The 47,038-nt window shown below is 70.4% G+C and carries 38 protein-coding genes and 2 tRNA genes; 15 read left to right on the top strand and 25 right to left on the bottom strand.

All coding sequences use genetic code 11. The features are described 5' to 3' along the window. From mrdA to E1287_RS20390, 8 genes are all read right to left on the bottom strand, one after another. On the bottom strand, positions 1 to 1,939 hold a 1,939-nt coding region (mrdA, locus tag E1287_RS20425; RefSeq protein WP_131966635.1), incomplete at its 3' end, for a penicillin-binding protein 2. Between the two features lie 5 nt (positions 1,940 to 1,944). Beyond that, positions 1,945 to 2,538 (bottom strand): rod shape-determining protein MreD, encoded by a 594-nt coding sequence (gene mreD, locus E1287_RS20420; protein ID WP_131966634.1) that lies wholly within the window; start codon positions 2,536 to 2,538, stop codon positions 1,945 to 1,947. A gap of 1 nt (position 2,539) precedes the next feature. Continuing rightward, on the bottom strand, positions 2,540 to 3,547 hold the full coding sequence (gene mreC, locus E1287_RS20415) for a rod shape-determining protein MreC (protein ID WP_131966633.1): 1,008 nt from the start codon (positions 3,545 to 3,547) through the stop codon (positions 2,540 to 2,542). 36 nt (positions 3,548 to 3,583) lie between these two features. After that, positions 3,584 to 4,606, bottom strand: a complete 1,023-nt coding sequence (locus tag E1287_RS20410; protein WP_325050842.1) for a rod shape-determining protein — start codon at positions 4,604 to 4,606, stop codon at positions 3,584 to 3,586. A 348-nt stretch (positions 4,607 to 4,954) separates the two neighbouring features. Next, entirely contained in the window at positions 4,955 to 5,365 is a 411-nt protein-coding gene (ndk, locus tag E1287_RS20405; protein ID WP_131966632.1) for a nucleoside-diphosphate kinase, read from the bottom strand. Positions 5,366 to 5,410: 45 nt separating this feature from the next. After that, positions 5,411 to 6,871 (bottom strand): hypothetical protein, encoded by a 1,461-nt coding sequence (locus E1287_RS43845; RefSeq protein ID WP_165969105.1) that lies wholly within the window; start codon positions 6,869 to 6,871, stop codon positions 5,411 to 5,413. 126 nt (positions 6,872 to 6,997) lie between these two features. Continuing rightward, positions 6,998 to 7,342: a DUF4233 domain-containing protein gene (locus tag E1287_RS20395; protein WP_131966631.1), complete on the bottom strand. Its 345-nt coding sequence runs from the start codon at positions 7,340 to 7,342 to the stop codon at positions 6,998 to 7,000. Between the two features lie 5 nt (positions 7,343 to 7,347). Beyond that, positions 7,348 to 8,718 carry a folylpolyglutamate synthase/dihydrofolate synthase family protein gene (locus E1287_RS20390; RefSeq protein WP_131966641.1) on the bottom strand — a complete coding sequence of 457 codons (1,371 nt, stop codon included), beginning with the start codon at positions 8,716 to 8,718 and terminating at the stop codon, positions 7,348 to 7,350. Between the two features lie 107 nt (positions 8,719 to 8,825). Between E1287_RS20390 and E1287_RS20385 the strand changes: the two genes are divergently transcribed. Further along, entirely contained in the window at positions 8,826 to 10,136 is a 1,311-nt protein-coding gene (locus E1287_RS20385) for a hypothetical protein (protein ID WP_131966630.1), read from the top strand. On the opposite strand, the gene E1287_RS20380 is transcribed toward E1287_RS20385, so the two are convergent. Continuing rightward, positions 10,108 to 11,085: a hypothetical protein gene (locus E1287_RS20380; protein ID WP_131966629.1), complete on the bottom strand. Its 978-nt coding sequence runs from the start codon at positions 11,083 to 11,085 to the stop codon at positions 10,108 to 10,110. The two genes, E1287_RS20385 and E1287_RS20380, sit on opposite strands and share 29 nt — an antisense overlap. A 27-nt stretch (positions 11,086 to 11,112) precedes the next feature. Continuing rightward, positions 11,113 to 13,740: a valine--tRNA ligase gene (locus E1287_RS20375; RefSeq protein ID WP_131966628.1), complete on the bottom strand. Its 2,628-nt coding sequence runs from the start codon at positions 13,738 to 13,740 to the stop codon at positions 11,113 to 11,115. A 145-nt stretch (positions 13,741 to 13,885) separates the two neighbouring features. On the opposite strand from E1287_RS20375, the gene E1287_RS20370 reads away from it, so the two are divergent. Then, on the top strand, positions 13,886 to 14,680 hold the full coding sequence (locus E1287_RS20370; RefSeq protein WP_131966627.1) for a sensor histidine kinase: 795 nt from the start codon (positions 13,886 to 13,888) through the stop codon (positions 14,678 to 14,680). Next, positions 14,681 to 15,340, top strand: a complete 660-nt coding sequence (locus tag E1287_RS20365; RefSeq protein WP_131966626.1) for a response regulator transcription factor — start codon at positions 14,681 to 14,683, stop codon at positions 15,338 to 15,340. 85 nt (positions 15,341 to 15,425) lie between these two features. Here E1287_RS20365 and clpX read toward each other — a convergent pair whose 3' ends face one another. The 4 genes from clpX to tig all read right to left on the bottom strand — a co-directional run bounded on the left by clpX (position 15,426) and on the right by tig (position 19,967). Further along, positions 15,426 to 16,700, bottom strand: a complete 1,275-nt coding sequence (clpX, locus tag E1287_RS20360) for an ATP-dependent Clp protease ATP-binding subunit ClpX (RefSeq protein ID WP_131966625.1) — start codon at positions 16,698 to 16,700, stop codon at positions 15,426 to 15,428. 174 nt (positions 16,701 to 16,874) lie between these two features. After that, positions 16,875 to 17,534, bottom strand: a complete 660-nt coding sequence (locus E1287_RS20355; RefSeq protein WP_131966640.1) for an ATP-dependent Clp protease proteolytic subunit — start codon at positions 17,532 to 17,534, stop codon at positions 16,875 to 16,877. A gap of 60 nt (positions 17,535 to 17,594) precedes the next feature. After that, on the bottom strand, positions 17,595 to 18,227 hold the full coding sequence (locus E1287_RS20350; RefSeq protein WP_131966639.1) for an ATP-dependent Clp protease proteolytic subunit: 633 nt from the start codon (positions 18,225 to 18,227) through the stop codon (positions 17,595 to 17,597). 204 nt (positions 18,228 to 18,431) lie between these two features. After that, positions 18,432 to 19,967 carry a trigger factor gene (gene tig, locus E1287_RS20345; RefSeq protein ID WP_131966624.1) on the bottom strand — a complete coding sequence of 512 codons (1,536 nt, stop codon included), beginning with the start codon at positions 19,965 to 19,967 and terminating at the stop codon, positions 18,432 to 18,434. Positions 19,968 to 20,279: 312 nt separating this feature from the next. On the opposite strand from tig, the gene E1287_RS20340 reads away from it, so the two are divergent. After that, positions 20,280 to 21,479 (top strand): hypothetical protein, encoded by a 1,200-nt coding sequence (locus tag E1287_RS20340; RefSeq protein ID WP_131966623.1) that lies wholly within the window; start codon positions 20,280 to 20,282, stop codon positions 21,477 to 21,479. Here the strand turns inward: E1287_RS20340 and E1287_RS20335 are convergent. Beyond that, positions 21,476 to 23,962 carry a Tex family protein gene (locus tag E1287_RS20335; RefSeq protein WP_131966638.1) on the bottom strand — a complete coding sequence of 829 codons (2,487 nt, stop codon included), beginning with the start codon at positions 23,960 to 23,962 and terminating at the stop codon, positions 21,476 to 21,478. The two genes, E1287_RS20340 and E1287_RS20335, sit on opposite strands and share 4 nt — an antisense overlap. A gap of 350 nt (positions 23,963 to 24,312) precedes the next feature. Here E1287_RS20335 and E1287_RS20330 point away from each other — a divergent pair, with 350 nt between their 5' ends. Next, complete coding sequence (locus E1287_RS20330; RefSeq protein WP_243719239.1) at positions 24,313 to 25,620, top strand: sensor histidine kinase; 1,308 nt, start codon at positions 24,313 to 24,315, stop codon at positions 25,618 to 25,620. After that, positions 25,572 to 26,216, top strand: a complete 645-nt coding sequence (locus E1287_RS20325) for a response regulator transcription factor (RefSeq protein WP_131966622.1) — start codon at positions 25,572 to 25,574, stop codon at positions 26,214 to 26,216. The genes E1287_RS20330 and E1287_RS20325 overlap by 49 nt, the downstream gene beginning before the upstream one ends. A 5-nt stretch (positions 26,217 to 26,221) precedes the next feature. On the opposite strand, the gene E1287_RS20320 is transcribed toward E1287_RS20325, so the two are convergent. Continuing rightward, positions 26,222 to 26,641 carry a cupin domain-containing protein gene (locus E1287_RS20320; RefSeq protein WP_131966621.1) on the bottom strand — a complete coding sequence of 140 codons (420 nt, stop codon included), beginning with the start codon at positions 26,639 to 26,641 and terminating at the stop codon, positions 26,222 to 26,224. Between the two features lie 61 nt (positions 26,642 to 26,702). Between E1287_RS20320 and E1287_RS20315 the strand changes: the two genes are divergently transcribed. Next, a complete protein-coding gene (locus tag E1287_RS20315; protein ID WP_207934334.1) occupies positions 26,703 to 27,197 on the top strand; it encodes a MarR family winged helix-turn-helix transcriptional regulator in 495 nt (164 codons plus the stop codon). 193 nt (positions 27,198 to 27,390) lie between these two features. Continuing rightward, a complete protein-coding gene (locus E1287_RS20310) occupies positions 27,391 to 29,202 on the top strand; it encodes a glycoside hydrolase family 18 chitinase (RefSeq protein ID WP_131966619.1) in 1,812 nt (603 codons plus the stop codon). 306 nt (positions 29,203 to 29,508) lie between these two features. Here E1287_RS20310 and E1287_RS20305 read toward each other — a convergent pair whose 3' ends face one another. After that, positions 29,509 to 32,082 carry a tetratricopeptide repeat protein gene (locus E1287_RS20305; RefSeq protein WP_131966618.1) on the bottom strand — a complete coding sequence of 858 codons (2,574 nt, stop codon included), beginning with the start codon at positions 32,080 to 32,082 and terminating at the stop codon, positions 29,509 to 29,511. Positions 32,083 to 32,196: 114 nt separating this feature from the next. Next, on the bottom strand, positions 32,197 to 32,775 hold the full coding sequence (locus tag E1287_RS20300; RefSeq protein ID WP_131966617.1) for a YceI family protein: 579 nt from the start codon (positions 32,773 to 32,775) through the stop codon (positions 32,197 to 32,199). Between the two features lie 131 nt (positions 32,776 to 32,906). On the opposite strand from E1287_RS20300, the gene E1287_RS20295 reads away from it, so the two are divergent. Beyond that, positions 32,907 to 33,293: a helix-turn-helix domain-containing protein gene (locus E1287_RS20295; protein WP_131966616.1), complete on the top strand. Its 387-nt coding sequence runs from the start codon at positions 32,907 to 32,909 to the stop codon at positions 33,291 to 33,293. Positions 33,294 to 33,299: 6 nt separating this feature from the next. Here E1287_RS20295 and E1287_RS20290 read toward each other — a convergent pair whose 3' ends face one another. Then, the gene (locus E1287_RS20290; protein ID WP_131966615.1) at positions 33,300 to 33,749 is read right to left on the bottom strand and encodes a hypothetical protein; all 450 of its coding nucleotides are present in this window, start codon (positions 33,747 to 33,749) and stop codon (positions 33,300 to 33,302) included. 204 nt (positions 33,750 to 33,953) lie between these two features. On the opposite strand from E1287_RS20290, the gene alaS reads away from it, so the two are divergent. After that, positions 33,954 to 36,584 (top strand): alanine--tRNA ligase, encoded by a 2,631-nt coding sequence (alaS, locus tag E1287_RS20285; RefSeq protein WP_131966614.1) that lies wholly within the window; start codon positions 33,954 to 33,956, stop codon positions 36,582 to 36,584. A 328-nt stretch (positions 36,585 to 36,912) separates the two neighbouring features. On the opposite strand, the gene E1287_RS20280 is transcribed toward alaS, so the two are convergent. The 3 genes from E1287_RS20280 to E1287_RS20270 all read right to left on the bottom strand — a co-directional run bounded on the left by E1287_RS20280 (position 36,913) and on the right by E1287_RS20270 (position 38,700). Next, positions 36,913 to 37,134 (bottom strand): hypothetical protein, encoded by a 222-nt coding sequence (locus E1287_RS20280; RefSeq protein WP_131966613.1) that lies wholly within the window; start codon positions 37,132 to 37,134, stop codon positions 36,913 to 36,915. Positions 37,135 to 37,378: 244 nt separating this feature from the next. After that, a complete protein-coding gene (locus E1287_RS20275; RefSeq protein ID WP_131966612.1) occupies positions 37,379 to 37,816 on the bottom strand; it encodes a hypothetical protein in 438 nt (145 codons plus the stop codon). An 810-nt stretch (positions 37,817 to 38,626) separates the two neighbouring features. Then, positions 38,627 to 38,700, bottom strand: a tRNA-Pro gene (locus E1287_RS20270). Between the two features lie 139 nt (positions 38,701 to 38,839). Between E1287_RS20270 and E1287_RS20265 the strand changes: the two genes are divergently transcribed. The 3 genes from E1287_RS20265 (at position 38,840) to E1287_RS20255 (ending at position 41,234) form a co-directional block, all read left to right on the top strand. After that, positions 38,840 to 38,910: transfer RNA gene (locus tag E1287_RS20265), tRNA-Gly, on the top strand. Between the two features lie 899 nt (positions 38,911 to 39,809). Then, positions 39,810 to 40,205, top strand: a complete 396-nt coding sequence (locus E1287_RS43840) for an STAS domain-containing protein (protein WP_165969103.1) — start codon at positions 39,810 to 39,812, stop codon at positions 40,203 to 40,205. A 753-nt stretch (positions 40,206 to 40,958) separates the two neighbouring features. Further along, the gene (locus E1287_RS20255; protein ID WP_131966636.1) at positions 40,959 to 41,234 is read left to right on the top strand and encodes a MerR family transcriptional regulator; all 276 of its coding nucleotides are present in this window, start codon (positions 40,959 to 40,961) and stop codon (positions 41,232 to 41,234) included. Positions 41,235 to 42,298: 1,064 nt separating this feature from the next. Here E1287_RS20255 and E1287_RS20240 read toward each other — a convergent pair. Beyond that, on the bottom strand, positions 42,299 to 42,865 hold the full coding sequence (locus E1287_RS20240) for an XRE family transcriptional regulator (protein WP_131966609.1): 567 nt from the start codon (positions 42,863 to 42,865) through the stop codon (positions 42,299 to 42,301). 54 nt (positions 42,866 to 42,919) lie between these two features. Between E1287_RS20240 and E1287_RS20235 the strand changes: the two genes are divergently transcribed. Next, the gene (locus E1287_RS20235) at positions 42,920 to 43,432 is read left to right on the top strand and encodes a GNAT family N-acetyltransferase (protein ID WP_131966608.1); all 513 of its coding nucleotides are present in this window, start codon (positions 42,920 to 42,922) and stop codon (positions 43,430 to 43,432) included. Between the two features lie 366 nt (positions 43,433 to 43,798). Here the strand turns inward: E1287_RS20235 and E1287_RS20230 are convergent, their stop codons facing one another. Next, complete coding sequence (locus E1287_RS20230; RefSeq protein WP_131966607.1) at positions 43,799 to 44,431, bottom strand: LysE family translocator; 633 nt, start codon at positions 44,429 to 44,431, stop codon at positions 43,799 to 43,801. Positions 44,432 to 45,243: 812 nt separating this feature from the next. Here E1287_RS20230 and E1287_RS20225 point away from each other — a divergent pair. Beyond that, entirely contained in the window at positions 45,244 to 45,729 is a 486-nt protein-coding gene (locus E1287_RS20225; RefSeq protein WP_131966606.1) for a hypothetical protein, read from the top strand. Between the two features lie 477 nt (positions 45,730 to 46,206). Here E1287_RS20225 and E1287_RS20220 read toward each other — a convergent pair. Beyond that, positions 46,207 to 47,038: transporter substrate-binding domain-containing protein (locus E1287_RS20220; protein ID WP_207934333.1), on the bottom strand; the 832-nt coding region annotated here is incomplete at its 5' end.

Raw genomic sequence — 47,038 nt, 5'->3', positions numbered from 1 at the left:
CGCCCGTCCCGCCCTGCGAGACCATCGCCACCACCGCGAACCGCGGCTTCTTCATCGGGCCGATCGAGGCGAACCAGGAGGTGTCCTCCTTGCCGTACACCTCGGCGGTGCCGGTCTTGCCGCCCACCTCGACGGTCTTCATGTCGAACCCGCCGAACGCGCCCGCGGCCGTGCCCTGCGTGGTGACGTCCCCGAGCGCCTTGCGGATGTACTTGATCACCTTCTGGTCGACGGGCAGCCGCTGCGCCGGCGGCGCCTCGATCCGCTGCGCGACCGAGCCGTCCGGCCGCATCACCGCGACGCCGAGCCGCGGCACGACCAGCCTGCCCCCGTTCGCGATGGCCGCGTACGCCCGGGCGAGCTGCAGCGGCGTCACCAGCACGTCGCCCTGCCCGACGGAGAAGTTGGCCGCGTCGCCCGGACGCCACACGAAACCCTCGGTGCAGTTCTCCGTCGCGACGGCCTTCAGGTACGCGGCGCGCGCCGGGTCGGTCTTCGCGACCTGCGGGTAGCCCTCCTTGGCGCCCTTGCAGTTGGCGGCCTTGGTGGCGTTCCAGTAGTCCTTCTTCCAGGCCCGGTCCGGGATGCGGCCCTCGCTCTCGCTCGGCAGGTCGATGCCGGTGCGCGAGCCGAACCCGTAGTGGCGCGCCATCTTCACCATCGGGTCGGACGGGTTCTTCTTCGGCTTCATCCCGCCGTCGCGCTGCCATTCCTGGTACGCGAACCGGTAGAAGATCGTGTCGCAGGACTTCACGAGGGCCATGTGCAGGTTCATCGGGCCGTGCCCCTGGCCCTCGAAGTTCCGGAACGCGCGGTTGCCGACGTTGTACGAGCCGGGGCATGGGTAGATGCCGTTGAGGCTGTTGCCGTCCTCCACCGCGGCGGCGACCGAGGAGACCTTGAACGTGGAGCCGGGCGCGAACTGCCCCTGCGTGACACGGGAGATCAGCGGCTCGCCCTTCTTCTTGCCGAGCAGGGCCTCGTACTGCTCCTGGGAGATGCCGCCCGTCCAGATCGCGGGGTCGTACGTCGGGTGGCTGGCCATCGCGACGATCCGGCCGGTCTGGACGTCCATCACGACGGCGGCGCCCGCGTCCGCGGGGCGGCCCGCCTTGCGCGCGCCGTCGATCGCGCGCTTGAGCGCGTCCTCGGCGGCGCCCTGCACGCCCGCGTCGATGCTGGTGACGAGGTGGTTGCCGGGGACGGCCGCCTGCTCGTCGGCGGTGCCGGTGACGCGCCCCTGGCTGTCGACGAGGACCTTGCGGAACCCGGGCTCGCCGCGCAGCGCCGCGTCGTACTGCGCCTCGAGACCGGCGCGGCCGACGAGGTCGACGCCGCTGTAGCCGGTGACCTTGAGGCCGGTGCGTTTGTCCATCTCCTCCTGCGTGATCGGCTGGAGGTAGCCGAGGACCTGCGCGGGCTTCGCGCCCTCCGGCTCCGGGTAGTCGCGGACGGCCTGGACCTGCGCGGTGACGCCGGGGAACTCCTCCTGGCGCTCCATGATCTGGAGGGCGCGCTTGGGGTCGACGTGGTCCTCGACGGGGATCGGCTGGTAGGGCGAGCCGGGCCAGCAGGGCCGCTTGATGCCGGGCCCGCACAGCCGGATGCGCTTGGTGATCTCGTCCTGGCCGATGCCGAGGACGGCCGAGAGCCGCTTCAGGATGCTCTCGCCGCCGTCCTTCTGCCGCGACAGCGTCGTCCGGTCGACGGACACGACCAGCGCGCTGGTGTTGCGGACGAGGGGACGGCCGCGATCGTCCAGGATCATGCCGCGGACGGCGGGGACGACGATGTCGCGGGTGCGGTTCTGGGCCGCGATCCCCTTGTAGTGCTCGCCCTCCAGGACCTGGAGCGTCCACATGCGCCCGACGAGGACGAGCAGCAGCGCGCCGACCAGCACGTACAGGACGACCAGGCGGAAGTGGGTGCGCGGGTTCACCGGCCTCAGCCCCGTCCCGACATCGCGCGGTAGCGGGCGGCGGGCACCGAGAGGGTGTCGCCGCTCCGGGAGCGTTCGCCGCGTTCGTACCGGCGGGTGGCGCGCAGCACCGCCCACACGACGAACGGGCTCGCGATGACGTCGTACAGCACCTGCAGCGGCACCATGCTCGACACGGTGGCCCACTCGGCGCGCGGATCGCCGAGGATCATGCCGGTGCCCGCGTAGACGACGGTCCCGGCGAGCGCGCCGGCGGCGACGGCGAAGAACGGCACGACCGACTGCCGGTCCATCTCGTCGGACGCGACGCCGCACAGGTAGCCGATGAGGCAGTAGACGAGCGCGTACCGGCCGATGGTGTGGTCGGCGGGCGGGATGATGTCGGCGGCGAGGCCGGCCAGGAACCCGGTGACCATGCCCGTCATCGACCCGGCGACGAGCGCCAGCGCGACGACGGCCAGCAGCACCAGGTCGGGTTGGACGCCGCCGGGCAGCGGCAGCCGGTTCGCGACCGACACCTGCAGGATCAGCGTCACGGCGATCACGACGGCGGCGACCGCACCGCGGCCGGCCGGCGACGCCTCGGGCGGGTTCAGCACGTCAGTCCCCCCGGCTCGGATTCGTGGACGGCGTCTCCCGGCCGCTCGGCCGCGCGTCCGGGCGCCCGGAACCCGACGGGCTCGCGGACGGGCTCGCGCTCGCCGGCGGCGTCGGCGAGGGCGGCGGTTTCGGCCTCGGCGGCAGTACCGCGTCGCGCGGGTCGGTCTTCGGCGGGGCGACCACGACGGCGACGACGTCCAGGCTGGTGAACCTCACGAACGGCCGGACGTAGGCGGTGCGGGTCAGGCCGCCGGTGGAGCGGTCGATGCGCTCGACGACGCCGATGGGGACGCCCGGGACGTACGGCCGCTGCCCCTGCGAGCCGAGCGTGACGAGGCGCTGCCCGACCTGGATCGGGGCGGCGGCGTCCAAAAGCTGGAAGCGCAGCGGCGTGGCGCCGCGCCCGCCGAGACCGCGGCGGCCGCGGCCCTGCACGATCCCGATCTCCTTGGAGCCTTCGAGCCGGGACCCGATCGACGAGGTCTGGTCGGTGGCGAGCAGGACGGTCGCCGTCGCGGGCCCGACGCGGGTGACGCGGCCGACGAGCCCGTCCGCGCTCATCACGGTCATGTCGCGCTTGATGCCGCTGCGGCTGCCGGCGTCGATGGTGACGGTGTCCTCGAAGCCCTGCCCGGCGGAGATGACCTGCGCGGCGAGGATCTCGTAGCCGCCCATCCCGGCGGTGCCGAGCAGCCGCTGCAGCTGCGCGGACTTGTCCTGGTCGAGGCGCATCGAGCGCAGCTGCTCGCGCAGCTTCTGGTTCTGCCGTTCGAGCCGGTCGGCGCGGCGCCGCTCGCCGGGCGCGTCGGTGATCGCGTCGAAGGTGTTGCTCACCGGCCGGACGACGGACGCCGACGCGCGCTCCACCGGGCCGAACACGGCGGCGCCGACGTCGCGCAGCCCGCGCAGCGGCGAGTCGGCCCCGCCGCGGTAGTCAATGGTGATCATCGCGAGCGCCACGACGAGCAGCACGCCGAGGACGACGCGGGTGCGCCGGGTGTCCTTCACCCCACCGACCTCCCGTTCTTCAGTCCACCCGGGGGGTCAGTGACGCGGTTCCGGCACCAGCACCTGCCGGAGCTCCTCGAAGTCTTCGACGCACTTGCCGGTGCCGAGCACCACCGAGTCGAGCGGGTTGTCCACCAGGTGGATGGGCATCCCGGTCTCCTCGCGGAGCCGCTCGTCGAGGTTCTTCAGCAGCGCGCCGCCGCCGGTGAGCGCGATCCCGCGGTCCATGATGTCGCCGGAGAGCTCCGGCGGGCACTTGTCGAGCGTGGTCTTCACCGCGTCCACCACGGCGTTGACCGGCTCCTCGATGGCCCGCCTGACCTCCTCGGCGGAGATCACGACGGTCTTCGGCAGCCCGCTGACGAGGTCGCGGCCGCGGATCTCGGCATGCGGCTCCTCGTCGCCGCCGGGGTACGCGGACCCGATCGCCATCTTGATCTCCTCGGCCGTACGTTCCCCGAGCATCAGGGAGTACTCCTTCTTGGAGAACGAGATGACGGCCTGGTCGAGCTCGTCGCCGCCGACGCGGACGGACTGGCTGGTGACGATCCCGCCGAGCGAGATGATCGCGACCTCGGTCGTGCCGCCGCCGATGTCGACGACCATGTTGCCGGTCGGCTCGTAGACGGGCAGCCCGGCGCCGATCGCGGCGGCCATCGGCTCCTCGATGATGTAGACGCGGCGGGCGCCGGCCTGGTAGCCGGCCTCCTTCACCGCGCGCTGCTCCACCCCGGTGATGCCGCTGGGCACCGCCACCACGATGCGCGGCTTGGCGAAGTGCCGGCGTTTGTGCACCTTCTGGATGAAATAGCGCAGCATCCGCTCGGTGACGTCGAAGTCGGCGATGACGCCGTCCTTCAGCGGGCGCACCGCGACGATGTTGCCCGGGGTACGGCCGATCATCCGCTTCGCCTCGATGCCCACCGCGACGATCTTCCCCGTGTTGGTGTTGATCGCCACCACGGACGGTTCGTTGAGGACGATGCCACGCCCGCGCACGTACACAAGGGTGTTGGCGGTACCAAGATCGACCGCCATGTCACGGCCGAGAAACGACAGCTTATTACCCATGAAGAAAGGGAGCCCTTCATGATTGACGGGCGTGTATAGCGGCGTGTCCATCGTAACGTGCGCGGACGTCCCCGGGCAGTCACCCGAGGGCCGCGAGTCGATCAAAAAACGCTCCCTGAGCAGCCCGGCATTCGCCAAAGACGCGCGGGCGGCCGATCACCGCCCCCGGCGGGACGAACCTCAGCCGGGGCCCCGGGTCGTGCGGCCGGAGGCGCCCAGCGCCGGAGGTCGCACGGCCCGCCGGCCGGGGGGCCGTTTCGCGAGACGCGCCAGCGGCTCGGGAAACGGTCCGCCGACCGTGACGGGGGTTCCAGGGGGTCGCCCCCCTGGGAAGACTCAGCCGAGTTCGGGGAAGAAGAGCTTGATCTCGCGGTCGGCGGAGTAGGTCGAGTCGGACCCGTGGACGACGTTCTCGCCGATCTCCAGGGCGAAGTCGCCGCGGATGGTGCCGGGGGTCGCGCTGACCGGGTCGGTCGCGCCGGCGAGCCCGCGGAAGGCCTCGATGGCGCGCGGCCCCTCGACGACCATGGCGACCAGCGGGCCGCCGGTGATGAACTCGACGAGCTCGCCGAAGAACGGCTTGCTGGCGTGCTCCTCGTAGTGGGCCTCGGCGGTCTCCCGGGCGAGGGTGCGGAGTTCCAGCGCGACGAGCTTCAGGCCCTTGCGCTCGATCCGGGAGATGACCTCACCGATGACGCCGCGGCGGACGCCGTCGGGCTTGACGAGGACGAGAGTGCGCTCGGACACGGGTGGTTCTCCTTGAGGAAACTCGGAATAAGCAGCGCGCGAATCCTACCGGGCTCCCGGGCCTGCGGCGGCTTTCCGGGACGGCCGCGCCGTGGCGGCGGCGAGGAGGACGGCGGCGGCTCCGGCGACGATGAGCCAGACGTCGTAGCCGTCCCGCAGGGCCTGGATCCGGTCGGCCTCGGTGACCGGGCGCAGCCGTTCCAGCCGGGACGCCTGCAGCGACAGGACGAGGAGCTGCCCGGCCAGCACGGCGGGGAAGCAGAGGGACAGGCCGAAGAGCGCGGCGCCGACGCCCGCGTCCCGCAGCGAGGCGGCGAGGGCCGTGCCGGCGCCGGCGCCGAGCAGGGCGAGCGGGACGAGCATCGTCCAGCGGCCGTCCAGGTGGGTGAGCAGGCCGAGCGGCACCGCCGCGATCATCAGGACGTATCCGGCGTGGACGGCGTGGCGCGCGGGGGCGCAGGCGGAGGCGAGCGCCCCGGCCATCGCGGCGGCGGCCGCCGCGGCGAACGGGAGCAGCGGCACGACGGCTGGGCCGCCCCGGTCGTGGGCGTCGGCGGCGGCGAGGCCGGCGAGCGGGCCCGCGACCGGGTAGGTGAGCAGGCCGGCGGCGATCATGACGACGGCGCAGCCGAACGGGCTGCCCGCGATCGTGTCCCGGCGGGCGGCGAGGGCGAGGCCGAGCAGGGCGGGCAGCGCGAAGGCCGCGACGATGAGCCGGGCGCCCGGCGACCATCCGGCCGCCGCCACGACCGCGAGGAACGCGAAGCCCGCCGCCGGGACGAACGGCAGGAGGATCTGGCCGCGTTCGGTGTGCCGGGACACGGGCAGCGCCCACGGGCCCCGCCCGCGCAGGAGCAGGTGGACGAGCGCGGCGACGGCGGCGCCCACGGCGGCCCACGGGTACGGGACGAGCGCGACACGCCAGTCCGAGACGGCGATGCCGCCGTCGCCGCGCATGGGGACGGCCTTGAGCGCCAAGGGCATCGCCAGGAGCAGCGCGCCCGCGAGCGTGCCCGCCCAGGCGGCGGCCAGGGCGCGGTTCCGCCGCTCCCACACCAGGATGAGGCAGGCGGGCAGCATCATCCCCGCGCCTGCGCCCTGGACGGCGCGGACCGTCCCGACGAGGGGCACGGTGTGGGCGAACTTGACCGCGCCGAGCCCGGTCAGCAGGACGCCCAGCCCCGCGGCGAGGACGGGCCAGGCGGAGAACCGCCGCGCGGCCACGGCGGCGAGCGGCACCGCGACGACGAGCGCGGGCAGGGACAGCCCGGTGGCGCGCAGCAGCCCGCCGATCCCGGACTCGCCCAGGTCGAGGGCGCTCGCGGCGGCGGGGACGACGTTCACCACGGCGTCCGGCACCGCGAGGACGGCGGCGGGCACGGCGGTGAGCGTCAGCAGCAGCGCGCCGGACGCCGCGAGCCGGCGGCGGGCGCGGCCCTCCGGAGGCGCGGCCGGATATCCGTGGACGGGGGCGGCGGGTGCATGTCCGCGTGCGTGCAGGGACACGGCCTGCTCCTTCGCAGGATCGTCATCCGCCGCTCACGCATTTCCCAAATGAGAAATATGTCGGAATCAGGGAAAGGATTGGAATTGCACGGAATCGGCAGATGAATGAATGCGTCCCTCGCGAATTTAGCGCGGCCGGGCGCGCTCCGCCTTGCGTCCCATCCAAACGGCCGTCGCCCAAAGCGCCCCGAACACGGCGCCGAGGAAGAACATGGCCGGCACCATGAACCCGGTCGCGATGATCAGCACCTGCAGCACGCTGCCCGCCGCGACCGCCCACGGGAACCGGAGCAGGCCCGCCATCAGCAGGCACGCGACGGCGAGGCCCCCGCACACCGCGCCCGCGGTCGCGCCGTCCACGTCCAGCACGGCCACCGCCACCGGGATCGCGAGCGCGATCACGATGGCCTCGCAGGCCAGGACGGTCGCGAACAGCCTCCGGACCGGATTCGGCGCGGTACCGGCGCTCATCCCCGTCACCGGCCTTCCCCGACGCGCAGCAATGTCCGGGCGTCGCCGGCCGTGACCACCGAGCCGGTGATCAGGACCCCGGCGCCCCGGTACTCGCCGGTCTCCTCGGCGAGGCCGATCGCCCGGTCGATCGCGTCGTCCAGGCGGTCCTCGAGATGGACGCGCTCCGGGCCGAAGATGCTCCCGGCGAGCTCGGCCAGCTCCTCGGGCGGCATCGAGCGCGGCGAGGAGTTCCGCGTCACGACCAGCTCGGCGACGACGGGTTCGAGCTGGTCGAGGACGCCGGCGACGTCCTTGTCCGCGGCGATCGCGAGGACCCCGGCGAGCCGGGTGAAGCCGAACGACTCGGTGACCGTGGCGACGGTCGCGGCCATCCCGGGCGGGTTGTGCGCCGCGTCCAGCAGGACGGTCGGGCCGGTCCGCGCGACCTCCAGGCGCCCGGGCGAGGCGGACTTGGCGAAGCCGCTGCGCACCAGCGCCGGGTCGAGCTGGCCCTCGTTCCCGCCGAGGTACGCCTCGCCGGGCGCGACGCGGGTGGCGGCCTCCAGATTGGTCTCTCCCCTGGTCGGCGCGCCGCTGGCGAACGCCTCCACGGCGGCCAGGGCCGTCGCGGCGTTGCTCGCCTGATGCTCGCCGAACAGCGGCAGGAAGATCTCGTCATAGCGGCCGTGCAGGCCCTGGAGGCCCACCTGCTGGCCGCCGAAGGCGACGTCCCGGCTGAGCACGCCGTACTCGACGCCCTCGCGCGCCGCCGCCGCGCCGACCTCCACGACCCGCCGCAGCAGCACCTCGGCCGCCTCGACCGGCTGCTGCGCCAGCACGGCCACCGACTCCGGCTTGATGATCCCCGCCTTCTCCCCGGCGATCTCCTCGATGGTGTCGCCCAGGTAGCGGGTGTGGTCGAGCCCGATCGGGGTGACGACGGCGACGACGCCGTCGGCCACGTTCGTCGCGTCCCAGGCGCCGCCCATGCCGGCCTCGACCACGGCCACGTCGACCGGCGCGTCCGCGAACGCCGCGAACGCCATCGCGGTCAGGACCTCGAAGAACGAGAGGCGCGCCGTGTGCTTGCCGTCGACCAGCTGCGCGAACGGGAGCACCTCCTCGTACGCGGCGACGAACTGCTCCTCGCTGACCGGCTCGCCGTCGATCGCGATCCGCTCCCGCAGGGAGGTCAGCTCCGGGCTGGTGAACAGGCCCGTGCGCAGGCCGCGCTCGCGCAGCAGCGCCTCGATGAGCCGGGCGGTGCTGGTCTTGCCGTTCGTCCCCGCGATGTGGATCACCGGGTAGGCGCGGTGGGGCTCCCCCAGGACGTCGACCAGGTCGCGGACGCGGTCGAGCGTGGGATCGATCTCCCACTCGACCCCGCGGGCCATGATCGCGCCGACTGCGCGCCGGTAGTCGGACGGCTCGGATACCTGATTCACGATCTCAGAGCCTACTCGGCGGTCCCCCGGGTTCCGGACGGACCCACACTGGAGTCATGGACGCGTTCTTCCGGGAATGGGAGCGGCGGGCGCCCGGCGAGACCCGCGATATCGGGCGGGCGCGCGCGCTGGCGACCGTGCTGGACGTCCTCTCCCCGGACGTGCCCGTCCTGACCGTCGTGGGGTCCAAGGGGAAGGGAACGGCGGCCACCTACGCGTCCGCCTATCTGGCGGCCTCCGGTCTGCGGGTGTGCACGGTCACGAGTCCTGAGCTTCGCAGCAATCGCGAAAGGATAAGGGTGGACGGGCGCGCGGTCTCGGAGGAGGAGTTGGCCTTCCTGGGGAGCGTTCTGGACGAGGCCCTTGGTGCTCTACCGCCGCCTGCGGGGGGCTATCTGTCGCCGTCCGGGCTGTTCACCATCGCGGGCGTCGTGCACGCGCGGAATGTGGGCGCGGATGCGATCGTCCTGGAGGCGGGCATGGGCGGACGGTCGGACGAGATCTCCCTCTTCCCGCCCGCCGTCGTGGCGATCACGCCGATCTTCCGGGAGCACGCCGGGGTGCTCGGGGACACCCCGGCGGAGATCGCGGAAGAGAAGCTCGGCGTGGCCGGGCCTACGACGGCCGTGCTGTCCGCGCCGCAGTCGGCCGAGGTCACCGGGGTGCTCGGAGATGTGGAGCGGGTGGAGGCGGGCGGCAGCGGGCTCGCGGAGGACTTGCTGCCCGGCGGGCTGGTGCGCGGGAGCGCCGAACTCGGCGTCGTCGCGGCCCGCCGCCTGCCGGGCGTCACCGAGCCGCCGGACGGGACGCTTTGCGATGTGCTGGCGTCCGTCGTCCTGCCGGGACGGCTGTCCTGGCACGACGTACCGTCCTCCAGCCCCCACCCACCGCCATTCAACGGACGAGCTCCACTCGACGAACCGTCCTCCAGCCCCCACCCACCGCCATTCAACGGACGAGCTCCGCTCGACGAACCGGGATCGGCGACACGGCTGCTCGTCGACTCCGCCGTCGACGGGACGGGAATCGCCGCCGCCCTCACCGCCGCGCGGCGCGTCTGGGGCGCGATCGACCGCGTCGTCGTCTGCCTCCCCGACCACAAGGACCTGGACGGCGCCGTCGCCGCGCTGGACGGGCTGCCGGTGACGTTCGTCCGGCTGCCGCTACCGCATCTGCGCTTCACGCGTCCGCTGCCGTCCGGCTGGGACGTCGTCGGCTCGGACGCCGTCACGCCCGCGTCCCTCGCCGCGCTCGGGCGCCGCGTCGTCGTCCTCGGGACCGTCTACTTCACCGGGCTCGTCCTGGACGCGGTCGGCGCCGACACCGAGCGGCTCTTCGTCACCGCGGCCTCTCGACGTCCTTCCTGATCCGCTGCATGATCTCGGCCATCAGCGTGAACCGCGGGTTCAGCGACGGACGGTTGGACGCGACGACGCCGTAGGAGTCAGCGGTCGCCCACGCGCAGTAGGTGTGCGTATCGGCGAGGACGGCGAACGTTCCGCAGAGGGCCTTCCCGCCCTTCTCACCGGGGTCGGCGGGCTGCCCGGCTATGAACGTCGTGGGCTGCGCCTTCTGCAGAAACTCCGCGGGGTCGCCGACTTGGCCCGTCCCGCCGACGAACAGGACGTTGATCGGCCGGACGGGCTCCTCGCTGTACACGGCCTTGCCGCGCTCGGCGACCGGGACCCCGGCCGCCTCGATCGCCCTGGCGACGAACGGGTACGCCGCGCTCGCCTGGGGGGAGGTCAGGCCGTCCATGCGCATGCCGCCCGCGGTCGCGCCCGCGCTGATCACCTTCTCGGACGCCGGGACCCCGGCGGCGCGGGCGTCCTTCCCGCCAGGGGCCTTCTTCCCGCCATCGACGCCGCCGCCGTCGTCGACGACGCCCGTCCGGAACGCGAGCACGCCCGCCATGAGCACGACCGTCCCGACAACGGCGGCGCCCGCGACGAGCAGGAACCTCGGAAACCGCCTCCGCGCGGTTCCGGGGAGCGGTGCGCCGGGCAGCGGCGGGAGGGGTGGGAAAGGCCCCACCGGCGGGCCGGGGACCACGGGCAGCGGGCCCGTGCCGTCCGGGACGATCGGGTGCCCGCCCGACGCGTCCCGGATCACGATCTGCGGGCCGGTCCCGTCCGGGAAGGCCGCGTGCGGGCCCGTCCCGTCGCCGGAGTCGGCTGACCACCACGGACGCGAGTCGCCCCACGGAGCCGCCGCGGCGTCCTCCGGAGGGTCGCCGTCCTCGACGGCCTGCGGCGCGTCCAGGTCATCGCCGGACGAGGAGTCCGGCATCTCGGACCGAGGGGGTGATTCGGCCATTGCACTCCCGATGGTTCCGCTGCCGTGTCAGACCGCGGGCAGCGCGGTCAGCTGCGACTCCAGCCGCCTGATGTCCGCCTCGGCCTGGGCGAGCCGGTCCCGGTTCTTGGCGACGACGGCCTCGGGCGCCTTGGCCATGAACGCCTCGTTGCCGAGCTTCCGGCCGACCTGCTCCACCTCCTTGCGGGCGGCCGCGAGGTCCTTCTCCAGCCGCTTGCGCTCGGCGGCGACGTCGATGGCGCCCGCGGTGTCGAGCCGGACGGTGACGTCCTCGGCGGGCAGGGATGCGGTCGCCGCGAAGCCCTCGCCCGGCTCGGTGAGGCGCAGCAGCGCGCGGACGCCCTCCTCGTGCGCCGCCAGCGGCGAGCCGCCCCACTCCAGCGCCGCCGCGACCTTCTGGCCCGGCTTGAGGCCCTGGTCGGCGCGGAACCGCCGGACCTCGGTCACGAGCCGCTGCAGCGACTCGACGAGCGCCTCGGCGTCGCGGTCGGCGCGTCCGGGTTCGGCGGACGGCCACGGCGCGGTGACGATCGTCTCGCCATCTGTCAGGGACGTCCACAGCTCCTCGGTGACGAACGGGATCACGGGGTGCAGCAGCCGCAGCAGCTTGTCGAGCACCTCGCCCAAGACCCGGCGCGTCGCCTCGGCCCTGTCGTCGGCCAGCTGCACCTTCGCCAGCTCGACATACCAGTCGCAGACCTCGTCCCACGCGAAGTGGTAGAGCGTCTCGCACGCCTTCGCGAAGTCGTAGGACTCCAGGTGCGCGTCCACCTCGGCGATGACCGTCTGGAGGCGCGACAGGACCCACGCGTCGACCGTGGAGACCTCGGCGGGCATCTCGCCGCGGACGTGCGCGCCGTTGATGAGCGCGAACCGCGTCGCGTTCCACAGCTTGTTGCAGAAGTTGCGCGACCCCTGCGCCCACTGCTCCGCCACCGGGACGTCGCCGCCGGGGTTGGCGCCGCGCAGCAGCGTGAACCGGGTCGCGTCCGCCCCGTACGCCTCGATCCAGTCGAGCGGGTCGACGACGTTCCCGAACGACTTGGACATCTTCTTGCCGAACTGGTCGCGGACCATCCCGTGCAGGGCGATCGTGTCGAACGGCTGGACGCCGTCCATCGCGTACAGCCCGAACATCATCATCCGGGCGACCCAGAAGAACAGGATGTCGTACCCGGTGACCAGCACGGACGTCGGGTAGAAGCGCTTCAGGTCCTCAGTCTGGCCGGGCCACCCCAGCGTCGAGAACGGCCACAGCGCCGAGGAGAACCAGGTGTCGAGGACGTCGGTGTCCTGCGTCCAGCCGGAGGGCGGCTCCTCGTCCGCGGCCGGGCAGACGACCTCGCCGTCCGGCCCGTACCAGACGGGGATGCGATGGCCCCACCACAGCTGCCGGCTGATGCACCAGTCGTGCATGTTGTCGACCCACTCGAAGTAGCGGGCCGCCATCTCCGGCGGGTGGATCGTGACGCGGCCGTCGCGGACGGCGTCGCCCGCCTCCCGCGCCAGCGACTCGACCTTCACGAACCACTGCAGCGACACGCGCGGCTCGACGACCGTGGCGCACCGCTGGCAGTGCCCGACCGAGTGCTGGTAGGGGCGGACCTCCTTGACGATCCGGCCCTGCTCGCGCAGCGCGGCCACGACCGCCGGGCGCGCCTCGAACCGGTCGAGGCCCTCGAACGGCCCGGACGCGGTGACGACGCCGCGCTCGTCCATGACCGACAGGGACGGCAGCGCGTGGCGCCGCCCGATCTCGAAGTCGTTGGGGTCGTGCGCCGGGGTCACCTTCACGGCGCCCGTCCCGAACTCGGGGTCGACGTGCTCGTCGGCGACGACGGGGATGCGGCGGCCGGTCAGCGGAAGCTCGATCTCCCGCCCGACCAGGTGCGCGTACCGGGCGTCCTCGGGATGGACGGCCACGGCGGTGTCGCCGAGCATCGTCTCCGCCCGCGTGGTCGCGACGACGATCGCGTTGTCACCGTCACCAGCAGGATCGCCCGCCCCGTACCGGATGGAGACCAGCTCGCCGTCGACGTCCTCGTGCTCGACCTCGATGTCGGACAGGGCCGTCAGGCAGCGCGGGCACCAGTTGATGATGCGCTCGGCGCGGTAGATGAGGCCGTCGTCGAACAGCCGCTTGAAGATCGTCCGGACGGCCCGGGCACGGTCGTCGTCCATGGTGAACGCCTCGCGCGTCCAGTCGACGCTGTCGCCGAGGCGGCGCATCTGGCCGAGGATCCGCCCGCCCGACTCCGCCTTCCACTGCCAGACCCGCTCGACGAACGCCTCGCGGCCGAGGTCGTGCCGCGACACGCCCTCCTTGGCCAGCTCGCGCTCCACCACGTTCTGGGTGGCGATGCCCGCGTGGTCCATGCCCGGCACCCACACCGTCGCGTGCCCCTGCATGCGGCGCCGCCGGACGAGCGTGTCCTGGATGGAGTGGTCGAGGGCGTGCCCCATGTGCAGCGAGCCGGTGACGTTCGGCGGCGGGATCACGATCGAGAACGGGGGACCGTCCTGCCCCGCGGTGAACAGCCCCGCCGATACCCACCGCTCGTAGAGCCGGCCTTCCACGTCCGCCGGACGGTACTGGGTGGGCAGGTCGACGTCTGCGGCGGCCCCCTGGCCGCGCTGAGTGCTGGACTGTGTCACGGCTGACGATTCTATGGGTAGGCGGCCGCTGCCCGCGGCCGGCGTTTCCCGCCGGGATCGGGACACAGGTCACCTGACACCGGGTCGCCCTGCCGGAAAGGGTTGCGGGGAACACCCGAAACGGAGAGGCGAAGGGAGGGACGGGATGCGAACGGCACTGGCACGTGCAGCCGTGCTGGCCGGCGCGTTCACCGCGGGGGCCGTGGCGGCGCGTGCCGCGACCATCCCCCACCTCCGCCGCCTCACCGCCGACCTGCAGCGATCGCGGGAACGGATCCTCGCCAGCCGGGAGGAAGAGCGGCGCCGGCTGCGGCACGACCTGCACGACGGGCTCGGCCCGACGCTCGCCAGCCTCGCCATGTCGCTGGACGCGGCCCGGATCACGCTGGCCTGCGAACCGGAACGTGCCGATCCGCTGCTCGCCGACGTCCGGGACAGGCTGGCGTCGGCCGTCGGCGAGATCCGCGACCTGGCGCACGGCCTGCGCCCGCCCGCCCTCGACGACCTCGGGCTCGTCGCGGCCATCGAGTCGTTCGCCGAGGGCTGCTGCGAACGGGTGGACGTGCGCTTCGACGGCGAGCACCTGGAACTGCCCGCGGCCGTGGAGGTCGCGGCGTACCGCATCGCGCAGGAGGCGCTGACGAACGTCCGGCTGCACGCGCCCGAGAGCACCGCGATGGTCCGGCTGACGCGGGACGCCGAACTGCACCTGATGGTGGCCGACACCGGCCCCGGCCTGCCCGACTCGTCCCGCAACGGCGGCCAGCCGAGCCGGCGCGGGATGGCGGCGATGAAGGAGTGGGCCGCGGAGGTCGGCGGGAGCTGCGCGATCATGTCCCGGAACGGCGGCGGGACCGTCGTCACCGCCCATCTCCCGCTCGCCGCCGCGGCGGCCGCCGCCGGGTATCATCGTCCTTCCACGGGAAGAGGCGGGGCGTAGATGGCGGAGACGATCCGGGTCCTCATCACCGATGACCACCCGGTGTTCAGGCAGGGCCTGAAGGGCCTGCTGCAGGCGCTGGGCGTGGACGTCGTCGGCGAGGCGGAGAACGGTCCTGACGCGGTGCGGCTGTCGGCCGAGCTGCAGCCGGACGTCGTCGTGATGGACCTGCACATGCCCGGCGGCAACGGCATCGAGGCCACCCGCACCATCACCCGGACGAGCCCCCGCATCGGCGTCCTCGTGCTGACGATGTTCCGCGACGACGACTCGGTGTTCGCGGCGATGCGCGCCGGCGCCCGCGGCTACCTGCTCAAGGAGTCCGGCGCCGAGGAGATCGCCCGCGCGGTCCGCGCCGTCGCGGCCGGCGAGGCCATCTACGGCCCCGAGATCGCCCGCCGCGTCCTCACGTACTTCACCGACATGCCCGACCCGCGCCGCGCCGCGTTCCCCGAGCTCACCGAGCGGGAACGGGAGGTCCTCGGGCTGATCGCGCAGGGCCGCAGCAACGCCGACATCGCCGGGACGCTGTTCCTCAGCCAGAAGACCGTCCGCAACCACGTCTCGAACATCTTCATGAAGCTCCACGTCGCCGACCGCGCCCAGGCGATCGTCGTGGCCCGCGAAGCCGGCCTAGGCGAATCCACCACCCGCCACTGACGCCTGGCACGCCGAACGCCCTCGCCTGAAATGCCGAACGCCCCCGACCGCGAGGTCGAGGGCGTTCCGTCCCGTCACACCCCGATCACGCGGATTTCTCGCGCGGCTCCCGCTTGGGGCGGTCGCGCGGGACGAGGGTCGGGTTGACGTGCTCCAGGACGGCCTCGCGGGTGATGACGACGCGGGCCACGTCCTGGCGGCTCGGCACCTCGTACATCACCGACAGGAGGACCTCCTCCATGATGGCGCGCAGGCCGCGGGCCCCGGTGCCGCGCAGGATGGCCTGGTCGGCGATGGCCTCCAGCGCGTCGTCGGTGAACTCCAGGTCGACGCCGTCGAGCTCGAAGAGGCGGTGGTACTGGCGGACCAGCGCGTTCTTCGGCTCGGTGAGGATGTTGATGAGCGCCTCGCGGTCGAGGTTGTGCACCGATGTCATGATCGGGAGCCGGCCGATGAACTCGGGGATCATGCCGAACTTCAGCAGGTCTTCCGGCATGACCTCGCCGAGGACGGCCGACGACTCGTCGAAGTCGGACTTGGACCGGATCTGCGCGCCGAAGCCCATCCCCTGCTTCCCGACCCGCGACTCGACGATCTTCTCCAGGCCGGCGAACGCGCCGCCGCAGATGAACAGCACGTTGGTGGTGTCGATCTGGATGAACTCCTGGTGCGGGTGCTTGCGGCCGCCCTGCGGCGGGACGCTCGCGGTGGTGCCCTCGAGGATCTTCAGCAGCGCCTGCTGGACGCCCTCGCCCGACACGTCCCGGGTGATCGACGGGTTCTCGCTCTTGCGGGCGACCTTGTCGACCTCGTCGATGTAGATGATGCCGGTCTCGGCCTTCTTGACGTCGTAGTCGGCCGCCTGGATGAGCTTGAGGAGGATGTTCTCGACGTCCTCCCCCACGTACCCGGCCTCCGTCAGCGCCGTCGCGTCCGCGATCGCGAACGGGACGTTGAGGAGTTTGGCGAGCGTCTGCGCGAGGAGCGTCTTGCCGGATCCGGTGGGGCCGAGCAGCAGGATGTTCGACTTGCCGATCTCGACCGGGTCGTCCCGGCCGGTGTCGCCCGACTGGATCCGCTTGTAGTGGTTGTAGACGGCGACGGACAGCGCCTTCTTCGCCGTCTCCTGCCCGATCACGTAGGAGTCGAGGAACTCGTAGATCTCCCGCGGTTTGGGCAGGTTGTCCCACTTGAGGTCGGAGGTCTCGGAGAGCTCCTCCTCGATGATCTCGTTACAGAGATCGATGCACTCGTCGCAGATGTACACGCCCGGACCCGCGATGAGCTTCTTGACCTGCTTCTGGCTCTTTCCGCAGAACGAGCACTTCAGCAGGTCACCGCCGTCGCCGATGCGTGCCACCCAACTGTCTCCTTTTCGTGGGGCCGACCGCCATGCAGTTTGCGGCGCAGCTCGGTTGCGTCCCGAAGGCTCTCGACGTTGGTTTCGACGTTACCGCCTCCAACGGACTTGGGAAGCCCCTCGCCCGGAAGTGTGACGACCGGGCTCGGGGGTCTCCCTCGTCCTCGTGCCGTCTCAGGACGACACTACCTCGGCCTTGCGCTTCCTGCTGGCGAAGACGTCGTCGATGAGACCGTACTCCTTCGCCTCCGCCGCCGTGAGGATCTTGTCGCGCTCGATGTCCCTGCGGACCTGGTCGATGCTCTTGCCGCTGTGCTCGGCCAGGATCGTCTCCAGCAGCTCCCGGATCCGCATGATCTCGCGCGCCTGGATCTCGATGTCGCTGGACTGGCCGTAGGTGCCCTCGGTCGCGGGCTGGTGGATCAGCATCCGCGCGTTGGGCAGCGCGGCCCGCTTGCCCGGCGTCCCGGCGGCGAGCAGCACCGCCGCGGCGGACGCGGCCTGGCCGATGCAGACCGTCTGGATGTCCGGCTTCACGAACTGCATCGTGTCGTAGATCGCCGTCATGGCGGTGAACGACCCGCCCGGCGAGTTGATGTAGATGCTGATGTCGCGGTCGGGGTCGATCGACTCCAGCGTGATCAGCTGGGCCATCACGTCGTTGGCGGACGCGTCGTCGATCTGGATCCCGAGGAAGATGATCCGCTCCTCGAACAGCTTGTTGTACGGGTTCATCTCCTTGACCCCGTACGTGGTGCGCTCGACGAACGACGGGATGATGTACCGGTTCTCGACCGGCGCCGGGGGCCCGCCCGCCTGGGCGCCCGGGACCAGATCGGTGAAGCCGGGTCGGATGAGGTCGCTCACTGTGTGCCTCCGATAAATGTCAGGTCGTCAGGAGACCGTGCCCTCGGAGGGCACCTGGGTGGCGCTGAGCACCACGTGGTCGACGAATCCGTAGTCCTTGGCCTCGTCGGCGGTGAACCAGCGGTCGCGGTCGGAGTCGCGCTCGATCTGGTCGAGCGGCTGGCCGGTGTGCTCGGCGATCTTCTCGGCGAGCGTCCGCTTGACGTACAGCATCTGCTCCGCCTGGATCTTGATGTCGGAGGCGGTGCCGCCGATGCCGCCGGACGGCTGGTGCATCATGATCCGGGCGTGCGGCAGGGCGTAGCGCTTGCCGCGCGTCCCCGCGCACAGCAGGAACTGGCCCATCGACGCGGCGAGGCCCATGCCGACCGTGACGACGTCGTTCGGGACGTACTGCATGATGTCGTAGATCGCCATGCCGGCGGTGACGGAGCCACCTGGCGAGTTGATGTAGAGCGTGATGTCGCGGCGGCCGTCCTCGGCCGACAGGAGCAGCAGCTCCGCGCTGATGCGGTTGGCGATGTCGTCGTCGACCTGCTGGCCGAGGAAGACGATCCGTTCGCGCAGCAGCCGCTGGAACAGCTGGTCGCCCAGAGGCAACATGGGGGCCTCGGCGACCCGCGCCTGGATCCGCGACGACTCGTCGAAAGTCGGAGGCATGCTCACCGGTGTTCCTCCGGTCTTTTTATCGGTTCGGATGATTGGACATTAACGCGCTCACAGGCCCGGTTAAGCCCGTGGGGCCGCCTTTTCGCCAGGGGCGTACCCGGTCGCCGCGGCGTGTCACGGGAATACGCGACACGCCCCGCACCCGGTGTACGGATGCGGGGCGTGTCCAGTGCGGTGCAGAACGTCCAGAAAGTCCTAGGAGGACTTGTCCTGGGCGTCCTCCGGCTCGGCGGCCGGGGACTCGTCAGCGGCGGCCTCAGCCGCCCCTCCGGCCGTCTCCCCGGTCTCCGCCTCCGCCTGCTCGTTCTCTTCGGCCTGCTCGGCGGTCTCGGCGTCGGCGGTCTCGGCGTCGGTGGTCTCGGCGTCGGTGGCCTGGGCCTCGGCGGTCTCGGCCTCGGCCGTCTCGCCGTTCAGCTCGCGCTGGACGGCCTCGACGTCGATGACGTTGCCCGACTCGTCCTTGACGGTGACGTGCCCGACCACGAGGTTCAGCGCCTTGCTGCGCAGCACCTCCGAGACGATCGCCGGGAGCTGGTTGTTCTCGGTGAGGTACTGGGCGAGCTGCTGCGGCTGGACGCCCATCTGCATCGCCTGCGTGACGACGTACTCGCTGAGCTCCTCGTTCTCGACGTTCAGCTCCTCCTGGACGGCGAGCTGGTCGAGGACGAAGCCGCCCTTCACCGCGAGCCGGGCGGCGTCGGCGACCTCGGTGTCGAACTGCTCCTCGGACTTCTCCTCGTCCTTGAGGTAGTCCTCCTTGGTCATGCCGGCCATCTGGAGCTGCTGCTCCAGCTGCTGGTTGCGGCGGCCGACCTCCTCCTCCACGACCTTGTCGGGGAGCGGGATGTCGACCTTCTCCAGCAGGGCCTCGAGGGCCTTGTCGCGCGCGTCGGACAGCTGCTGCGCCTTCACCTGCCGGCCGAGCCGCGTCCGGACGTCGTCGCGGAGCTCGTCGATCGTGTCGAACTCGCTGGCCAGCTGGGCGAACTCGTCGTCCAGGTCCGGCAGGTTCTTGATCTTGACGCTCTGCACGGTGGCCGTGATCTCGGCCTCCTCGCCGGCGTGCTCGCCGCCGGTCAGGGCGCCGGTGAAGGTGGCCTCCTCGCCCGCGGCGAGCCCGATGAGCGCGTCGTCCAGGCCCTCGACGGACGACTTGCTGCCGACCTCGTAGGAGTAGCCGGACGTGGACGCGTCCTCGACCTCCTCGCCGTCGATCCGCGCGACCAGGTCGACGGTGGCGAAGTCGCCCTCCTCGACCGCGCGCTCGGCGGTGGTCAGCGACGCGAACCGCTCGCGCAGGTTGCCGAGGGTCTCCTCGACCTGCTCGTCGGTCACCTCGGCGTCGTCCACGACGACCTCGAGGCCGTCGTAGTCGGGCACCTCGAACTTCGGCCGGATGTCGACCTCGGCGGTGAACGCGAACTGGGTGCCGTCCTCCAGCTCGGTCACCTCGACGTCGGGCTGCCCGAGCACGAAGAGCTCGGACTCCTCGACGGCGCGGCCGTACAGCCCGGGAAGCGCGTCGTTGACCGCCTCCTGCAGCACCGCGCCCCGGCCGACGTACTTGTCGATCAGCGGGGCGGGGACCTTGCCGGGCCGGAAGCCCTTGATCCGCACCTGCTGCGAGATCTCCTTGTACGCCTTGTCGAGGTTCGGCTTGAGCTCGTCGAACGGAACCTCGACGGTGAGCTTGACCCGCGTGGGGGTCAGCTCCTCGACATCGGTCTTCACTGGGGTCGGTCTCCTTGATCGGGCGCTTTCTCGCCGCGGCGTTCGACGCGTGCTTCTGGGTGCTGCCTGCGAGGCCCTCGGCCCTGCGCGCGGACGGCCTGCATCGTTTCGGCCCGTTCGCGTCGTCCATCGGCCGGTCAGTCTCTCAGCGGCGCGGGCACGCCGAACACGGCTCCGCGCCTTCGCGCGGCCAAGTCTATGGGGTAGCGGCGCCGGCTGCGGACATCGGACGCCCCCCGGACCGCCGAATCCGCGTCAGCAATACCGCACAGGCAGTGACATCCAGCACCAGAACCCCCATACTCGTCCGGGATGAACGGGATAGCTGCGGCCTTCAGTGCGACCGGTCTCTACTACCTCGGGTTCGCCTTCTTCAAAGTGGCGGCGGACCGGATGGCCCCTCTCCGGGGCAACCGCATCCTGCACATGACCTGGACGATCGTCAGCAACTGGATCTTCCTGATCGCGCTCGCGTTCGTGCTCGGCGGGCTCAGCCTGCAGATCCTGGCGCTGAGCAAGCTGCCGCTGTCCACGGCGGTGCCGATCTTCATGTCGGGCATGGTCCCGCTGCTGCTGATCGCGCTGGTGTTCTTCGGCGAGCGGCTGACCGCCCGGGAGTGGCTGAGCCTGCTGCTGATCGGCGGCGCGATCCTGCTGCTCACCGCCTCGCTCAGGGGGGACGAGCCGATCGGCTCGGCGGACGCGCCGCTGTGGAAGATCGCGGTCGTGGTGGGCCCGGCGATCGCGGTGCCGGTGCTGATCCTGGTGCTCGGCGACTACCGGCCGGACGGGCGGCACGCCCGGCCGGTCACCGGCATCGCCTACGGGCTGAGCTCGGGCTTCCCGGTCGGGACCGCGGAACTGGCGATCAAGGGGTGGAGCGACCACGCGGACGCCGCGCGGCCGGAGATCGTCCTGACGCCGTGGCCGTATCTGACGGTGTTCTCGGCGGCGATCGGGTTCGGGATCATGGTCATGGCGTTCCAGCGCTGCCGGGTCTCGATCGTGTCGACCGTGATGACGGTGGCGGCCAAGACCTACCTGCTGACGATGGGGACGTTCCTGTACGCGGAGCAGTGGCCGCAGGACATGGCGCACTCCGGGATGCGGCTGGGCGCGCTGGCGCTCGGGGTGATCGCCGTCCTGCAGTTCCCGCGGCACCGGCCCATCGAGGACGAGCCGCGGGAGCCCTCCCATGTGGGCGCATCGTCCACGCAGGACCCGTTGGGCTACCCGCCGGTCAGGGACCCCGCGCGCAGTGACCCGGCTGTAGTCGGGGAGCACGCGGCCGGAGAACATGCGGTCGGCGGGACGCATGCCGGGCATGCCGACCAGGGGATGCCGCATGCCGCGCCGGTGCCCCCGCAGCGTTCCCCGCACGCACAGGACCTGCTCGGCCGGGGCCCCTACGACCGTCCGGAGCAGACGCCGCCGCGACGGCCCGTCCGTCCGCAGGGTCCCGCTCCCACCGAGACGGGGGCGGACGGCCGCTGGCGCGGCTTCACCGACTAGCGCCCCTTGCGGCCCTTCCGGTCGTTGCCGGGGAGTCCCTTGTCGAGCCCGGCCCGGCGGAGCGCGTCGGCCATCGCGCCTCCGCCGCTGCCGCTGTCCTGACCGCCACGGTTCTGCCCGCGCCCGCCGCCTTGGCTTTTCCCGCTGTTCTGACCGCCTTGGCTGCCTTGGCCATGTCCGTCGCCGCGCGGCTTCTGGCCGCCGCGGTTCTGCTGTCCGCCGCGGTCGCGGCGCTCGCCCTGCCGGGGCCGCTGCCGTCCGCCGCCCTGCTGGTCGCGGCCGGGCTCGTCGTCCAGGCGGAGGGTCAGCGAGATGCGCTTGCGCTGCAGGTCGACGTCCAGGACCTTCACGCGGACGATGTCGCCGGGCTTGACCACCTCGCGCGGGTCGGCGACGAACTTGTCGGACATGGCGGAGATGTGGACGAGCCCGTCCTGGTGCACGCCGACGTCCACGAACGCGCCGAACGCGGCCACGTTGGTGACGACGCCCTCCAGGATCATGCCGGGTTCGAGGTCGGCGAGCTTGTCGACGCCCTCCTTGAACGTCGCGGTCTTGAACGCCGGGCGCGGGTCGCGGCCGGGCTTCTCCAGCTCGGAGAGGATGTCGGTGACGGTCGGCAGCCCGAACGTGTCGTCGACGAAGTCGGCGGGCTTCAGCGAGCGCAGCACGGCGGTGTTGCCGATCAGCCCCTTGAGGTCGGCGCCGGCGGCGCTCAGGATCCGGCGGACGACCGGGTACGCCTCCGGGTGCACGCTGGACGCGTCGAGCGGGTCGTCGCCGCCGGGGATGCGGAGGAATCCGGCGCACTGCTCGAACGCCTTCGGGCCGAGGCGCGGGACGTCCTTCAGCCCGCGGCGGCTGCGGAACGGGCCGTTGGCGTCGCGGTGGGCGACGATGTTCTCCGCGAGCCCCTCGCCGATGCCGGACACGCGGGTGAGCAGCGGCGCGGACGCGGTGTTCACGTCGACGCCGACGGCGTTCACGCAGTCCTCGACGACGGCGTCGAGGGAGCGGGACAGCTTCACCTCGGACACGTCGTGCTGGTACTGGCCGACCCCGATCGACTTCGGGTCGATCTTGACGAGTTCGGCGAGCGGGTCCTGGAGCCGGCGGGCGATGGAGACGGCGCCGCGCAGCGACACGTCCATGCCGGGCAGCTCGCGCCCCGCGTACTCCGACGCCGAGTACACCGACGCGCCCGCCTCCGACACCATGATCTTGGTGAGCTTGAGATCGGGGTGCCGGGCGATCAGGTCGGCGGCGAGCTTGTCGGTCTCGCGGGACGCGGTGCCGTTGCCGATGGAGACGAGGTCGACATTGTGCGCGCGGGCGAGGCGGGCGAGGGTCTCGATCGACTCGTCCCACTTCCGGCGGGGCTCGTGGGGGTAGATCGTGTCGGTGGCGACCACCTTGCCGGTGGCGTCCACGACCGCGACCTTGACGCCGGTGCGCAGGCCCGGGTCGAGGCCCATGGTCGAGCGGGTCCCGGCGGGGGCGGCGAGCAGCAGGTCGCGCAAGTTCGCGGCGAACACGCGGACGGCCTCGTCCTCGGCCTCCTGGCGGAGCCGCGTGCGCAGGTCGATGCCGAGGTGCACGAGGATCCGCGTGCGCCACGCCCAGCGGACCGCGTCGGCCAGCCATTTGTCGGCCGGACGGCCCTGGTCGGTGATCTGGAACCGGCGCGCGATCTCCGCCTCGTAGGAGCTGCGCTGCCCCGGCTCCGGCTCGTCCTCCGGCACCAGCTCCAGGTCGAGGACCTCTTCCTTCTCGCCGCGGAACAGCGCGAGGACGCGGTGCGAGGGCAGCTTCGCGAACGGCTCGGCGAACTCGAAGTAGTCGGAGAACTTCGCGCCCGACTCCTCCTTGCCGTCCCGGACGCGCGAGACCATCCGGCCCCGGTTCCACATGCGCTCGCGCAGCGCGCCGATGAGGTCGGCGTCCTCGGCGAAGCGCTCGACGAGGATGGCGCGGGCGCCCTCCAGCGCGGCGGTCTCGTCGGCGACGCCCTTGTCGGCGTCCACGTATCCGGCGGCCGCGGTCTGCGGGTCGTTGGACGGGTCGCCGAGCAGCAGGTCGGCGAGGGGTTCGAGCCCGGCCTCGCGGGCGATCTGCGCCTTGGTGCGCCGCTTCGGCTTGTACGGCAGGTAGATGTCCTCGAGCCGCGCCTTGGAGTCGGCCGCCATGATCTGGGACCGCAGCTCGCCGGTGAGCTTGCCCTGCGACTCGATCGACTCCAGGATCGCGGCGCGGCGCTCGTCCAGCTCGCGCAGGTAGCGCAGCCGCTCCTCCAGGGCGCGCAGCTGCGCGTCGTCGAGCGTTCCGGTCGCCTCCTTGCGGTAGCGGGCGATGAACGGGACGGTCGCCCCGCCGTCGAGGAGTTCCACCGCGACCCGGACCTGCCCCTCGCCGACGCCGATCTCCTCGGCGATGCGCTGGGTGATGGGCGGCGGGCCGTCATGCCCGGCGGACGTCTGGCTCATGGTCGCTGTCACAGCTCGATTTTCGCTTTCAGTCTGAGTTGTCCCACACGAGGGGTGGCCGGGCACCCGTTCGCTCGTCCGGCCGGACGTCCAATAGTGGATCACGCCGACCGCCGACCGGACGCGATCGAGCAGATCGGCGTATCCCTCCACACTGCCGAGCAGGTTCGCGGTGCCGCCGTCGCATTAAGGCAGGGTAGGTCTAAGTCCACCTCCGGCGCGGACGAGAGGGGGCCTAACACCACCGAGCCGTGGCCGATGGTCGACCACAATGGTGGCGGGGCCGGGATCTACAGGATCTACCGGACAGGGGCCGGGATCCACCGGACAGAGCAGCCGTGGAGGTACAGGTGAGCGACCGCGAACTGGTCATCGGGCCGCGTCTCGGGGTGTACGGGCGGCGTGCCTTCACCAACCTCGTCCGCGGGGTCGTGCAGATCGTCGTGGCGTACGTGGCGAACCTGCCGCTGTTCATCCTCGCGGTGCTGTCGATCGCGTTCATCCCGCTGGGGGTCGGGGTCGTGCTCACGCCGGTGGTGATCCAGGCGATCCGCGGGGTCGCCAACCAGCAGCGCGTGTGGGCGGCGGAATGGTCGGGCGTGGAGATCGCCGTCCCGTACCGGCCGGAGCCGCCGGGGCTCGGGCCGTTCGGGCGGCTGAAGTGGCTGTTCTCCGACCCTGCGACGTGGCGCGACCTGCTGTGGACGCTTCTGAACGTGCCCATCGCGCTCGTCCTCGGGATCCTCGCCGGGCTGCTGGGCCTCTACGGGCTGGAGGGCGTCTTCGTCGCGCCGTGGCTCGCGCAGATCACCGCCTACGGGTGGGGCCCGTTCTGGCCGCTGGACGACTACGGGGTCTTCGGGATCGTCGCCACCGTCTTCCTGGCGGCGGTGATGCTGGTGGTGTCCGTCCCGGTGGGGCCGATGTTCCTGAAGGCGCACGCGCTGTTCTGCCAGTCGCTGCTCGCGCCGACGCGGGCCGCGCTGACCGAGCGCGTCCAGCGGCTGACGGAGACCCGGCTGGAGACGGTGGACGCGTCCGCCGCCGAGCTGCGCCGCATCGAACGGGACCTGCACGACGGCGCTCAGGCCAGGCTCGTGGCGCTGAGCATGAACATCGGGCTCGCCGAGGAGATGATGAAGCACGACCCGGAGACCGCGCAGCAACTCCTGGCCGAGGCCCGCGCCGCCAGCGGGACGGCGCTGACGGAGCTCCGCGACCTGGTGCGCGGAATCCATCCGCCGGTGCTGGCCGAGCGGGGCCTGGACGGGGCCGTCCGGGCGCTGGCGCTGGGGCTGCCGCTGCCGGTCGACGTCCACACCGACCTGCCCGGACGCGCCGACGCGCCGGTCGAGTCGGCGGCGTACTTCGCGGTCGCGGAGATGCTGGCGAACGTCGTCAAGCACTCGGGCGCGCGGCGGGCCTGGCTGCAGATCGAGCACTCGGACGACCGGCTGCTCATGATCGTCGGCGACGACGGGACGGGCGGCGCCGATCCCGCCCAGGGTTCCGGGATGCGCGGGATCGAGCGCAGGCTGGCCGCCTTCGATGGGACGATGGCCGTGACGAGCCCGCCCGGTGGGCCGACCGTCGTGACCATGGAGCTGCCGTGCGCGTTGTCATCGCCGAAGATCTCGCCCTCCTCAGAGACGGGCTGATCCGCCTGCTCGGCGCGTTCGGCTTCGAGGTCGTCGAGGCCGTGGACAACGGGCCGTCGCTGCAGCGGGCGCTGACCACGCACCGTCCGGACGTGGCGGTCGTGGACGTGCGGCTCCCGCCGACGTTCACCGACGAGGGGCTGCGGGCCGCGCTGGAGGCGCGCCGCGAGATCCCGGGCCTGCCGGTGCTGGTGCTGTCGCAGCACGTCGAGCAGCTGTACGCGCGGGAGCTGCTGTCCGACAGCACCGGCGGCATCGGCTACCTGCTGAAGGACCGGGTGTCGGACGTCAAGGTGTTCGTGGAGGCGGTGCGCCGGGTCGCGGACGGCGGCACCGCGCTCGACCCGGACGTGGTGGCGCAGCTGCTGACCCGGCACGCCCGCGAGGAGCCGCTGCAGCAGCTCACCCCCCGCGAGCGCGAGGTGCTCGGGCTGATGGCGGAGGGCCGGTCGAACGCGGCGATCGCGGCGAAGCTGTTCGTCACCGAGAAGGCGATCAGCAAGCACACGAACAGCATCTTCGCCAAGCTCGGGCTGCCGCAGTCCGAGGACGACAACCGGCGCGTCCTCGCGGTCCTCGCCTACCTGGGCGCTTGAGTCGGCTATTTCGCCCAGGGCGGGACGAGCCGCTCGTCGCCTTGAGGGGCGATGTCGCATTTCGTGTCGTCCACAAGGGCGTCCGGGTCGTAGGCGAGGCAGCCGGCGTGGGCGGCGACGACGGCGGTGAACCCGGCGTCCGGCCGCGAGGTCATCTGGCGCGGGACGTCGGCGGGCAGGACGACGGTGTCGCCTGGGCCCGCCTCCAGCTTGCGTCCGTCCAGGTCGATGGTGGCGGCGCCGTCCAGGAACGTCCAGATCTGCTCGGTGTCGAAGGCGTGCAGCGGCCCGGTCCGGCCGGGCGCCATGTCGACGCGCCAGAGCGCGAGGCCCTCCGTGCCGCCCTGGGTGGGCGTCGCGAAGGTGGTCATGGTGCCGTTCGGCGTGTCGGTGCGGCGGCTTTCTGCGTCGCGGATGAGCGTCATGAGCCCCGATCCCCTAAGTTAGACAATGTGGTTGTCCTTATAGTCAATGAGGTTGTCTTTCATGTCAAATGACGAGCCCGGCGGCGGGCCCCCGGACGCGCCCGGCTACGAGCTGCCGCTGCGGCTGTTCCTCGCCTTCCGCGTGATCGTCGACGAGGTGCACACCGAGCTGGCCGAGCAGGGGCATCCCGGCCTGCGTCCGATGCACGGGTTCGTCTTCCAGGCCATCGGGCCGGACGGCACGACCGCGGTGGAGCTCGGCCGGCGGCTCGGGGTGAGCAAGCAGGCCGCGGGCAAGATGATCGAGTCGCTGGAGCGCGCCGGGTACGTCGAGCGCGGCGCGGACCCGTCCGACGCCCGGCGCAAGCTGGTCCGGCTGACCGCGCGCGGCACCGACTCGCTGGCCCGCTCCGCGCGGATCTTCGACCGGGTCCGGGACGACTGGGTCCGGCGGCTCGGCGCCGACCGCGTCCGGGCCCTGGAGCGGGACCTCCGCCGGGTCACGCCGGACGACCCGTGGCGGCTCGACGTCCCCGGATGGTTCGGCTCGGCCTGAAAATTCTTGGACGGTTTGAACCCGTACGTGCCCAGGCAGCCGCTTAGACCACCTGCATTGACGCATCCGACCTGCCCGAAAGCCCTTGAACGCACCGTTCCACCCGGTTACGATCCACCCAATTCTTAGGAAAGTTTCCTAAGAATTGAGCGGGGATTCCTGTTTGCTTCGGGGGCCGAACGAACGGAGAATCATGTCAAGACCGGGCGGACGGCGGGCGATCGCGCTCGCCGGCGCGGCAATCCTGGCGGTCTCCACCGCCCTGGTGGCGGCGCCTCCGGCGTCGTCGGCCGGGACGGTCACCGCCGAGTGTAAGAAGACCCAGGACTGGGGCACCGGCTTTGGCGGCACGTGCACGATCACGAACGGGACCACTGCCCCCTTGAACGGCTGGAAGGTCGAAGGTGACCTGCCATCCGGGACGAGCGTGACGTCGGTTTGGAACGCCACCAAGACCGTTTCCGGTAACCACTACACCTTCACCAACCCGACGTGGAGCAACACCCTCGCGGCCAACACCACGGTGAGCTTCGGGTTCAACGGAACCGGGCCCGGTTTCTTCACCGGCTGCAAGGTCAACGGCGCCGCCTGCGACGGCGGCGGCAACGGCGGGGAGGACCTCGAGGCTCCCACCACCCCCATGGGCCTCCGCCTCGTCAACAAGTCCGCCACGACCGTCGGGCTCGCGTGGGACGCGTCCACCGACGACGTGGGCGTGACCGGCTACGACGTCTTCCAGGGCACCACCAAGGTCGCCTCGGGCAGCGGGACCGGCGCCAACATCACGGGTCTCACCCCGAAGACCGCCTACACGTTCACGGTCAAGGCGAACGACGCCTCTGGAAAGAGCTCCCCGGCTTCCGCTCCCCTCCAGGTCACCACCGACGAAGGGGGCACCGGCACGGCCGGCAAGGTCATCGGCTACTTCGTCAACTGGGGCGTCTACCAGCGGAACTACCACGTCAAGAACATTGACACGAGTGGCTCCGCGCGCAAGCTGACCCACATCAACTACGCGTTCGGCAACGTCCAGGGCGGCCGGTGCACCATCGGCGACGGGTACGCCGACTACGAGAAGGCGTACGGCGCGGACCAGAGCGTCGACGGCGTCGCCGACACGTGGGACCAGCCGCTGCGCGGCAACTTCAACCAGCTCCGCAAGCTGAAGAAGAAGTACCCGAACCTCAAGGTGCTGTGGTCGTTCGGCGGCTGGACCTGGTCCGGCGGCTTCGGCCAGGCCGCGCAGAACCCGGCGGCCTTCGCCGAGTCCTGCTACAACCTGGTCGAGGACTCGCGCTGGGCGGACGTGTTCGACGGCATCGACATCGACTGGGAATACCCGAACGCCTGCGGTCTGACCTGCGACACGAGCGGCCCCGCCGCGTTCACGAACCTGATGAGCGCGCTGCGGACCAAGTTCGGCTCGAACAACCTCGTGACCGCCGCGATCACCGCGGACGCCAGCTCGGGCGGCAAGCTCGACAAGGCCGACTACAAGGGCGCGTCGCAGCACGTCGACTGGTACCTGCCCATGACCTACGACTACTTCGGGGCATGGGACGCGCAGGGACCGACGGCGCCGCACTCGCCGCTCACGTCCTACCCGGGCATCCCGCAGCAGGGCTTCAACACGGCGGACACCATCGCCAAGCTGAAGTCCATGGGCATCCCGGGAAGCAAGCTCCTGATGGGGCTCGGCTTCTACGGACGCGGCTGGACGGGCGTCACCCAGAAGGAGCCCGGCGGCACGGCCACCGGCCCGGCACCCGGCAAGTACGAGCAGGGCATCGAGGACTACAAGGACCTCAAGGGAAGGTGCCCCTCGAACGGCACGGTCGCCGGGACCGCCTACGCGCACTGCGGTAACCAATGGTGGAGCTACGACACACCTGCCACGATCGGCAGCAAGTCGGGCTGGGCAGCGTCCGAAGGACTCGGAGGCGCGTTCTTCTGGGAGCTCAGCGGCGACACCACCAATGGCGAGCTCATCAACGCCATCCGATAGCGGTCTCGGCTGAGCTGTTCGCAGAGGGGGTCCTCCCAGCCCCTTAGGCAGCCGAGACATCGGGCCCCTGACCAACCGGACGCCGGTCAGGGGCCCGCCCTTGACCGCACCCCGGTCAAGGCCCGGCCCTTTCCCGGCGCCCCCCGCCGCCGGGAAAGGGCCTCCACCGTCCTCCACGCCCGGGCCAGCCCCGACGCGGCTCAGCCCCCGGCGCGGCTCAAGACCCGACCCGGCTCAGCCCCCGGCGCCGCTCAGGGCCCGGCGCGGCGCGGCTCAGGGCCGGGTGCGGGTCAGGTGCCGGGCGGGTCAGGTCTCGGTGTGGGTTTGGGTGCGGGCTAGGACGGTGCGGGCGCGGGCCTCGCCGGAGGCGTTGCCGAGGCTGCGGTACAGGTCGAGGGCCTCGCGGGCGGGGGCGGCGGCCGGTTCGCGGCGGCCCGCGTCCAGGAGCACCTCGGCGAGGGTGCGGCGGCTCCGGGCCTGCCACCAGCGGTCGCCGAGCTCGTCGAAGGCGTCCACCGCACGCCGCAGCGCCTCGGCCGCCTCGTCGTGCCGTCCCAGCCGGCCCAGGGCGCGTCCCTCCGAGATGCGGGTGCGGGCGAGGCCCCACGTGTCGCCGAGCGTCTCCAGCGTCCGCGCCGACTCGCGGACGAACCGCAGCTCCCGCAGGCCGTTGCGCGGGTCGCCGGTCTCGCCGGCGGCGCGCAGGCAGCGGGCCGCCTCCCACTGCTCGCCGCGCAGCCGGAACGCCTCGATCGCCCGCTCCAGCGTCGGCGCCGCCAGGCTGTGCTTGACGTCGGCGGCCGCGGTGTCGCCGGACGCCCGGAGCGCCCGGGCCTCGGCGGCCAGGACCTCCCCGAGCGCGCGGAGCGTCTGCGCCTCCGAGTACCGGTTGCCGTTGCGCTGGAAGACCTGGAGGGCCTGTTCGAGGAGGCCGCGGGCCTCCTCGTAGCGGCGCTGGGCGAGCCGCAGTTCCGCCAGGTTGCGCTGCGTCCTGGCCCGCCACCAGGCGTCGCCCTCGTCGGTGAACGCGTCGATCGCCTCGATGAGGTAGTCCTGACCCTCGTCGACGTTGCCGGCGTCCCGCAGGCACATCCCCGCGGCCCGGAGAGCGCGGGCGCGCCACCACATCTCCCTGCCGCCGGTGAAGATGCGGAGGGCTTCGGACGCGTCGTTGTACGCGCTCTCCATGAAGCCCTGGTTGCCCTGGACGGACGACCGTTCAAGCAAGGCGATCCCCACGGCCTGGTCATCGTTCATGTGCGTGGCGACCGTGTAGGTCAATTCGGCCGCCGCCCGCCACTCCGGCCAGAAGACACGCAGCGAATGGAACAGCGAGCATGTGGCACGGCCAAGGCGCCACACCAGACTCCACATTTCGTGTTCCGCGCCTTGGGCGAGCAGTGCGAGAAGGGCGGGACGTTCACTGGTCAGCCAGTCGAGCGCCGAATACTCGGAGACGGGCGCCTCGCCGGCCCGCCGGTGCCAGTCCTGGGGCCAGCGGCTCGCGGCCACGCGTTCGGCGCGTTCGCGGTAGCCGTCCAGGACGCGGTCAAGGGCGGCGTCGCGCTCGTTCTCGGCGTCCTCGACCTCCGTCCGCTCCAGCGCGTACAGGCGGACGAGGTCGTGCAGCCGGTACCGCATCCGTCCGGTGGCGTCCGTCCCGGAGCACTCGACGAGCTGGGCGTCCACCAGGGCCTCAAGCTGGTCGTCGCCCTCCAGGTCGGACACGCCGAGCAGCGCGCCCGCCGCCCACGCCTGCACGTCGGGCGCGTCGAGCATGGCCAGGGTGCGCAGCAGGCGGCGCTGCGTCCGGCTGCAGTCGTCGTAGCTGAGCGCCAGGCTCGCCCGGACGCTGGTGTCGATGTCGCGGGCGGTCTCCAGCTCGTCCAGCCGGCGGCGCCGCTCGTCCTGGAGCCGGTCGGCCATCGCGCGCGGCGTCCACGACTCGCGGGCGGCGAGGCGGCCGCCGCAGATCCCGATCGCGAGCGGCAGGTACCCGCACAGCTCGGCGATCTCCTCCGCCGCCACCGGGTCGAGGGCGATCCGCTGCGGCCCGGCGAGCCGGCCGAGCAGCTCGACGGCGCTCTCGCCGGTGAACTCCCGCAGCCGCCGGTCGAAGGTGTTGCGCAGGTGCAGCGGCTGCCGGGACGTCACGATCACCGTGCAGCTCCCGACGGGCGGCAGCAGCGCCCGCACCTGTTCGGCGTCGCGTGCGTTGTCGAGCAGGACGAGGATCCGGCGGCCCTTCGTCCACGTCCACCACAGCTTCTGCAGCTCGGGCAGGCCGCCGGGGTCGGTGGACAGGCGGACGCCCAGCGCCTGCAGGAACCCGATCAGCACCTCCTCCGGGGCGACCCGCGCGTCGCCGGTGCCGCGCAGGTCGAAGTACAGGCAGCCGTCCGGGTGGTCGGCGGCGATCTCGTGCGCGAACCGGGCGGCCAGCGACGACTTGCCCACCCCTGCCGGGCCGTGCAGGGACACGACCAGCGGGGACGCCGGGGAGCCCGTCCCGTCGGCGGCGGCGCGGCGCAGTTCGGCGAGCGATCCGTCCCGTCCGGTGAAGTGCGCGATCACGGGCGGGAGCTGCGCCGGCGTGACGCCCGGCTCGATCTCGTTCCGGCCGGGAGGGCCGTCGCCGGGGCCGCCCTGCTGCGTCCCCCACGCCGCGATCCCCGCCAGGAGGGCGACGCCGCTGGTGACGACGACCTGGACGGGGGCGGCGAGGTCCAGCGCGTCCAGGGACGTCGTCACGGCCGTGATGACCGCGGTGAGGCCGCCGACGATCCACGGCGCCGCGAGCCGGGCCCGCCTCGGGGCCGCCGCTCCCGGCCCCTGCGGCGACGGCGCGCCGGTGGACGTCTCGTCCGGCATCCGGTCCATCCGGTCCCTCCGCCCTCCGTCACGCCCCGGACCCACGATCGAGGGGCGGCGGGCCCGTTACCACCCCTTTACGGATGATCACTCATCCCGGGGAACGGAGGGTGAACGGATCGCTCAGCCGGTCCGCAGCACCGCCTGGATCTCCAGGACGATCTGGACCTTCTCCCCCAGCCCCAGCGCGCCGCCAGGGACGGTGGCGCGGTCGCCCACGCCGAACTCCAGCCGGTTGATCTCGCCGGTCGCGGTGAAGCCGGCGCGGGCGCCCTTGAACGGGTCGTCCTCCCGGAACGGGTCGGGGCCGAAGCCCTCGACCTCCAGCTTGAGCGGGACCGGCCTGGTCGTCCCGCGCAAGGTCAGCTCGCCGTCCAGGACGTGACCGTCGCCGTCCCGGCGCAGACCGGTGGAGCGGTAGGTCATGGTCGGGTGGGCGGCGACGTCCAGGAAGTCGGCCGACCTGACGTGCTCGTCGCGCTGCGCGTTCCCGGTGTCGATCGAGGCCAGGTCGATGGACGCGGTCACCGTCGAGTCGAGGGGGTCGTCGCCGGTCACGAGGGTGCCCTCGAACGTCCCGAAACGGCCGCGGACCTTGCTGACCATCAGATGCCTGATCGTGAAGCCGACGCCGGAGTGGACGGGGTCGACGGTCCAGGTGCCCGCGATGTAGCCGGGGACCTCGACAAGCTCGGTCGTCATCGTGTCTCCTAGGGTTATGAATGGTAAGGCGGTTCCGATCGGGAACCGTGGGAACCGCCTCCATGGTGCGGACACCCTCGGAGTCGGCACAAGAAGGCACTTTTTTCTGCCTCGGTCACCTGGAGAGAACCATGGGATTGCACCCGCACGCGGCGAGCTGCCGCGCCCGCGAGATCCTCGAGCGGGTCGGCGACAAATGGTCGCTGCAGGTCATCGCGCTGCTCGGCGAGCGCACCAAGCGGTTCACCGAACTGAAGCGCGAGATCGAGGGCATCAGCCAGCGCATGCTCACCGTCACGCTGCGCGGCCTGGAACGCGACGGAATCGTCACCCGGACCGTGTATCCGGTGATGCCGCCGCGGGTCGACTATTCGCTCACCCCGCTGGGCGCGACGCTGATGGACGCGGCCAACGCCCTCGTTTTCTGGGCCGAATCCCACCTCGACGAGATCGACGCCGCTCGGGCCGACTACGACTCTCGCGTAGCTGAGATCGACGCGCTGAAAAAGACGTCCTGACCTCGCTCAGGGGGATGCGAGCTCTGCGTCGCAGAAGACGCAGACGTAATGCTCGTCCTTGACGACGTTGAGTTCTCCGCATTCGGGGCAGTGCCGGAAAACGAATGTGGCGGTGAAGCAGTCCGGCCTTTCCAGACCGGCGCGATCGAGGGCGTCCGCGACCGCGGGCCAGGATTCCGCGCCTGGACAATAGCCGGTGGACTGGTTGCTGACTTCCGTAACGGCCGTGCCGTCGAAGGTGATTTCGCCGGCGGCCAGGACGTTCTGCCCGCCGGCGCAGGCGACGTGCTCGCTGCGGCGCGGAGCGATCCGGAGCGTGCCGTCGAGACCGACGACATAGGTGAACGGCTCGTCCTGCGGCAGGGGCCGCACGTCTGCCGGCGACCAGATGGGCTTGCCTTCCATGCCGGGACGCACCTGGCCGAGCAACTCGGCAGGCCCCACATAGGCGTACATGCGATTCACGGTAGGACGCGGATGTACGCGAGCGCGACGCTAAATCCGTGTGCCTCCGCCCGCCGCGACGAGGTAGCGTAGTGGTGATGGACTTTCACGAGGTGGGACGGCGAGCTAGCCGCGCCGAGCTGGGGAACGAGCAGTCGTGCCCGGCCCGGCTCGGCGGTGTGCGCCGTCATCCCATCGACCTCGTGAGGCCGTCCCATGCGTTCGAGTGACATTCGTTCGACCTTTCTGGACTTCTTCCGCAAGCGCGATCATCGCGTCGTGCCGTCCAGCCCGCTCATCCCGTCAGATCCCACGCTCCTGCTGACGAACGCGGGCATGAACCAGTTCAAGCCGTACTTCCTCGGCGAGACGACACCGGAACACTCCCGGCTGATGTCCGTGCAGAAGTGCGCGCGGACGTCCGACATTGAGAACGTGGGCCGCACCACGCGGCACTCGACGTTCTTCGAAATGCTCGGCAACTTCTCCTTCGGCGACTACTTCAAGGCGGAGGCGATCTCCTGGGCGTGGGATCTTTTCGTCCGCCATTACAATCTCGACCCGGAACGCATCTGGGTCACCGTGTACCTGGACGATGACGAGGCAGAACGGCTATGGCGCCGCGTCGGCGTGCCCTCGGAACGGATCCAGCGCCTCGGCATGGAGGACAACTATTGGTCGATGGGCGTGCCCGGCCCGTGCGGACCGTCCTCCGAACTCCACTACGACCGGGGCCCGTCCTTCGGACGTGAAGGCGGACCGGCCGTGGACGGCGAGCGTTACCAGGAACTATGGAATCTCGTCTTCATGCAGAACCTCCGCGGCGAAGGGTCTGGTAAGGGCGGATACCCCATTCTCGGCGAGCTGCCTGCAAGGAACATCGACACCGGCCTTGGCCTCGACCGTCTCGCGGCGATTCTGCAGGACGTCGACACGGTATGCGAGACGGATCTGCTCGCGCCGACGTTCCGGCTCGTCCAGGAAATGGCGGGACGCCCGTATCCGGGGCGTGACGGAAGCGACGATTCCACGTCGATCCGCATCGTCGCGGAGCACTCGCGCTCAATCGCGTTCCTCATCGCCGACGGCGTCCTGCCGTCGCGCGACGGCAGAGGCTACGTGCTGCGCCGCCTGATGCGCCGCGCCATCCGCCACGCGCGCAGACTCGGCGTGGACGACCTGGTCCTGCCCGCCCTCACGACCAGCGTCATCGACAACCTGGGCGAAACATGGCCGGAACTGACGCAGCAATCCGGTCTGATCCGCCAAGTCGTCACGGCCGAGGAAGAGAGCTTTGAACGCACACTCCGTCAGGGCTCGCAGATCCTCGAATCGGCGATTGGCCGCGCGACGTCCACCATTCCCGGCCGCACCGCGTTCGAACTGCACGACACCTACGGATTCCCGATCGACCTGACCATCGACGCCGCGCGCTCAGCGGGCCTCACGGTCGACGAGAACGAATTCGCGGAACTCCTCGAAGAACAGCGCCGCCAAGCGCAACAAGCGGCCCGAGGCCGAAAGGGCGACGCGGTCGCACGCCAGGACACCTACCGCCAGCTCATCGCGGAACACGGCCTCAGCACCTTCGTCGGCTACTCCGCGACGACAGCGGAAACAAAGATCCTCTCCCTGATCGGCCCCAACGGACGTGTGCGAAGCGCGAGTCAGGGCGAGGAGATCGAGCTGATCCTGACGCGCACCCCGTTCTACGCGGAGTCAGGCGGCCAGGTGGGCGACACGGGCACCCTGCAAACCTCAAGCGCGACACTGCACGTCCTCGACACCCAACTGGGCCTGGACGGGTTGCACGTCCACACCGTCCGCATACTGGACGGCGAGGTGCGTCCCGGCGACGAGGCGGAGGCGACCGTCAACGCGGACCGCCGGTCGGCCACGGCACGCTCGCACAGCGCGACCCACGTCCTGCACGCGATGCTGCGCCGGCTCCTCGGCGACCACGCGGCCCAGCGCGGCTCACGCGTCGAGCCAGGACGCCTGCGCTTCGACTTCGCCCACTTCTCCCCCGTCGACACCGCACCCGTCCAGACCCTGGTCAACGACTACCTCCTGGACGATCCCGACGTCCGGGTCTGGGAGGCGTCCCGCGCCGAGGCGGAGGCGGCGGGAGCGTTCGCGCTGTTCGGCGAGAAGTACGGCGACGACGTCCGCATCGTGGACATCGGCGACGCGTCCCGGGAACTGTGCGGCGGCACCCACGTCGGCCACGGCTCCCAGGCGGGACCCGTCCACATCGTCGGCGAGCAGTCCATCGGCACCGGCCTGCGCCGAATCGACGCGCTCACCGGCGCGGACGCCCTGCGCCACTACGACCACCAGCGCGACCTCCTGCGCGAACTCGCGGCACTCCTGCACGTCTCTCCGGACCAGGCACCCGCCCGCCTACGGCAACGCCTGGAAACACTCGCCGAGACCCAACGCGCCCTGGAAACCATGCACCGGGCCGAACTGGACGCGCACGCGGAACGCCTCGCGTCTCTGGCTGAATCACTGCCCGGTGGCTGGCTGGTGGCGCAGATCGTCCCTGACCTGACCAGCGCGGACCTCCGCACCGTCGCCACGACGATCCTCACCCGCCGCGGGCCCCGGGGCATCGTCGTCCTCGGCACGGAATCGTCCGGCAAGGCCGCTCTGGTCGCGGCGACGGGCCCGGGCGTCCAGGCCCGCGACCTCCTGACCTCCGCCGCACGCGAGGTCGGCGGCGGCGCGGGCGGCAAGGGCCCCATCGCGAACGCGGGCGGCCGCCACCCCGAGAACCTGCCAGCGGCGATCCGCACCGCAGCCGCAGACGCCCGCGCCCTCCTGGCCACCGGCATCCTCAGCTGACGAGATCCCGCCGGCCCGATGTCCCGGTCGGGCTGGCGGGATTTGAACCCACGACCCCTGGCACCCAAAGCCACTCTCACCACCCAGCCGACCTGGGATTACACCGCTCTCACCAGGTCAGACGACATACGCCGTGCCTACAACGCCCCCCACAGCAGCGCAAGCGACCTAGTTCATCGCCCCGGCATCTCCCCAAGATCACCGGCTGGCACCGCGTCCGACCACTGGCCACCGCCCCGACGCCCGGGGCGGTCGCGGGATGGAGCGCGCCGTCGCGCTGCTGCGCGCGCTGGATTAGCTTGCCCGCCAGCCCCCCGCCGGCTGCGGCTCATGGTGTGGGTTCGCCCATGAGGACGGCGACCTCCGTCGGCCGGTCAGCGGCCCATTCCCCGCCGAGACCCGCCTGACGTTCGAGGCGTGTGTCGCGCACCTCCATCTCGAGCCTGACCCGCAACGGCACCGCGGCGGCCTCATCCGCCTCCGCGCGCAGGGACACGCAGGCGGCATCCTTGTCACCGTCCACGCCCGACACCGGCCGGACGGGCCTCATTCCCGCCTTCGTCTCGATGATCGGCTTGGTTGGTGCAGGGCCGGGGGCAAGTAGGCGGAGGGTTAGACAGGGTGCGACTCCCCCTGCGGAAGCATGGCCAGGGCTGCAGATCTCGTAGTGCAAGCCTGGCCTGGGAGGCCTGACCCGTCCGCTTCCATCCGCATCACCCGGGGCTTGCGTTCCTCGGCCAGTTACCACGCCATGGGGTGGCAGACTTAGCGCGGAGCCACCAGCTCGTGGGGTCTTACTCAGTGATCTTCACCTGGGCTGATTCGGGGGCGTAGTTGATCCGGAAGAGTTGAGAGTTGCTCCCGTCGTGGACGACGATCGCTCCCGGCTGCTGAGTCGGTACGTCGTAGAGCACGCTGGTCATCACGTACTGTCCCGGTTTGGGGTTGCTGGGACTGTGGAGGGAGTCGGTCATGCCGAGACTGCTGCAACTGATGCCGACGATGAGGCCCAGATCCTGCACCTTGCCGTCCGCTCCGACCCACTTTCCGGTCGTCGTTGTGTCGCCCTCGGAAGAGCCGACGTTCTTGATCTTGAACTCGGCGCACACGTACTTTCCTTGGGCGGGCAGGTCCTGCTCGAAGGTCTCGTCATAGAGACTCTCGGTGGTCTTCAGCGCTGTCAGCGTGAACTCTTCTCGCGCTAGCGCGCCTGCCGCGTCGGTGACGTCCACCCCCAGGGTTCTCCCTACGCCCAGCGTCGGAAGGCTCGGCGCCGGTGGTGGGAGGCAATGATCCGTGGACGGCGCTTGGCCTGGCCCGCATGTCGCCGTGCGCTCTGGTGTTGATTGGTCGGCCGTCCGTGATCCCTCCTTCTCGGTTCCGCACCCGGACAGGGCAAGAACCACGCACGCAGTGGCAGCACCTGATGCATGGGCGAGTTTGTTCATGATTGCTCCCGAGAACCACCGTGTTGTTCACAATGGTCGTCCTCGTGAGGTCAAGCGCTCGCGAACAGGGCGTTAGAACGATTCCAACCATCCTCAAGCGTCCGGTGGCCTGCACGGGCCTTCGCCAATACCCAAGGCGGCTCGAAGTCCGGCTGCCGCTTCCCTCGCCGTGCGACCGGAGGGGTGAGGACCACGTCCTCAACTCCGTCCAATTGCCACAGCCGACGCTGGAGCTCGGCGAGGCGCTCCTCCGGACCAGGTCGTCGGGCTCGTCTAGGTTGAACCCGAGGTCGGCCCCGTCTTCACCTTCGGTACGCGGGAGCACTGGCATTGCAGGCGACCTTGCATGCCCGGCTCGGACAGCGGGTGCTCGGCACCACGCATCGCCCAGCACGCCGGACATGTTCGGGTGGTCAAATCAGCGAGCCACACCCGCCCGGCGAGTACGATTGTGCTGGCTGGGTGGCCTCGGCCGCCTGCTGTGGAGCGTCGATCACCCCAGGGAGACGTCGGAGACTTTCGTCTTCCCGAACGTCCCCCCAATCACGCGAAAGACCCTCTCCCGATGCACCGGGACAGGGCCGCTGACCTGCGTCGGGCTGGCGGGATTTGAACCCACGACCCCTGGCACCCAAAGCCAGTGCGCTACCAAACTGCGCTACAGCCCGCACGCCACCGCCGTACACGATGACGCGAGAAGTCTAGTCCCGATCAGCCCCGCTCCGCGCAACCCGGCATGACACGTCCGCCCCGGGGACCCTGTACGCTACGGGATGGCGATCGAGGGCCGCAGGCCCTCATCCGCTCGCGGGCGTAGCTCAATGGTAGAGCCCCAGTCTTCCAAACTGGCTACGCGGGTTCGATTCCCGTCGCCCGCTCCCAAGTTTCCCCAGGTCATCCCCCCATTGACCATGATCCAAGATCTTCTATCACTGCTTCTATCACTGGACTCGTGCGTGATCATGGTGGATGCCCTGCCTGGAGCTGGCACGGGAAGCTACTCCCCGCAGCCCCCAAGTTGGACATCAGCCCGCCGTCACGGTGACGTCGAGGGCGGGTACCGGTGCCAGGTCCGGGTCGTTCGCCGATGGCGGCGAGTACTCCGGCAGCGGCGCGGGCGTCAGGGACCATGGAGAAGAGCGGCGGCTCGTGCGTCACGTCGGCGGGAGCAGTCTGGCCAACGCGGCGCAGCGGTGTTCGGGGCCGAGGACGATCTCCGGGCAGTGCCCCGCGCTCCTGCGGCGTGCGTTTCAGGACGGAGTGGGACGGCGGCCGTCGAGGCATTCGGTCGCCTTCCTGCCCGGTGACGGAACGGGAAGATCACCCATGCACGCACCATAAACCTGATCACCCGCCGCGGAGAGCTCCCACCCGCTGATCACACCCGGCAAACAGGGAGCGTCTCCCCGGACGCGCACTCGGCGTTGCGCCCTAGTTCTTCTAGCAGATCGCCGACCGCGGCCCGCAGCAGCACCAGCCCCCGCCGGCGGCCCCGGCGCGTTCCCACATGAACGCGTCGAGCCCGGGGAGTCGCGGAAGCTCCCTGGCCGCTGGAACGGTTGTTCCCCGAGCACGCCCGGTGACCAGGAACAGGGCTGGCGGCCCGCCCCTCAGCGAGCTCCCCACAAGCCGAATGCCGCGCCCCCTTCTTGGACGCAGTCCCCAGACGGCCATGTCCATCGCTCGGGCAAGGCGACTGCAGCTTCGGTCACTGGCCCACCGTGTTTTCCGCAGGCGCGACTGGGTACCGGCTGGTACCCGGACGGAGGTGATCGGCGTGACCGACCATGCCGGCGATCGGCCGCCGTCCACTCCCGGTGAGCGGTTGAGCGCGCGCACCGAGTCCTGCGCGGGCGGCCGTGTGCTGGTGGTGCACGTCGATGGGCAGATCGATCTGTTCACCGCTGATCTGCTGCGCGAACGGGTGCTCTCGGCGGCGCTGCCGGCCACGCCGCCCCGGCTGGTGCTGGACCTGGACCGGGTGAGCTTCTGCGACGCCTCCGGGCTGAGTGCACTGGTGCTGATCTGGAAGGAGGTCCGGGCCCACGACGGGGACATGGTCATCGCCCGGCCGCCGGGCATGTGCCGACGGATCCTGCACCGCACCGCCCTGGACCAGGCCATCCACGTCACCGCCACCCTGGACCGCGCGATCACGCACCTCACCCGCTGAAACCACTCGCCGCGCGGGCCCGAAGCCCAGGTCGGAGCGCGCCCGCACCCCCGCATAGAGAACCGCATCAGCCGATCTCCGAAAACCTATGGTGATCGAGGTAGATATTCGCGGCCGCTTGGGGTAGTGTTCCTGTCATCGAAGAGGAACAAGTCCATGAGACGCGGCAGATGACGAACTGCCCGGACAGATGGATGGCGCAGGCCGGGCGTGCCGGGGTCAACGCAAGGCAAGGGACCCCGGCAGTCGGCCGCGCGCCCGGCGGCCGACAGGCCGCCAGCAAGAAGGCAAGTGAAGAAAAGAACGCAGGTAGGGAGAACACGGAAGGAGGGATTCGGCACCATCGGGATCGCCCGTCGCAGGCTCCAGTCACGCCGCGCGGGTACCGCAGCTCCACAGATTGGACGGTGGTCTACGGTCACGCATCCGCGATCCCCGCGCCCCCGCCCCAGGCGGCAGGCGCGGACGACAACCGGCCGCAGCGCCGGATAGATGGTGTTGTACCTCATGGCCCCGGCGCCGCCTTTCGGCGCCGGGGCCCCGGCATGCCCGGACCCCTGCCGCAACCGCAAGCACGCAGACGGCAGTACGGAAGTTTTTGTGACCACACCTCAGCCGGCTAGGCCCGGCACCCACCAAGCCCACCGCGACCCGCACCCCACGCAGCCCGAACCGGCGCAGGACGACCCCGACACCGGGCTCGACAGCAGGCTGGACGACAAGCTCGACGACGAGGACTACCCGGCCTACAGCATGGGCCGCGCCGCCGAGATCCTCGGCGTCACCCCGGGGTTCCTGCGCAGCCTGGACGCCCCCAAACTGTTCGTCCCGCAACGCTCATCCGGCGGGCACCGCCGCTACTCCCGCTACCAACTGCGCCTGGCCCAACGCGCCCGCGACCTGGTCGACCAGGGCACCGCCCTGGACGCGGCATGCCGCATCATCATCCTGGAAGACCAACTCGCCGAAGCCCAGCGCATCAACACCCAACTCCAGCACCGCCTCGACAAGGACACCGAACGCGACTGATCAGCCCTGATCGGCCCTGATCGCGGCACCGACAACACCGACCGCCCCGCCGATGACGAGGCTACTGAAGTCCTGGCGCGCACCACTTGCGCAGTGCCCGACGCAAGCGAACCGGACTGCCGCAGTAGACGTGTCATCAACTGCGGCACACGTGCCTGACCCGTCTGCGGAAGGCCGGGATGGCGTTGGAAGCCGTCCAGGCCCAGGCCGGTGGTTTCGTCCGTGTCTAGCGGATCTGGCTCACATTGCGTGAAGCGGTCACGGAGCGTGGTCCGTGGCTGGTGAAACGGACCGAGTCGCGGTTGAGTAACTCTGCGCACATGGGTGCGGCGCATCGTCAGGATCTTTCATCCCCGGAACTGATCCCTACGAGCGGCCGCGAGGTCGTTGTGCTGCATGCCCGCACAGGCGAGAACCCCTGCTGCGTCGATCTGCTCTTCCCGCACCTGAAGGATGTGCAGGTCGATGGCGTCACCGAGACCGAGGACGGTGTCGTGGTCGCCGCGCGGACCCGGACCACAAGCGCGGAGTGCCACCAGTGCGGGACCCCCGGCCGCCCGGCGCCATAGCCGCTACCGTCGACGGCCGCACGACCTCACGGCGGATGGCAGACCGGTGGTGATCGTCTTGGAAGTGAGCCGGTTCTTCTGCGATAGCACCGCGTGCGAACGGCGCACGTTCGCCGAGCAAGTTCCAGTACTGACCAGACCGGCACGGCCGCCGCACGGCGTTGCTGCACCGGCTGCTGGAACGAGTCGGCCTGGCCTTGGCGGGCCGGGTGGGCGCACGGGCGGCGGGCCTGATCGGGCTGCGTGCGAGCAGGTCCACGCTGATCCGCCTGGTCCAGGTGCTTCAGACCCGCCGGTCGGAAAGGTCCGCGTACTGGGCGTCGACGACTTCGCCACCCGGCGCGGCCACGTCCACCGCACCGTGCTGATCGACATGGACACCCACCGCCCAATCGACCCGGCTGCGCAACCATTCAGCAGGCGTGCGCGTGCCGCCCCGGGACCGGCCGCTTCTCCTCCAGCACTGCCCCCATGTTCGTGATGTTCAGCGAGAACCTAGCGAGGACGCATGATGAGCGCGGCCACGTAATAGGTGCAGGGGTGCTGGGCGGATGGGTTGGCGTAGCCGTGAACGACATCAGCGGCGAAATAGACTGAATCGCCGGCGTCCAGGGCTATGTGCACCTCGCCCACGGTGACTGAAAGCCGTCCGGACTCGACGGCCAGGTATTCGTGTGACCCGGCGGCGTAGGCGGGGAAGGAGCCGGCGTCGCATCCGGGCGGCAGTGTTGTGCGGATCAGTTCGAAGTTCACGCCGGGTACGACGGGCGACAGGATGGCGCGTCGCCAGCCGGCGGGATGGTCGGTCACGTCCTGTTCGGTGCTTCTGCGGACGACTAGGCGCTCCTGGTCGGAAGCGACCACAAGGTGTGCCAGGGGGACGCCGAGGCCGTCGGCTATGCGGGCCAGGACGATGATGGTGGGCGCCTTGGCGGCCCGTTCCACCGCGGAGAGCATGCTGATGCTCACCGTTGACCGGGTGGCCAGCTCCTGCAGCGTCAGTCCTCGCTCGGTGCGCATCTGCTGCATCCGGTGCCCGAGTGCTTGAAGGTCGAACTCCATCTGCGATACTATAAAGCAATTCTTTGCTCTATAGTAAACGTGCGGGTGGGTGGCATGTCTGACCAGAACGTCCCGACCGTCCGCCCGGCGCAGCCGCGCGACCTGGAGGCGATCGCGCGGATCTACGCCCACTACGTCCTCAACACCACGGTGACCTTCGAGCAGGACCCGCCGGACGCCCATGACTGGTGGCGCCGCCTTGACGCCGTCCAGGCCCGGGGCCTGCCGTTCCTGGTCGCAGAGCAGACCGGAAAGGTGATGGGCTTTGCCTATTGCAAGCCATGGCGGACGCGTTCGGCCTATCGCCGCACGGTGGAGGACTCGGTCTACCTGATGCCCGAGGCGGTCGGCCGCGGGATGGGCCGGACGTTGCTGGAGGCGCTGCTGCGCGACTGCGCCGCCGCCGGGATACGGCAGGTCATCGCGGTGATCGTGGAGACCGGCGATCCCACCTCCAGCGCGCTGCACAAGTCCTGCGGGTTCGTCGACGCGGGACGGCTGTCGGCCGTCGGGCACAAGCACGGCCGGTGGCTGGACACGCTGATGCTCCAGCGCGCCCTGCCGTGACCCCGCAGGGGAACGCCACTCCGGATCGTGCAGGCCCGGGCGGCCGCGCCGTCACCCGGCGATCTGGTTGATCGCGTACTCCGGGCGATGCGCGCACCGCACACGAACATGCAGGCTACGGCGACGCATCTGCCGCTGTCCGCGACGCGCCCCCGGTCTATCAGGCCCGCGTTGGATTCTCTGTCGAGTTCGCTCGTCCGATCGACGCCGTCTCGTCCGGAAGATGGGACGTTCGAGCGCGCTTTCGTCACGCCCGACGCCGAGCCGGCGCGCCTCGCCAGTGCCCATGCGATATTGAGCGCCGAGATGTTGTCAGTGGCTCACGCTGAATTGGTGTCAGTGGGGGCATGGGGTGCGCGTCGGCGCCTATCGCGCTTCGGTGGCCAGACGCAGCGCCAGACCGATCAGCACGGTGCCCGAAAGGTATTCCAGGCGGCGCCGTATCGCAGGCCGCTGCAAGAATCGTTTGGCCCTCGTGATCAAGGACACGATCGCGATGTACCATCCCAGATCGATCAGCGTCGAGGCGAGCGCCAAGAGCAGCAGTGTCGCCGGCACCGAGGCGCCCGCAGGCACGAACTGCGGTAGGAACGACACCGCGAACACAGCGGCCTTCGGGTTCGCCAGGTTCGTCATCAAGCCGAGCCGATAGCTCCGCCACCACGATGGCCCCGGTTGCACTGCCACATCGTCGCCAGATCGTACGACCGTGCCGCGGCGAGCCCGCCACAACATCCTGGCGCCGAGGCACACCAGCACGACGGCACCGGCGATGCGCATCACGTCATACGCCAGCCGCGACGCCAGCAGCACCGCCGAAAGGCCAAGGGCGGCGGTCACCGACCACAGCAGCCACCCGGTTTCATTGCCAAGTACGGCCGCGGTCCCCGCGGGCCGACCAAAGCGCACCGACTGGCGCATGATCACCACGGTGGTCGGACCGGGTGCCATCGAGACCAGAAGCGATGCCGCCGCGAAAGCGGCCAGCCCGTCCAGCATGCACTCTCCTCGACACACGGCGACCGCCCCGGATGGCGATTCCCCTCCACCAGTGCCCGCCCCCGGACCAAGGGAACCTGTTCTGTGCTCGCATCCCCTACGGCGTGCGCTGGCCGCTTCGAACTGGACATGTCGAGTCGCCTAGAGCTGGACGGTGTCGCTCAGCCCAACCCAGCGCCTGACCTGCGGCAAGCCTTGGCCGGCCGGGCACGGGAGCGGCCACTTTTCCCCCGGCTCTGGGTCAGCGTTGAGGGTGGGCAGGAGAGCTGGAATGCGACGATCAGGGCGATGTAGGACGCGGCGAAACGGTCACCTGCGGTCACGATGTGCGTGGCGGGGCGCACACGACGGGTCCCTTCAGTGGACCATGCACGCGCACCGCCTCGCCCAACGATGGCCCAGCGATGTAAGCGGTGGCCGGCCATGGCATGTCGCCGTCCGTGTCAGCGTCGAGCACCGGCGAGGTGAACACCCCGCCAACCCTCCGCGCCGCCGCGACTTCGCGCCGGAACCGCACCAGGAACGCCTCGTCCTCGGATAACTCGGGCCGCACAACCTTGACCGCCACAGCCCGTCCCCCGGGGCGACCGCCCCAAATAGACGTGACTCATTCCGCCGCTACCAGCGCGGCCAGCAGCCGATAGGGCCGACCCGCACAGGATCCTCTGCCGCGAGTGCCGCGAGTCTCTTCGTCGCACCAGCCGACCGTCCACTGTGATCTCGGCGGCGGCAGCGTAGCGCTCCCGCCCTGGGACCCCTCCCCGCCGGACGCCGCTAGCGTATGGCCGACATCGCCCAAAGCGGGAGAAGACATGCGAAGAACGCGGCGGCACACCGCTTGGCCTCTGACCATCCCCACGTTCGCGCTCCTGCTCGCGGGCTGCGCCGACGATGAACCAGACAAGGCCGCTCCCGCCTCCAGCCCGCTTCCGGCGACCACGCGTCCCGCCTCCCCGCGCCCGACCCCTACGCTGCCGAAGGCGAAGAACGGCAAGAGCCTCTCCGCCTGCGCGGACGCCAGGTGCGAGGTAGCGGTCGGAGTCGGCGACACCATAGATTTCAACGCCCGCGTCACGCGCAGGGCAGGTGTCGGCGATCTGACCATCAAGGAGATCGGCAGCAACACAATCACATACGCGATGTTGTCCGGGGATGTCAGCTTCGGCCAACCGAAACTGGACATGCCGAGCAACGTCAACGGCGCCTTCTCTCTGACTCTGATAGCCACCGCCGGCAACACCGCGGTCATTCGCGTCGGTCCACCCAAGCGCAATGCTTTCGAAGTAATAGTGGAATAAGCCTCCGGCTGCACTACGCGATCTCTACGCACACATCACCCGGCCGCCGTTCTCCCAGGCATTCCGCCACTTGATCAGAGCGGTTGGCCGTGTTCGAGGTAGCGGTGGGTGGATAGCCCAGCTGGTGACAGGCGAACAACGACTCTGGAGGCCGGTTCCGGTCAGGAAGGTCCACTCGCTGACTTGTGTCCAACCCATCGCGATTTCCGTAGAGTGTCTGCACGTTGGCCTCCATGGACCCGGTTTTCGGTTGGTTGCCGGCTGATGTGGACGGTGTGTCAGGTGAAGCTCCAGCTGGCGTCGCAGGTGCCTTCGCCTTCCTCGAAGGAGAGGGTTTCTGCGGTCGGGGTGACGTCGGCGAGAGGGGCGTTGTAGCGCGTTAGGTAGACGGGGTTTGCCTAGGTGAGCTTCCCAGTTCAGAGGACACCTCTGCATTACCGCACCATCGTCACCCGATATTGATCGGCGGATTCAGGCTCAGCCTGCCGTGCTTCCTCGGCAAGACATTTCGTTAATCTCTTCCAAGGTGGGTTGTGCCTCGAGGAAGTCCCGGGTTAAGGGGAGGCGTTCGCTGAAGTGCTTCCGCCAATCGTTGCTGCCGACATAGTTGCGCAAGGCTGTTCGGAGGCGTTGGCAGGTGTCGTGATTTCCTTTGGCTATCGCGAACCCCGTGGAGGTGCGAGGGCCGAACCTGATCCCGTCGACAAGTTTGGTATCCTGCCGATCTGCCAGTTGCATGCCGGCGAGCGTCAACCGGTCTCCGACGATCGCGGCCACTCTACCCGCCAATAGGCCGGTGCGGCAGTCGCCGAAATCCTTTTCCAGGACTATCCGCGCCCCCTCTTCGACCTTCGTCAAATCGTCGACCGACGTCGAACCAGCAATCATGCATACGGTCCGCCGGGAAAGGTCCGATATTTTTTCTATACGTTTATTATCGCTACGAACCAACACACCCAGTCGCGAGGACGCGAGCGGTCCGACAAAGTCGACTCGCCGTTCTCTTAACGAAGTTATGCCCAGCGTGCCGGCAATGTGGACCTGCTGACTCTCCAGCGAGTTCATCGCATCTTCTCGCGCGACTCTCCTGAGCGTGATAACTCCGTTGAAATCGGTACGATCGAGCAATCCCATGATGACGTCAGCGTTGTAGCTTGAATCCGCTTCGTGGTCTCCTGCGCCGTCTTGCCAGACTCCCGCCACTACTTGCCTGGCATCGAGGAATGAGTCCGGCGCCTGGGATACGTGGGTGCTGCCCTGGAGCAAGCCGAGCGGCAACATCATGAGCACGGCACGGCCAGCCTTCGCC

This window comes from Actinomadura sp. KC06 (genome assembly GCF_004348735.1).
Classification (GTDB): domain Bacteria; phylum Actinomycetota; class Actinomycetes; order Streptosporangiales; family Streptosporangiaceae; genus Spirillospora.
This window is presented reverse-complemented; position numbering and strand designations above follow the sequence as displayed.

Coding starts and splice junctions, on each gene's coding strand:
- E1287_RS20395 (WP_131966631.1), bottom strand. CDS start 7,342: ATGAGCGCCGGTACCGCGCCGAATCCGGTCCGGAGGCTGTTCGCGACC.
- E1287_RS20390 (WP_131966641.1), bottom strand. CDS start 8,718: ATGGCCCGCGGGGTCGAGTGGGAGATCGATCCCACGCTCGACCGCGTC.
- E1287_RS20385 (WP_131966630.1), top strand. CDS start 8,826: ATGGACGCGTTCTTCCGGGAATGGGAGCGGCGGGCGCCCGGCGAGACC.
- E1287_RS20380 (WP_131966629.1), bottom strand. CDS start 11,085: ATGGCCGAATCACCCCCTCGGTCCGAGATGCCGGACTCCTCGTCCGGC.
- E1287_RS20370 (WP_131966627.1), top strand. CDS start 13,886: ATGCGAACGGCACTGGCACGTGCAGCCGTGCTGGCCGGCGCGTTCACC.
- E1287_RS20365 (WP_131966626.1), top strand. CDS start 14,681: ATGGCGGAGACGATCCGGGTCCTCATCACCGATGACCACCCGGTGTTC.
- E1287_RS20350 (WP_131966639.1), bottom strand. CDS start 18,227: ATGCCTCCGACTTTCGACGAGTCGTCGCGGATCCAGGCGCGGGTCGCC.
- E1287_RS20340 (WP_131966623.1), top strand. CDS start 20,280: ATGAACGGGATAGCTGCGGCCTTCAGTGCGACCGGTCTCTACTACCTC.
- E1287_RS20335 (WP_131966638.1), bottom strand. CDS start 23,962: ATGAGCCAGACGTCCGCCGGGCATGACGGCCCGCCGCCCATCACCCAG.
- E1287_RS20320 (WP_131966621.1), bottom strand. CDS start 26,641: ATGACGCTCATCCGCGACGCAGAAAGCCGCCGCACCGACACGCCGAAC.
- E1287_RS20315 (WP_207934334.1), top strand. CDS start 26,703: ATGTCAAATGACGAGCCCGGCGGCGGGCCCCCGGACGCGCCCGGCTAC.
- E1287_RS20310 (WP_131966619.1), top strand. CDS start 27,391: ATGTCAAGACCGGGCGGACGGCGGGCGATCGCGCTCGCCGGCGCGGCA.
- E1287_RS20305 (WP_131966618.1), bottom strand. CDS start 32,082: ATGGACCGGATGCCGGACGAGACGTCCACCGGCGCGCCGTCGCCGCAG.
- E1287_RS20300 (WP_131966617.1), bottom strand. CDS start 32,775: ATGACGACCGAGCTTGTCGAGGTCCCCGGCTACATCGCGGGCACCTGG.
- E1287_RS20295 (WP_131966616.1), top strand. CDS start 32,907: ATGGGATTGCACCCGCACGCGGCGAGCTGCCGCGCCCGCGAGATCCTC.
- E1287_RS20290 (WP_131966615.1), bottom strand. CDS start 33,749: ATGTACGCCTATGTGGGGCCTGCCGAGTTGCTCGGCCAGGTGCGTCCC.
- alaS (WP_131966614.1), top strand. CDS start 33,954: ATGCGTTCGAGTGACATTCGTTCGACCTTTCTGGACTTCTTCCGCAAG.
- E1287_RS20280 (WP_131966613.1), bottom strand. CDS start 37,134: ATGAGGCCCGTCCGGCCGGTGTCGGGCGTGGACGGTGACAAGGATGCC.
- E1287_RS20255 (WP_131966636.1), top strand. CDS start 40,959: ATGGGCCGCGCCGCCGAGATCCTCGGCGTCACCCCGGGGTTCCTGCGC.
- E1287_RS20240 (WP_131966609.1), bottom strand. CDS start 42,865: ATGGAGTTCGACCTTCAAGCACTCGGGCACCGGATGCAGCAGATGCGC.
- E1287_RS20235 (WP_131966608.1), top strand. CDS start 42,920: ATGTCTGACCAGAACGTCCCGACCGTCCGCCCGGCGCAGCCGCGCGAC.
- E1287_RS20230 (WP_131966607.1), bottom strand. CDS start 44,431: ATGCTGGACGGGCTGGCCGCTTTCGCGGCGGCATCGCTTCTGGTCTCG.
- E1287_RS20225 (WP_131966606.1), top strand. CDS start 45,244: ATGCGAAGAACGCGGCGGCACACCGCTTGGCCTCTGACCATCCCCACG.